General features: G+C 46.0%; 45 protein-coding genes, 1 tRNA gene and 2 rRNA genes. 23 read left to right on the top strand and 25 right to left on the bottom strand.

The features are described 5' to 3' along the window. The first annotated feature begins 103 nt into the window (after positions 1–103). Positions 104–889: a DsbA family protein gene (locus ANPL_RS00685; RefSeq protein ID WP_169192900.1), complete on the top strand. Its 786-nt coding sequence runs from the start codon at positions 104–106 to the stop codon at positions 887–889. 768 nt (positions 890–1657) lie between these two features. Here the strand turns inward: ANPL_RS00685 and ANPL_RS00680 are convergent. Continuing rightward, positions 1658–1810 carry a hypothetical protein gene (locus tag ANPL_RS00680; protein ID WP_169192899.1) on the bottom strand — a complete coding sequence of 51 codons (153 nt, stop codon included), beginning with the start codon at positions 1808–1810 and terminating at the stop codon, positions 1658–1660. 180 nt (positions 1811–1990) lie between these two features. Here ANPL_RS00680 and ANPL_RS00675 point away from each other — a divergent pair, with 180 nt between their 5' ends. Next, on the top strand, positions 1991–2419 hold the full coding sequence (locus ANPL_RS00675; protein WP_169192898.1) for a putative PEP-binding protein: 429 nt from the start codon (positions 1991–1993) through the stop codon (positions 2417–2419). Positions 2420–2971: 552 nt separating this feature from the next. On the opposite strand, the gene hisS is transcribed toward ANPL_RS00675, so the two are convergent. Then, a complete protein-coding gene (gene hisS, locus ANPL_RS00670) occupies positions 2972–4255 on the bottom strand; it encodes a histidine--tRNA ligase (protein WP_174764272.1) in 1284 nt (427 codons plus the stop codon). A 126-nt stretch (positions 4256–4381) separates the two neighbouring features. Here hisS and purC point away from each other — a divergent pair, with 126 nt between their 5' ends. Next, entirely contained in the window at positions 4382–5110 is a 729-nt protein-coding gene (gene purC, locus ANPL_RS00665; RefSeq protein WP_169192896.1) for a phosphoribosylaminoimidazolesuccinocarboxamide synthase, read from the top strand. 226 nt (positions 5111–5336) lie between these two features. Next, a complete protein-coding gene (locus tag ANPL_RS00660; RefSeq protein ID WP_169192895.1) occupies positions 5337–8234 on the top strand; it encodes a hypothetical protein in 2898 nt (965 codons plus the stop codon). Between the two features lie 410 nt (positions 8235–8644). On the opposite strand, the gene ANPL_RS00655 is transcribed toward ANPL_RS00660, so the two are convergent. The 5 genes from ANPL_RS00655 to rnhA form a co-directional block, all read right to left on the bottom strand. Next, positions 8645–9376: a phosphatidate cytidylyltransferase gene (locus tag ANPL_RS00655; RefSeq protein WP_169192894.1), complete on the bottom strand. Its 732-nt coding sequence runs from the start codon at positions 9374–9376 to the stop codon at positions 8645–8647. Between the two features lie 655 nt (positions 9377–10031). Continuing rightward, on the bottom strand, positions 10032–10547 hold the full coding sequence (frr, locus tag ANPL_RS00650; RefSeq protein WP_410518188.1) for a ribosome recycling factor: 516 nt from the start codon (positions 10545–10547) through the stop codon (positions 10032–10034). Positions 10548–10579: 32 nt separating this feature from the next. Then, complete coding sequence (gene pyrH / locus ANPL_RS00645) at positions 10580–11320, bottom strand: UMP kinase (RefSeq protein ID WP_169192892.1); 741 nt, start codon at positions 11318–11320, stop codon at positions 10580–10582. Between the two features lie 296 nt (positions 11321–11616). Continuing rightward, the gene (locus ANPL_RS00640) at positions 11617–14631 is read right to left on the bottom strand and encodes a YhdP family protein (protein WP_169192891.1); all 3015 of its coding nucleotides are present in this window, start codon (positions 14629–14631) and stop codon (positions 11617–11619) included. Between the two features lie 33 nt (positions 14632–14664). Continuing rightward, positions 14665–15117: a ribonuclease HI gene (rnhA, locus tag ANPL_RS00635; RefSeq protein ID WP_169192890.1), complete on the bottom strand. Its 453-nt coding sequence runs from the start codon at positions 15115–15117 to the stop codon at positions 14665–14667. A gap of 227 nt (positions 15118–15344) precedes the next feature. On the opposite strand from rnhA, the gene mfd reads away from it, so the two are divergent. Together mfd and ANPL_RS00625 are read left to right on the top strand one after the other, a co-directional pair. Beyond that, complete coding sequence (gene mfd / locus ANPL_RS00630; RefSeq protein ID WP_169192889.1) at positions 15345–18755, top strand: transcription-repair coupling factor; 3411 nt, start codon at positions 15345–15347, stop codon at positions 18753–18755. Positions 18756–18888: 133 nt separating this feature from the next. Then, positions 18889–19485 carry a riboflavin synthase gene (locus ANPL_RS00625; protein ID WP_169192888.1) on the top strand — a complete coding sequence of 199 codons (597 nt, stop codon included), beginning with the start codon at positions 18889–18891 and terminating at the stop codon, positions 19483–19485. Positions 19486–19671: 186 nt separating this feature from the next. Here the strand turns inward: ANPL_RS00625 and ANPL_RS00620 are convergent, their stop codons facing one another. Then, positions 19672–21075 (bottom strand): NAD(P)H-dependent flavin oxidoreductase, encoded by a 1404-nt coding sequence (locus ANPL_RS00620; protein WP_169193584.1) that lies wholly within the window; start codon positions 21073–21075, stop codon positions 19672–19674. A 690-nt stretch (positions 21076–21765) separates the two neighbouring features. On the opposite strand from ANPL_RS00620, the gene ANPL_RS00615 reads away from it, so the two are divergent. Beyond that, positions 21766–23025 (top strand): M16 family metallopeptidase, encoded by a 1260-nt coding sequence (locus tag ANPL_RS00615; protein ID WP_169192887.1) that lies wholly within the window; start codon positions 21766–21768, stop codon positions 23023–23025. A gap of 670 nt (positions 23026–23695) precedes the next feature. Here ANPL_RS00615 and ANPL_RS00610 read toward each other — a convergent pair. Both ANPL_RS00610 and secB read right to left on the bottom strand, forming a co-directional pair. Further along, positions 23696–24478, bottom strand: a complete 783-nt coding sequence (locus ANPL_RS00610; protein ID WP_236822846.1) for a DsbA family protein — start codon at positions 24476–24478, stop codon at positions 23696–23698. A gap of 2 nt (positions 24479–24480) precedes the next feature. Beyond that, complete coding sequence (gene secB, locus ANPL_RS00605; protein ID WP_169192886.1) at positions 24481–24954, bottom strand: protein-export chaperone SecB; 474 nt, start codon at positions 24952–24954, stop codon at positions 24481–24483. A 111-nt stretch (positions 24955–25065) separates the two neighbouring features. Between secB and ANPL_RS00600 the strand changes: the two genes are divergently transcribed. Next, on the top strand, positions 25066–25716 hold the full coding sequence (locus ANPL_RS00600) for a Tim44/TimA family putative adaptor protein (protein WP_169192885.1): 651 nt from the start codon (positions 25066–25068) through the stop codon (positions 25714–25716). Between the two features lie 688 nt (positions 25717–26404). Here ANPL_RS00600 and ANPL_RS00595 read toward each other — a convergent pair. The 4 genes from ANPL_RS00595 to ANPL_RS00580 all read right to left on the bottom strand — a co-directional run bounded on the left by ANPL_RS00595 (position 26405) and on the right by ANPL_RS00580 (position 31098). Beyond that, on the bottom strand, positions 26405–27691 hold the full coding sequence (locus tag ANPL_RS00595) for an MFS transporter (protein WP_236822845.1): 1287 nt from the start codon (positions 27689–27691) through the stop codon (positions 26405–26407). A 455-nt stretch (positions 27692–28146) separates the two neighbouring features. Beyond that, entirely contained in the window at positions 28147–29391 is a 1245-nt protein-coding gene (locus ANPL_RS00590) for an MFS transporter (protein ID WP_236822844.1), read from the bottom strand. Positions 29392–29497: 106 nt separating this feature from the next. Further along, complete coding sequence (gene tmk / locus ANPL_RS00585; RefSeq protein ID WP_169193580.1) at positions 29498–30136, bottom strand: dTMP kinase; 639 nt, start codon at positions 30134–30136, stop codon at positions 29498–29500. A 17-nt stretch (positions 30137–30153) separates the two neighbouring features. Next, on the bottom strand, positions 30154–31098 hold the full coding sequence (locus tag ANPL_RS00580; RefSeq protein WP_169193579.1) for an ACP S-malonyltransferase: 945 nt from the start codon (positions 31096–31098) through the stop codon (positions 30154–30156). Positions 31099–31399: 301 nt separating this feature from the next. Between ANPL_RS00580 and rpmE the strand changes: the two genes are divergently transcribed. From rpmE to guaB, 3 genes are all read left to right on the top strand, one after another. Next, positions 31400–31621 (top strand): 50S ribosomal protein L31, encoded by a 222-nt coding sequence (gene rpmE / locus ANPL_RS00575; RefSeq protein WP_169192884.1) that lies wholly within the window; start codon positions 31400–31402, stop codon positions 31619–31621. An 8-nt stretch (positions 31622–31629) separates the two neighbouring features. Next, complete coding sequence (locus ANPL_RS00570) at positions 31630–32442, top strand: NAD kinase (RefSeq protein WP_169192883.1); 813 nt, start codon at positions 31630–31632, stop codon at positions 32440–32442. A 70-nt stretch (positions 32443–32512) separates the two neighbouring features. Next, positions 32513–33979 (top strand): IMP dehydrogenase, encoded by a 1467-nt coding sequence (gene guaB, locus ANPL_RS00565; RefSeq protein WP_174764271.1) that lies wholly within the window; start codon positions 32513–32515, stop codon positions 33977–33979. 1310 nt (positions 33980–35289) lie between these two features. Here the strand turns inward: guaB and rrf are convergent. Both rrf and ANPL_RS00555 read right to left on the bottom strand, forming a co-directional pair. Beyond that, positions 35290–35404, bottom strand: a 5S ribosomal RNA gene (gene rrf / locus ANPL_RS00560). 78 nt (positions 35405–35482) lie between these two features. After that, positions 35483–38268, bottom strand: a 23S ribosomal RNA gene (locus tag ANPL_RS00555). Between the two features lie 516 nt (positions 38269–38784). Here ANPL_RS00555 and ANPL_RS00550 point away from each other — a divergent pair. From ANPL_RS00550 to trxA, 4 genes are all read left to right on the top strand, one after another. After that, positions 38785–39534: an alpha/beta fold hydrolase gene (locus tag ANPL_RS00550; protein WP_169192882.1), complete on the top strand. Its 750-nt coding sequence runs from the start codon at positions 38785–38787 to the stop codon at positions 39532–39534. A 100-nt stretch (positions 39535–39634) separates the two neighbouring features. Next, positions 39635–40612 carry a pyruvate dehydrogenase (acetyl-transferring) E1 component subunit alpha gene (pdhA, locus tag ANPL_RS00545; RefSeq protein WP_272899045.1) on the top strand — a complete coding sequence of 326 codons (978 nt, stop codon included), beginning with the start codon at positions 39635–39637 and terminating at the stop codon, positions 40610–40612. A gap of 521 nt (positions 40613–41133) precedes the next feature. Beyond that, positions 41134–41955 (top strand): P-type conjugative transfer protein VirB9, encoded by an 822-nt coding sequence (gene virB9 / locus ANPL_RS00540; protein WP_169192881.1) that lies wholly within the window; start codon positions 41134–41136, stop codon positions 41953–41955. Between the two features lie 14 nt (positions 41956–41969). Continuing rightward, on the top strand, positions 41970–42293 hold the full coding sequence (gene trxA / locus ANPL_RS00535; protein ID WP_169192880.1) for a thioredoxin: 324 nt from the start codon (positions 41970–41972) through the stop codon (positions 42291–42293). A 1154-nt stretch (positions 42294–43447) separates the two neighbouring features. On the opposite strand, the gene xseB is transcribed toward trxA, so the two are convergent. Then, a complete protein-coding gene (gene xseB, locus ANPL_RS00530; protein WP_169192879.1) occupies positions 43448–43672 on the bottom strand; it encodes an exodeoxyribonuclease VII small subunit in 225 nt (74 codons plus the stop codon). A 55-nt stretch (positions 43673–43727) separates the two neighbouring features. Here xseB and ANPL_RS00525 point away from each other — a divergent pair, with 55 nt between their 5' ends. Both ANPL_RS00525 and ANPL_RS00520 read left to right on the top strand, forming a co-directional pair. Next, positions 43728–44036, top strand: a complete 309-nt coding sequence (locus ANPL_RS00525) for an ETC complex I subunit (RefSeq protein WP_169192878.1) — start codon at positions 43728–43730, stop codon at positions 44034–44036. 103 nt (positions 44037–44139) lie between these two features. Continuing rightward, positions 44140–45063 carry an AEC family transporter gene (locus ANPL_RS00520; RefSeq protein WP_169192877.1) on the top strand — a complete coding sequence of 308 codons (924 nt, stop codon included), beginning with the start codon at positions 44140–44142 and terminating at the stop codon, positions 45061–45063. A gap of 373 nt (positions 45064–45436) precedes the next feature. Here the strand turns inward: ANPL_RS00520 and ANPL_RS00515 are convergent, their stop codons facing one another. From ANPL_RS00515 to gltX, 4 genes are all read right to left on the bottom strand, one after another. Next, positions 45437–45988 (bottom strand): RsmD family RNA methyltransferase, encoded by a 552-nt coding sequence (locus ANPL_RS00515; RefSeq protein ID WP_169192876.1) that lies wholly within the window; start codon positions 45986–45988, stop codon positions 45437–45439. A gap of 16 nt (positions 45989–46004) precedes the next feature. Then, on the bottom strand, positions 46005–47165 hold the full coding sequence (locus tag ANPL_RS00510) for a peptidylprolyl isomerase (RefSeq protein WP_236822842.1): 1161 nt from the start codon (positions 47163–47165) through the stop codon (positions 46005–46007). Positions 47166–47344: 179 nt separating this feature from the next. Continuing rightward, positions 47345–47418 (bottom strand) — tRNA-His (locus ANPL_RS00505). A 237-nt stretch (positions 47419–47655) separates the two neighbouring features. After that, complete coding sequence (gene gltX / locus ANPL_RS00500; RefSeq protein WP_169192875.1) at positions 47656–48981, bottom strand: glutamate--tRNA ligase; 1326 nt, start codon at positions 48979–48981, stop codon at positions 47656–47658. A 225-nt stretch (positions 48982–49206) separates the two neighbouring features. Here gltX and ANPL_RS00495 point away from each other — a divergent pair, with 225 nt between their 5' ends. After that, on the top strand, positions 49207–49620 hold the full coding sequence (locus ANPL_RS00495) for an Erum7620/ECH_0207 family putative T1SS effector (RefSeq protein ID WP_236822841.1): 414 nt from the start codon (positions 49207–49209) through the stop codon (positions 49618–49620). A gap of 516 nt (positions 49621–50136) precedes the next feature. On the opposite strand, the gene ANPL_RS00490 is transcribed toward ANPL_RS00495, so the two are convergent. Further along, positions 50137–50916: a thiazole synthase gene (locus ANPL_RS00490; RefSeq protein ID WP_169192873.1), complete on the bottom strand. Its 780-nt coding sequence runs from the start codon at positions 50914–50916 to the stop codon at positions 50137–50139. A 43-nt stretch (positions 50917–50959) separates the two neighbouring features. After that, complete coding sequence (thiS, locus tag ANPL_RS00485) at positions 50960–51169, bottom strand: sulfur carrier protein ThiS (RefSeq protein WP_169192872.1); 210 nt, start codon at positions 51167–51169, stop codon at positions 50960–50962. Positions 51170–51342: 173 nt separating this feature from the next. Between thiS and ANPL_RS00480 the strand changes: the two genes are divergently transcribed. Then, positions 51343–53133 carry a hypothetical protein gene (locus ANPL_RS00480; RefSeq protein WP_169192871.1) on the top strand — a complete coding sequence of 597 codons (1791 nt, stop codon included), beginning with the start codon at positions 51343–51345 and terminating at the stop codon, positions 53131–53133. 289 nt (positions 53134–53422) lie between these two features. Here the strand turns inward: ANPL_RS00480 and ANPL_RS00475 are convergent, their stop codons facing one another. Next, on the bottom strand, positions 53423–53995 hold the full coding sequence (locus ANPL_RS00475) for a NifU family protein (protein ID WP_169192870.1): 573 nt from the start codon (positions 53993–53995) through the stop codon (positions 53423–53425). A gap of 133 nt (positions 53996–54128) precedes the next feature. On the opposite strand from ANPL_RS00475, the gene ANPL_RS04710 reads away from it, so the two are divergent. Further along, positions 54129–54488 carry a DnaJ domain-containing protein gene (locus tag ANPL_RS04710; protein ID WP_236822889.1) on the top strand — a complete coding sequence of 120 codons (360 nt, stop codon included), beginning with the start codon at positions 54129–54131 and terminating at the stop codon, positions 54486–54488. Positions 54489–54776: 288 nt separating this feature from the next. Here the strand turns inward: ANPL_RS04710 and ANPL_RS00465 are convergent, their stop codons facing one another. After that, entirely contained in the window at positions 54777–55373 is a 597-nt protein-coding gene (locus ANPL_RS00465; RefSeq protein ID WP_169192869.1) for a cell cycle transcriptional regulator TrcR, read from the bottom strand. Positions 55374–55753: 380 nt separating this feature from the next. Between ANPL_RS00465 and rpmI the strand changes: the two genes are divergently transcribed. From rpmI to pheS, 3 genes are read left to right on the top strand one after another with little or no spacing between them, the layout of a single operon-like run. Then, positions 55754–55954, top strand: a complete 201-nt coding sequence (rpmI, locus tag ANPL_RS00460) for a 50S ribosomal protein L35 (protein ID WP_169192868.1) — start codon at positions 55754–55756, stop codon at positions 55952–55954. Between the two features lie 17 nt (positions 55955–55971). Further along, the gene (rplT, locus tag ANPL_RS00455; RefSeq protein ID WP_169192867.1) at positions 55972–56358 is read left to right on the top strand and encodes a 50S ribosomal protein L20; all 387 of its coding nucleotides are present in this window, start codon (positions 55972–55974) and stop codon (positions 56356–56358) included. Further along, the gene (gene pheS, locus ANPL_RS00450) at positions 56336–57370 is read left to right on the top strand and encodes a phenylalanine--tRNA ligase subunit alpha (protein ID WP_169193574.1); all 1035 of its coding nucleotides are present in this window, start codon (positions 56336–56338) and stop codon (positions 57368–57370) included. The genes rplT and pheS overlap by 23 nt, the downstream gene beginning before the upstream one ends. Positions 57371–57671: the final 301 nt, after the last annotated feature.

Below are 57671 nucleotides of genomic sequence, written 5' to 3'. Positions count from 1 at the left end.
ACTGAGATTACAAGCCGCCTACACTGGGGATTTGACCAACTGGGACCTTGACTGCCAATGGGTATTATGTTAGTCGTGGTCACATTGGACGGGGAGCGACAACATGGGATCTTTAGGACGGATTTTTTGCCTGTTAAGCCTTGTAGTATTGGTGGCAAGTTTTCCTCTGATAAGTAAATGGGCCTCTGGTGTCAAAAGCCAAAATCGCCAGGAGATAGAGGCTATAATTGAGGAATACGTATACAAAAATCCCCACAAAGTAATAACAGCCATAAGTAAGGGGCAAGTTGCGTTAAATAGGTCAGAAATGAAGAAGAAAGTTCTGGAAAATAAGGACCTGATCGATGACCTTTCTTACCCAACATTCGGCAACAAAAAAAGTGACGTGTTCCTCGTGCAGTTCTTTGACTATTCGTGCGGCTATTGCAGATCCATGCTACCAAATATCAAGGAACTACTTGCCGATGGGAAAGTTGGCATAGTGTTTCGGGACCTACCGTTACTAGGGGATGCATCTACCCTTGCTGCGCGTTCAGCATTAGCTGTGTATTTTGTAAATCCTGAGAAATACATCGACTTTTATTTCGCTGCCCTTGCACACAACGGAAAGTTCTGGGAGGCTGAGATGCCGGACTTGGTAGAATCCGTGGGGATCTCTAGGGAGGACTATCTAAAGTCACTAGCACAAAATAAGGAGAAAATAGAGAGCATGCTGGAATCGACTAAGCTTCTCGCCGATAACCTTAACATAAGGGGAACCCCAGCCGTTATAGTGGGTGATTCCGTATTGGTAGGGGCTAGCGACCTACCAACATTACGCGATCTTATCCAGGCAGCCAAGGATGCTAAGATAGCGAAATCTATAAAAGCAACAAAGGTTTTCTCGTAACGTCACTGCGGAAGAAAATCCAGCCATGGCTGAGCCTTGGAGTGTGAGGCAGAGTGACGTATCCTGAGCTGCATACTCGAAGCTATGTGGTGAACAGGTCACGTACAGGTCCCTGAAGCTCATAGTGATTGCTGCAGCGTTACGGTAGAAACCAAGCCAAAACACAGCGCCGCACAAAAGTATCTGGAACAGACCCTATCTACCCTGGGCTTTCACATTAGTTGGAAACCTGGAAGCACGCTTACGTACCAGGAGGAGCACGACAATGCGCTGTAGAGGCTGCACGAGAAAGTTTCTTGCGTGCAGCCACTCTTCTAGTTGTCTAGCACTAGATACTCTAGCACACTCTTCTCCACAATCTGGCACGATAGCAGAAAGTATCTCCGGCAACCATGTGCAGCACTGGTTATCAGCATATAAGCAACACAAACCTGTTACCAAATAGAAGCGCAAGATGCACATCATGACGTGAGGTGTCAACTCCTCTAGCTGTCGAAACCTAGGATGCTAGCGCACTACTCTTTTCTTTTGCGCAGTCCGGTCGACAGCAGAAGGTATCTCTGGAAACTACAACACATCCCTAGTTCCACCATAAACAATACAAAACTTGCTGCACACGGCACGTAGGATGTGCCAGAATTACTTGAGAAAACGTTCGCTTGCGTACCTGCATTTGCCAAAGAAACCAATATTTCGCGACGCTAACAGCTGTTAGCCACAATCCCGATATGCCTCAACGTAATGCTATAAATCTAGCTGCTTCCAGCATTACAACACAAAATTTTGACGAACTCTTAAAGCCCTGTACAGCCACCACTCAGTCCTTAGCAGGCCAGTAAGCGCTCTTAGTATCCAAGATATTACACAAATTGTCCTATCTGCTTGAAGCATATCAGCAGTCATCGCCAATATATTTCTCATCTCTCCCCCACAAACAAGGTAGAAAGTAATCCTAAAAAACTTTGTGGAAAACACAAACCCTCTGCAGCCGCCGACTCCAGCGAACCAGTGCCCATAAAACAAGGCGCTAACCAAGCCCCATGCGGCGTGCCTAAACCGTGTTAAAGAGCATTTTCGCTTCTTCCTCGTAAGGAGTTCGTCATGGACGAGCAAGAAATAGTGATAGTGAGCAACATCATAAAGGATGTAGCTCTGAAGTTTCACGGCATCCAGTACAGGGTAGGAGCTATGATTGAGTTGCCAAGAGCGGCATTATTAGCTGATAGGTTAGCTAAACATGTTGATTTCTTCAGCTTTGGCACCAACGATCTTACTCAGACTACCATGGGTATTTCTCGTGATGATTCGTCAAAATTCACTGAGCACTACATAGATTCCGGGGTGTTTTCATCAGATCCCTTTGAGGCTTTGGATATCGACGGCGCAGGCAGACTCATCACTATCGCTGTGGACTTAGTTCGCAAATCTGGTAGAAACATCAAAATAGGTCTTTGTGGCGAACATGGTAATACTCCTCAAGCTATGAAACTTTGCTCTGAACTTGGGATAACAGATTACTACAGATCATGATAACATACCGTGGCAGCCATATCTCGGCGCTTATTCAACTATTGCGTGTTACACTAAACCTGAGAGTTATAATCAAGAAACTTCCCCAATAGCTCATTTGCATCTATACAACAACCGACACATGCACTGTAAAAATACAAAAATATTCCGCGGCGCACTGCCATAGCTGAGGGTGTACAGCACCTACGCCGTAGAACGTTCGCTCCTGCATCTTGCTTTGCCTTGCAATAAAACAAAATACACAAGTATTACCAACGTCTGCAGGACATATAAGCAAATAAGATGCTTGCGCTTTGGGATTATTCACTCCCGGACTGTCAGAAGAAACGAGCAATTTTCCTTAGGCACTTGCAGTTGCTCAATGGACATCCGCATCGAGAAAGAGCACGTCGAAACCATGCTGATCTTGCTGCATTAACACTTCCAGCATCTTACAGAACTCAATGCATAAAAAACGGCACATACTGTGTCTTTTAGCTTGCTATACAAGCTCCCGACACATAACGAAAATCTCACAAACTTCTGATAGCGCTCAATTAAAATTGATTGATCTCAGAACACATCAAAATTTACGGTCATGCCCAGATCATTTGCCACACTCAGCAGGTATCTTACCAAGTTCTCCATGCTCACTTCTTCCTGCTTTCCCGTAGCCATGTGCTTGCATGACACCGCAGCACGACTTAATTCCTCCTCACCAAAAATCAGTGCAACATCCGCAGCAAGTTTGTTCGCATTCTTCAACCCTGACTTCAACTTCACTATTGCGTAATCACAAGCTACCTTTATTCCCGCCATCCTAAGTTTGTGCGCCACAAGTAATACTAGGCCAGTAGCCTCTTCACATATGGGCAAAATCGCAACACAGAATCTATGTTCCTTAGAGTAGTCAAACAACGCTGCCAACCTCTCAACCCCACCAGCAAAACCCACTGCAGGCGTAAAAGGACCACCCATCATCGAAATAAGACCATCGTAACGCCCCCCAGCTATCACTGCATCCTGGGTGCCTAAACATGTAGTTTTAAACTCAAAGACCAGCCCACCGTAGTAATCCAGCCCCCGCACCAACCTGGGATTAACAACATACTGCACTTCCAGCTTGTCAAGATTTGCTTTTACGTCATCAAAAGCTTGTTTCGCGTTCACATCATAAAAATCTGTGACCACAGGCGCAGCACTCACTATGGGGATGTCCTTGTCATTCTTCGAATCCAAAATTCGCAAGGGATTAGTGCTTAACCTCCTCTGGCTCTCCTCAGACAAGCTTTGATGGTGCTTTTTCAGATAATCCTGTAGTTTCTCCTTATATGCTGCCATACTTGCCGGGTCCCCCAGAGAATTTATCTCCAGCACTACCTTACCCCCGAGATCAAGTGCTCCTAAAATACTCCAAGCCAGCAAGATCATTTCAGTGTCTGCAGCACTTCCCGCTACACCAATCTGCTCAAAATTTATTTGATGGAACTGGCGCTGACGGCATTTTTGCGGCCTCTCATAGCGAAACACCGGCCCTTCAGTGAATAGTTTAGCCGGCAATTGTAAGTTTTCACAGATAAATAATCTGGCTATCGCAGCAGTGAACTCCGGACGCAGAACCAAGTTATCTCCGCCACGATCCGGAAAAAGATACATCTCTTTGCCCACAATATCGGTAGCGTCACCCAAAGTTTTGCTAAAAACCTCCTGGTGCTCCATGATCGGGGTCTGTATCGGCAAAAACCCGTATCTTTCCGCGATCTCGCTGGCGACGTTACGAATATGCTCATACTTGCGACACTCCCCCCAGAGCAAATCTCTGGTACCCCTGACGGGCTGCAATTTACCACTCATTATTCCTGCACCTAGAACTATGACCCCACGGCCCCATTTGGTGACATGTCACCAAAGCAGCACATGTGTACATTTTTTTTACAAAACTACCTTCGAACTGTAGAATATACCAAAATCTAGGGATCACCTATGGAGAATCAGCGGGCAGTCATACACGAAGGCAAGGCTAAAATATTGTTTCGTCACCATGACGACAAACTTGCAGTGCAGCATTTTAAAGACACCATAACTGCCTTTAACTCTGTCAAGGCCGATTACATAGAAGGAAAGGGCGCAACAAATTGCCAGATAAGTAATATCTTGTTGTCACACATCGCTAGACACAATATCGCGACACATATCGTATCGCTTGTCAGCCCCAGAGAGCAACTGGTGCGGAAGTTGGACATGGTACCTTTGGAAATTGTCGTACGAAACGTCGCTGCCGGAAGTCTCTGCAAAAAGTTTGATATAGCTGAGGGACAGGTCTTTCCAGAGCCCCTGGTGGAGTTCTATCTCAAAAGCGACCGCCTAGGTGACCCGCTAATTACGGAAGACCATATAGTCTGTTTTCATATCGTCACAAAAAACGATCTGCAACAAATACGCTCCATGGCACTAAACATAAACTGCGTTCTCCGTGAGGTTTTTGCAAATGTAGGAATTACTCTTGTGGATTTTAAGTTTGAAGTCGGATTCTCAATTGAGGATCGCGTAATAGTCCTGGGAGATGAGATAAGTCCTGATACCTGCAGACTTCGCGATTCCACTACAAATAAGGTGCTCGATAAAGATTTGTACAGATTCAAACTAGGAGACGTTGGTGAGGGTTATAACGAGGTTCTACGCAGACTCGAGCAATACGCTCCGACTCATTAACAACACACAGCCATCTTCCTCCCTTCACGCACAACTGGAATTCGTTGGAATTTGCTATCCTCAAAACCAAAACTACCGCCCGTAGAATTTCATTAGTATATGCCATGTTGCCATAAATGGCCACTGTAGCTGCAGCCGAACAACTTTATCACAGTACACCTATTGACTTTTATGAAAGAAAAAACACATAGTTAATTTTTCAATAATTTATTTAGGAATAATCTACATGAATACAGGAGTCCTGCGTCAGCAGATACGGAAAAATTGTGAGGAATTGAGAGTTTTGGCTGTAAGAGAGGCAAGTCGAGTTATTGCGAATTTCTTTGAACGCAATTCTATGGAGGAGATAAGGCAGCACTTTAAGATGTTCGTGGGCCCTTCCGGGAGAGAAAGAGTAATCGATCCAGAACAGACATCAAAAGCCATTCAAACTGCAAGTGCCATTACAGATATCATTGGTGAGTTACACAATATTTATCAGCGTACACATAACGGCATGCACGGGCAAAATGGTGCTGCGCCCCTGACTGATGCACAAATTGATGCCGACGGAGAACGGACCGAGCAGATGTTGCTGAAGCTTTGTGAACTGTTGAGACCAATTAGAAAAAAGTATAATTGCAATTCTGCACCTGGACGCGTAATGGGGAGGGTTGGAAGAATCGCCACGGAAGGAATACTTTATATATTCCTTTCTCTACCGTCTTATTTAACGCAACTACGTAAAAGTGTGTTTGGAAAGTTTTTAGAGAGTTATGGAGCGCTGCCTCGTGTTATTACTGTGATGGCGTGGACGTCACTGCTAAGAGATTTTATGGCAGAAACCCTTGAACACGATACAGCAAAAAGCAATGACATATTTCTCAGAAAATGCCTGTTTTTAGTGGAAAAAGTTAAAGACAGAGCGGCATTGCGCGATGCGCTAGCACTTCATACTAAAGAACCTATGCCTGAACTTAGCATGAAGTACTTGAGGGCTTTGGAAAAAATTGTCACCATCACATCGCTGGAGGCACTAGTTAACCACAGAAAAACATACCCTGAATTATTGGAAACCGTTAATTATCTGGCCCGCACGGATCTGCACCCCAAGCACGAACTACTAGGCTATCAATTTGTACAGGAATCCTTTGAAGGCATGCGGGGCTTTGCACGCCTTATATCCGAGTATCTAGAAACCATGGAAAACTTGCTTAGATCCCGGAATATGGGCAACCGGTCACAGTGTCAACTTCTGCGAGGAAGGTTTCGTACATTATCAGCAGAATTTGTCGCATCTACTCGTTGGCTTTCACCCTCACAATGCGTAGAAGGGGAGAATACTTTGTCACACATGGCCAGAATGAGGAGGGTATACCACATTGCGCGCAGGACCCACAATTTAAATCCTCTATCCTCCATTGCACGGCCGCAATTGATACAAACTCCATATGATGCGCAGAACTTCGAAGATATCTTCGCAACATTACTAGAACGAGTACATCTGCTTGACAGGACTGTGTTCGATCTAGGAGATGTAGTTGCGCGGTGTGAGAGGCAGCACCGCGCATCCACTGCACACAGATCATGTACCCAAACGGCTGATATGCACAAGGACGATATTCTTAATCTAGACAAACTGGTGGCAAATTACGTGAAGCACCTGCAGCTTTTGCACCAACACGTCCACCCGCATAGGAATGACAGTTCGCAGGGAGCTCTCATCGACATGACAAGCTCTCTACTCTTTGATTCTATATATGTAGACTATAAGGATATGCCTAAAACAACTGTGAATTATTCATCCAACGTATCTATCTTACGGGATGCACTGCCGGGTCTGCGGCAAAGAGACGGAACAGAGGTACATAAATTTTATATGGAACTAAAGTGTGGAATAATTGACAATTTATTTCCGTCCATACGTTGTAATATTCCAACACTCCGTAATGCTGAACGTGTCTGGATAATAACACCTGACAACGCTCAAAATTCGCACAAACACCATACGTTTCCTGTTACAAGGAACAACGTAAGAGAGACGCACCCTAGCAATGCACCTGCACAAGTAAACGGAGAGCACCCTACATTCAGTACCCCCACTTCAACTGGACAGGCATCTGAAACCCATCTCTTTCATGATGTAGCTCACGGAAATAACACATGGCAAGTCCAACATGCATCAGATCTTGATCCAACCAATCCTACCTTTCTTGATCAGGAATCTCATTCCACAACATCACATACAAGTTCTCTAGACTCATCTGAGACACTAGCGGCGGCTGCTAACGACCCTACTACGCATCGGAGTACAGAAGTTGATGGCAAGTTCTCTTCAAGTCAAACCCCTGCATTTTCTGCACTCAAAACACTGGAACTTGCCACCTATCACGAGCTACAGGCAACCATTGATGGCATAGATGACAATGAGATGCCAAATTTGATGGACTCTGTTATGTCGTTCACCGACGAAGACTTACGTGCACTCGATATGTTGTTAGAGGGATGCAACCCTGGTCTCACGGATTGCGGGACGGCTCAGGAACTCCCAGTTGCTAATTTCGAAAATTACGCCACAGCGCCCGCTACATATGTGCCACATGGATATCAGAGTACCAACTGGTATAGTAGTCCTGCAGCCAGTGCGGCACTTGAACCCCTGGCAGATGGGGCGATTGAGCCCCATAGCGCGTCCAAGGTGCACACACACCATTGTGACGACTACCCTACCTCATTACAGGCACCACTCCTTGCATTTAATACAATAGCAAGGCACAATATCAATGAATGTAATAATCTTAATCACGACCGGCACCCTGGTAAAAGGATCTACAGTTATCAGCATTTAACCCAAGAAACTCCTAAAGTCGCAACAATGGAAAGTTCTAATCCAGCAAGAAAACGTATGATACCTGGAGAGGAAAACACAAGCTGGGATCAGCATCCCAGTGCCAAGAGGCATATAACTTGCGCTAGTTCAGTTCTAGAACTTGCTACGCATGACGCACTAGAGCTCGACAGTATTGTAAGCGCTTTGCCCCCTGACGCAGGCTCGGCTACCCAAGATATCGGTCGTATGCCTTCGCACGTTCTGGGGGCGCCAATCCTTGATGAGCTGCGTCTGACGCCAGGTATATTCTATTAGTGCTTAGTTGCGAAACTAGACCAATGTCTAGGGTTCACTGTGATAAGGTACGGTTTTGTCTAAGCGCAGTGCAGCACTATAGAAAGCTGGAGAGCGACGCTACTTGAAACAACTTATCTATGCAAGGGCTACATCACACTAATCTAATGTTAATGTGGTGTAGTTCTGCTCGCGGTAGTTACGTAAGCTCGTACTAACGCTGCATGTAGCGCAAATCTAATACCGTAGTTGGTACATTTTCCTGAAAGTTATTTCCAGGTCAAATGATACAGAAAAAATTTCTCCACTTATGGTTACCAACCTTGGCCAGTATTACCCGCAGCCACCCGTAGTGCTCAACCAGCAGCCAAAACATAGAACGTGTAGCAGTCCTAATCCCTGAGAAACCGTAGGCCTTTATGGCCATTGAACTAGCTAATAAAGAACTTGGAAAAGCGTTGCACGTAGCATGCCACCAGAGGTGCTGTGAATATAAATCCATCCATCCTGTCCAAAACCCCTCCATGACCTGGAAATATGAACCCACTGTCCTTTACCCCACACCAACGCTTTATGGCAGACTCTGTAAAGTCCCCACACTGAGCCACCAACGCTATGATCATTCCTATGAACAAAGAATGTGGCACAAAAAACAAACCGAATATCATGGACATTACCAGTGTGCTTACCGCACTAAACGCCATTCCTCCCCATAGGCCAGCCCAAGTCTTATTGGGACTGATAGTAGGCATTATCTTACGCACTCCATAGCTCCGTCCCACAAAATACGCCGCGATGTCGGTGCTCCAAATGCTCAGAGTAAGCCACATCAATATTATTGCCCCGTGTGGCAGCATGTATATGTACATCATCGAAGTATACGGCAAAACAATGGTGACTACAGCGCCCAAATAAAACCACCTATTCCCCTTAGTAATTTGATTCCACTCAAAAGATGAAACCATCACCAAGAGAAACATTAGTGCATAAAACACCACCCCTCCTTGGAAGAGGCCAAACAAAAACGTAAAACTACCTACAGCCGCCGAGATTGCCCTAAGCAGCAAATTCCTGTCCAACACCGGCACCCTATAATTCGCTATCGCCTCCTTGACCCCGTTAACCTGCTCTGCATACCTTTCCTTCAACTCACTGACCTTCATAGTCACCCCAAACAAAGCCTAACTCCCACTAGAAAAAGCACGCTCTCAAGCCGCACTCGACAACACCTAACATTAATCCTGCTACATGCCTAATTAAGACACTATCTACCATATTTCCTACGTCATACCAACTAGTCATCAAGCATTTCACATTAGGAAAAGTTTGTAGCGCTACATTTTATCTTATGACTGAATTGCTTCTACTGCTGCCGAAAGAGAGTACCAAACATTGCCCTGTGCTCACTAATTTTTACACTCACGTACACAATAAACCAAAACCAGATCTTAGGTACAATCGTTTGACATATCTGCACGAACGCACCTGGTAATCTGAATGCATCATATAGAAATCAGGCAGCAGCTCTGTAATATGGGAATACTACACTGTGCCGTAATGCACCCTGTCATCTGGTAAATCATGCACACATCAAAAACAGGCGTTTTCTACATGATATTTTCTCAGCGCCACTAGGAACTAGCCACAAACAAAAGCCACTAGGCAATGCCATACAGTGCTCCTAGCAGACCGCGCTATGCCATTGGAGACACGCTCCTGGACTTTGCCCGCTGGTGATACACTTTCCACAACACGCCGACGGCTACCAAACTCAGAGAAAAACCCATTCTGCAACAGTCAGGCACCCCAGAGAGCGCACTATCCCAAGATCTCACTTTCCTTAGCAGTAAAGGCATCGGTAATTTTCTTAATAAAAGAATCAGTAATCTTCTGCACTTCGGCACTAACACTGTGAAAGTCGTCCTCCGAGATCGCCTTGTCATCCTGCATAGTTTTCAGCTTCTCTATGGCGTCACGCCTTATATTTCGCATTGAAACCTTTCCTTCTTCGGTCAGCTTATTCAGCATTTTCACCAGATTCTTTCGCACATCATTAGTAAGCTCCGGAACAGCAAGCCGCACTGTGCTCGATTCACACACCATGCCAAACCCTAAATTTGAAGCTTCTATTGCGGTTTTTACCGCCCCAAGCAAACTTGCATCCCAAAGCGAAACCAGTAGGTTTCGCCCCGAAACAGAGATGCTGGCAACCGTATTTAGCTTCGCTTTGCTGCCATAACACTGCACCGTAACCCCATCCAACAAGGACGCACTTACTCTTCCCGTCCTAATGCCTGCTACATCGTTGAGAAACATGGCTAGGGTCTTTTCCATTCTCTCCTGGGCATATTGCTTAACTGTACTGGTCACTCTTCCTCCGATTCAGATATAGTGGTAAACATTCCCCTTCCCTTCACGACTTCTGAGAAAGAATCCTCCTTACTCAGATCGAATACTATTATCGGAAGAGAGTTATCCCTTGCAAGAGATACAGCAGCAGCGTCCATGATCCTGAGGTTAGATGCTAAACAGGCATGGTAAGACACCTTGTCATATCTTTTAGCAGAACAATCCTTCTTAGGATCGGAAGAATAGACACCGTCAACCTGAGTGCCCTTAAAAATCGCATCACAGCGCATTTCTATACTACGTAACACTGCAGCAGTATCAGTGGTAAAAAATGGGCTACCAATGCCTGCAGCACAAATAATCACCCTTCCCTTCTCAAGATGGCGAATGGCACGACGCCTAATGTACGTTTCACAGACCGCAGTCATCGGGATCGCCGAAAGAACTCTGCTCTCCACCCCTATTTCTTCTAAGGAATTCTGCAGCACCAACGCATTGATCATCGTCGCCAACATTCCTACATAATCGTTACTTGCCCGTTCAAACCCAAACGTCGCGGTTGAGCCGCGGAAAATATTGCCGCCACCTACTACCAGGCACAGCTCCACCCCCAATTCCTTGACGTTTTTTATATCACGCGACAACTTCTTGATGATATTCTGATCAAAACCACCTTCTGTCGCAAGAGCTTCACCAGAAACTTTAAGCAAAACCCTCGAATAACGCACCTGCCCCGCAGAACCATTACTAACTGACATATCCAAGCGTAAATCCCCCATGGGACCAAATAATTACACAACAATCCTATAATAAATAAGCGCGTCTAACTAGTCTACAGAAACATGTACTTTGTGAACTTACAACCGCCTCCATGCAAAACAACACCTGCAGGAGCACCCATTTCACCACCTGAACACAGCTGTACCTCATGCCCAAGTTGCGAGACGCAACAGACATAAATGCTTACGTCGCTTACTCACCTGTATCATCCGCCACAAACATTACCTCATAGCGAACATGTCGCGAACTTCGCCAAGAACCTGCCAGCAATACACTAAGCAACTTTCTCGGTAACAGGATCGGAAACTTGAGCTGTCGCCTCTTGTTTTGTTTTATAATCCAGAACTTTCAAAACCCTCTTCAACAAATTTGGCGCTAGAATTGAAAGAAAATTGACCGAGATATCATGCACCTTTGACGTCCCCTTAACCTGATAGTCAATAGCAACAATACCCCTACTCAAACCACCCCCTGTGAGCAGTTTACCAATCATCGGGGTGTTCCATACCATTTTATTTACGGCATAGGCAGGAACTATTTGTCCTCGCACATCAAAATTCTTCGCTTTCAGGTCTATCTTACCGCCAAGACTTATCCCTAGCTCGACCCCTTCCATCCACGTTTCTTCAAAATGAATAACGTCATTGCTATAGTTAAATGGAACATTCAGCTTGCTGAAATGTATACCACTACCACTCAGCGTGTTACTAATCCCCTTTAAGGACGACAAAGTCAGTATCTGCGCCAATATGGGTGCACCAACCACATTGAACCTACTGATAGAAAACATACCCCTAGTTTCACCTGGGTGTTGTTCGGGGTAAAGATAGAGCGACAAGGTGCCACCATCAACAGTACTCAACACATCAATTGCACGTAAAAATTTGCCAGCATTTCCTGTCTCCACAGCCAGCCCCATTGCGCCATAATCAATGCTAACCCCCTTGTTACTGCCCGAAAAATCTCCACGCACTTTGATATCCGTCTCACCTTTCTCATTTATCACAAACGCAAAATCCGCATTATCTACCAGGACTCCGTTGTTCATCAAAGCCTGTGCCGCCTTTACACTCACGTTAGCTTTCTTAACATTCGAGCTTTCCACGGATGACATCCTGTGCACCAAACCACCCAGGTTAATTTTACTGAGATCTAAGAACTTTCCCTCGATGCTTGCAGCCAGAACATCATTTGCAAGGTTAACATTAATTGCCGCATCTGTCTCTGCAAAATGAAGCTTTTCCGAAATTAGCTCTACCGCGCTTTCCCCTATTTTTCCGTGTAAGTGAACATCAGTGTCATTCCCCTGCACCCGAAGATCATTTACAACGAATATGTCGCTGTCAGATTCCTTAATCGCTGAAAATGTTAGCATTCTCTCCGTTAGCTCTTCATCACTTTCCTGCGCCACTCCCATGTACAGCCCCCTAATATCGGACATTCCCGTTACAGCAAGCTGCCCGGTATGATAGTCCAAAGTACAGTCGATGATCGTCCTAGCTTGCCCTTTTATATCAAACCCCTCAGCAACCACGCTCAAACGCTGCAGATCATCTCCTGACACATATCCTTCAAATTTACAACGAACTCCCGCGTTTTCGTCCCCGGCAATATCCGCGTTGAAGAACATGCTTTGCCCATTCATCTCACCCTTACCATCAACTTTTACATCTCCGCCTTCGTATTCCACTTGCATGGAAGTGTTCTGAAGATGAAAAGCACCAAGCACTTTTTCTACACTAAAATCTTGCACATCAGATGTAAGAGACACTGTGGCGGTGGCTTTCTCTTCACCGTGAAGATTTTTAACCACAATGGAAAACTTCGTATCAGCTTTTCCAGCCACATTTTCGCCACCTAGGCCAAAAAAGTCATCGCCTCCCACCTCATTGTACAGTTTAGCTGCATCTGCATGTGATCTGCCATGCACTTCCAACTTTGCATCATCCTTTTGGATGCCTTTGATCATGGCTACTCCCTCCTGGGCCCGGATGCCACGGTATGAATAATTCCCTGACCTTATTACCAGATCTCCCTTACTGATCAGCAACCCACCATCAACCACATTTACGGCGCCAAGTTCATCCTCGATAGCAACTACCGCATCTTTTAAATGCGAACTCACTATGTAGTTTGCCAAATTTCCCATATCGTATATGAGGCCATGATAGGCTACTTGCGGCTCTCTGAATGACCCACTCAACACATTTTCGCAGTACCAAGTGCGAGCCTGTTCATACATATCCTTCGGCCAATATGCACACACTTTTTTAGATTCCACTTCGTACCCAGCTAAGTTGAGCGTCAGATATTTCGTAGCTGCATCGAAATTGGCACCGGCCTTTATTGCCATATCGTCGGCCCAGAGATCAAAACCAGAAACCTGCAGCTTCCCATCGCTATATTTGGCACGCATTTTGAATTTATCCACCACAATTTCTTCGTCATGAAGGTAAGGAAATACCCCCTCAAGACTATGAACATTAATGCTGCCATATTCCACGTTTGAATGTGCATCAAGTACTATATCTGCGGTACCAGAAGCCTTGAGATACTGGTACCTAGCAAACCTTTCATCAAAGACACTGAAGTACTTTAAAAGCTTGGTGTCAAAATTACTATACTTTAAATGCAGCGATACCACTCCCTTATAGTGCTCTGACAGCTTAGCTTTCATTGCCGAGCCGCCACTCACCAGCTCAAGGTTGAATACCCGCCCATCATATTCGTTTTCCGCCCCGAAGCGTAAGTGGTCAACTATTATGCTATCACCGCTGCTATCACGCAAAAGTAACTCACCTATCTTTACCGGAACATCAGAACGTACGAGCATAAGCATCTTTTCACGAAGAGTATTCGCGGTAAATGGTAAACGGGCCGTTGCAGCTTTTCTTGGAAGTTCTGGATGCTTAAAATCAACACTTATCTTCGGTACCTCTAGGCGACTGTTCCCCCAGTCCCCCCACAAAAACAGAATCCCTATTTTTGAATATACAGAGACCTCGGGAACCAGCACCTCGATGCCCATGTTTTTGTCTACCATCCGCACATCAGCAGCACACAGAAAAAAGTTCTCATCAGCACGGCGCCATGTGATTTTCACATCCTGCATACTGACCTTGGCTCCGGAAAAAACCGACGCCAACTTATGCTCCAAAAACATGTCTATTAGGCGCGAACGAAACTCCAGAGTCTCCTTGGTGCTCACATGGTAGTACAGGACACCACCAAACAGCAAAACAAGGCCAACACACAATAACCTTATAAAAACCCACACTGCTGAATTCATCACACTTTATCGACCACTATGCAGCAGGCATTTTCAACGCACAGAAACCTGGCGTTCGATCGCATCCTTTGCTAGTGAGTCAGCCTCCTCATTGTACCTGTTCCCAGCATGAGCTTTCACCCATTCCCATGTTACATTATGCCTCAGCGAAAGCTTTTCCAGCTCCATCCACAAATCTACATTTTTCACGGCAGAATTATTTGATGTACGCCAGCCATTTAACTTCCACTTGTGTATCCATGAAGTGATCCCGTTTTTAACATAGATGCTGTCAGTGTGCACACACACATTTTTCCCCTCATCAAGTGCAGCCAACGCTGATATAACTGCAGTAAGCTCCATTCTGTTATTCGTTGTATCCGAACAGCTGCCAGTAATCTTACTCTCCTTTCCACAAGGGAAGAGCAATACAGCCCCCCAACCTCCAGGACCAGGATTTCCTAAACAAGCCCCATCTGTATAAATAACAACCCTATCACCGCCCATAAGTACTACAAATTCACCGTTTTTGATTGTATTCCAATACCCTGCATAATACAATGACATTCGTGTTAGTGCCTTTAGCCTTGCCGATAGAAAAAGGGCAGCTGTGTTTTTCATGGTTCTCTTTGTAGGGTGCCATAAATCTACCTAGCGCTACCAGATGTATGAGCAGCAACCTTGGCCCCCAAATTAGGTGCTCTAACTACGGATAGAACATGTGATTAGAAAGAATGAGTTGCCTGGAAAGAGTGACGGGTGTGCCTCAAGAAATTGAGGATACCTTCTGCGTTGATGTTTGCCTAAGTAATCCCAATAAGTCACTTGTCATAATCCTAAAAGACGGCGAGTCACTTGACCTCCGCCTCCATATCTTGAGATTCTTTGACAATAACCATGACATATTCACCTTCCCAGCATGGGACTTTCAACCCCATAAGGGCATGTCCCCCAGCAGCCACGTGATGTCTGCAAGGGTCAGGTGCCTACAAAACCTACTCTCAGCATCAAAACCATATGTCCTCATAACGACTGTAGGGGCCATAACACAAAAAGTGCTGCCAAGAAGCGTCGTGCCCTCCATGACAATGAATATAAAACCTGGACAAACACTATCTATGGATGCCTTGATAGGTTATCTGGTGGAGCACGGATACTCTCAATGTGCTTCGGTGGTGCAAGAGGTAGGAAGCTTCGCCGTAAGAGGAGAGATAGTAGATATATTCCAGTCTGCTGATGAAGACCCCATCAGAATATACTTTTGTTATGACACCATAGAATCTATAAAGTTTTTTCAAATAACCACACAGCTCACGGTTGGCGAAGCCCTAGAGGATCTACTAATCCTCCCCGTCTCAGAGGTGATTAAAAACGATGGCAATATTCAAAGTTTCAAAGCACGTGCCGCCCAGTTGGCCGAGACCCACCCTGCACTATATGAAGCAGTAATCTCACGACAAAAGTATCCTGGAGAGGAACAGCTATTGCCCTGCTTCGTGGAATCTCTAGAAACTATATTTGACTACGTAAAAGGTGCAGTGCTGGTTTTTAGTGAAGCGGTGGCCCACAACCTCCCCCTTTACATTGAAAAAATTATCGAGGAATCAGTGGCCGACTTTTCCACTTCTCTGCCACGCATATCAATGGACCTTGCTGATTATCTCGAGGCATCTAGGCCATTCGCCAAAATAGTTGCCTATCACTTTGAACCACTGGACAAAAGCATTGTTGAGCGTGCTCGCAGCACAAAGAAGAGACGTGGTCTATTCACTGCAATACCAAATTTCAGGCTACAAGCCAAAGAGAGAAACTCAACAATTTTCGCGGCTGCAGCAGATTATATGGCAAAAACTACAAAGCCCGTTATTCTAGCGTGCTACTGTCGCGAGTCTTTACAGTACCTAGTGGAAAAGTTCAAATCCTTTGACATCAGTATGTCACCTGTGCACAGCTACAGTGATGTACGCAGTGGTTACAGCATTGCTATTGCGCCGATGCAAAACGGTGTAGAAACCCAAAATTTTATCCTCATAACTGAGCATAGCCTTCTCGGAAGGGAGTACAGCGTTCGTAAAACCAAAGCAACAATAGCTAGCAATGCATCTGACTTGACCATAGGTGATGTAGTGGTCCACAGAGACTATGGTGTCGGCATATTCAATGCCTTAAAAACCCTCACAGTATGCGGTAACTGTCATGACTTTGTCGAGATCTCCTATAGAAACGATGACAAGCTATTTGTCCCCGTGGAAGACACAGATCTGATCACAAAGTACGGTAACAACACCGACGTTATCCTCGATAAACTGGGCAGCACCTCTTGGCAGGAAAAGAAAGCTAAGTTGAAAAAACGCATCAGAGATATCGCAAAAGCACTCCTGAGCTCTGAAGCAATGCGCAGACTGTCTGAAGGGAGTAAATTTTTTGCCAGCACAGCTTACAGGGACTTCTGCAAGGAATGCGCATATGTAGAGACTGAAGACCAATTAAAGGCCATTGCCGACGTCGAAAACGATCTATCAAGCGGCAAGGTTATGGATAGACTCATCTGCGGCGATGTGGGATTTGGTAAAACTGAAATAGCCCTGCGCGCAGCATTTTTAGTGGTCAGCGAAGACATTACGTGCCAAGTGGCCGTAATAGTGCCTACCACCCTCTTGTGTAATCAGCACTTTGGCGCTTTTAAAGACAGATTCAAAAACTACGACGTCAATATCCAGCAGCTTTCTAAAGTTACTGCCAGAAAAAAACAACAAATCAAAAGGGATCTAGAAGAAGGGAACATCAACATAATAATCGGCACCAGTGCTCTCCTAACCGATGACGTACGTTTCTTAGATCTCAGGCTATTAATAATAGACGAAGAACAGCACTTTGGAGTGCAACAAAAGGAGAAAATGCGTCTGTTCAAGAGTAAAGTTCATGTTTTGTCCCTATCGGCAACTCCCATACCTAGGACGTTGCACATGTCGCTATCAGGCATTAAGGATCTCAGCATTTTACGCACTCCCCCCATTGGAAGATTGGCAGTTGAGATATCCATATCCCACTACAACAATAAAGCGATAAAGGAGGCCATACTTAAGGAAATAAGCCGTGGTGGCAGAATATTTTTCACTTGCCCACTCATATCAGATATCGCACCAGTTATGGAGAAGCTGAAACAGTTGGTTCCTGAAGTGAAGATAGCCGTGGCGCATGGAAAAACTGCTGCAAGCACGCTGGATAAAATTATGAATGAGTTCTATGAAGGAAAGTTCTCTCTACTGCTCACAACATCAATAATAGAGAGCGGTATAGATGTACCAATAGCAAATACTATTATTGTATACAATGCAGACATGTTCGGGCTAGCGCAGCTGTACCAGCTGAAGGGAAGAGTTGGGCGGAGTACCACGCAGGGCTATGCTTATTTTTTACTCTCCAACAAGGCCGTTCCCAATTCTCCGGGAGTCAGAAGACTAGAAATTCTCAAGTCATTAAACAGCATCGGCTCTGGGTTTTCTTTGTCACTTCAAGACATGGATATGCGCGGTTTTGGCAATCTAGTGGGAGAAGAACAGTCTGGAAACATAAAAGAAATAGGAACGGAGCTATATTACAAGATGTTGTCTGAAGAAATGGAAGCTTGTAAATCCGCAACTGAAGACATAAGAAGTTGCCATGATGTGAAAGTAGACATCAATATCAACGTGAGAATTCCTCCCGCATACATTCGGGACCTTGACTTGAGAATGAACGTATACAAAAAAGTCAGTGGACTGAAAACACCCACAGAGATTGAGCGCTGTGCAGCAGAGTTGACAGATAGATTCGGAAAACCGCCACGTGAAGTTGAAAACCTGCTAGATGTGCTTCACATAAAACATCTGTGCTCGATTATACGTATATCTGAAGTCACGCAAATGAAAAACAGCGTCACTCTGCAATTTCAACGCAGCCTGGGTCCAAAAGAGGAAAGGCTTTTGGAGTACTTTGTGCGCAACATGGGAATATTTACCATCACCGGAAGCAACGTCAAAATGACCGTGCCCGGAGTACATGCCCCCAGCATCACAAAATATGTAATCTCCCAGTTATCTACCATGTGTGGCCTACTTTCGGAAAGCAATGTGTGTTCACAGAATACGAACCAGGTTTGCTAACCACCCACGCCACCAGCAAAATATCTTTTGCGTCTGTTAGGCGATGCGTGAACACTTCACTTCCACCACAAATGTAGCACAGTCACCCCGTATTTGTTACTATGGGTAGAAGTGATATACCTGAGAGATTTTTTTGTTTAGTGGAATTATCGCTGCAGTAGGGCATTTAGTCGATGTTTCCAGGATCAGCGAATCTGACGTCATAGCTCATATCGGTACTCAAAAAAAGGAGATTTTTGGCGGAATTAGTAAAGGCAGTTCCGTATCGTGCTCTGGGGCTTGTCTCACGGTAGTAGAAAAGTGCGACGAGCATTTTGTGGTAAATATTTCTGCGGAAACCATGAGAGCAACCAATCTAAAACTGTGGACCAAAGGTACAAAAATCAACCTGGAACCTTCTCTAAAAGTTGGCGACCCACTAGATGGGCATCTTGTGCAGGGACACGTGGACTGTCTCGGCACTGTACTCTCGATAACTCGCAATGCCGGGTCCCGTGTGGTGGAGATTCTCTGCGACGAATCCCAAATGAAATACCTGGCACACAAGGGCTCCGTAGCAGTCGATGGAGTTTCATTGACCATAAATGACGCCTCCCCCGGAAAATTTTGCGTGAATATTGTCCCTTACACCTGGGACAACACCACGTTTCAGTATCTTATGGTGGGAGACATTGTAAACATTGAAACCGATCTTATCGCCAGGTACCTGGCGGCTTTACACCGGGCATAACCCCCAAGCCTTCCCGTGGTTCCAAAGTAATAGCAAATGCTACCAACAGACCTTCTCTGCGGTGCGACATACGGATAAAACCTCAAGACAGGTCGGTACTATTGCGAACATGCCCAAGAGGGCAACACTACGCAAAACAAAAACTACAAGTGCTCATGCCAGCACGGGCTGCTGCCGGACACCGCGCTAGTACCCACTCAAAATCCTATCCACCAGCTCAGCTACAGTAGGGACATGCCCATTGTTGTAGAACTCATCGCTGCCAAACCTGTAAGCATTATGCCCAGAAAACATGAGCTCCCTTTCACAATCTCCTTGGTGAATGATATTCTGCAAAGTTTTTTGAATACAAAAACTCCTAGGATCTGGCTTCTCCCCTGTGTTGAAGTCATCATGATCCTTCCAGTTGCTGAACTTACAGTGACTAAGGCAACCCATACAGCCTACTTGGTCTGCGTGTATTTCACGTGCCTTTTCATCAGTGACAAAAATCACGGTATCACTTGGCGTCTTCATAACTGCACTATATCCAGCCGCCATCCACCCTTCCACCTTCTCTTTGTCAGCAGACTTTACGTATATCTTACGTCCCCTAACCCCAAATACCACCTCAGTATCGTACTCCCCGCTGCACTCGTCACTGAACGGCACCTGCCGCTCGTTACGCTGCTGCAATTCTTTGATAAACTCGTTTTTTACCGCTGAAGAATAGAAACCTGTTGGACTAAAGCGGTTCAGATAAACATCACCCTTGGCCAAAGTTAGCAGCTTCCTCTTCCAAAACATGGAAATAGGGCTTTCTTCAGTAACCAAGGGCCTGGTCCCAAACTGGAACGCTACAGGACCTATGCGCTCATCCTCAAGCCACGATTCCCATTCCTTTAGGTGCCATACTCCCCCAGCCATAATTATTACAACATGAGAAAGACCTACCTCATTCATGAACGCCCTAATATTGGCAACGCGCTCATATGGCGACTCCGGCTGGTCAGGAGCTTCACTGTTACTAATCCCGTTATGCCCTCCAGCAAGCCAGGGGTCTTCATAAACGACCCCACCCAACAAATCATGAGGAAACTTGCGGTAAGAGCGATTCCACAGTATTTTAAAAGCACGAACGGATGAAACTATCGGATAGTAATAAATCCCATATTGTTGCGCAAACGCAGCCACCTTATAAGGCATGCCTGCGCCACAGGTCACTCCATGGATAAGACCTTGGGCACCGTCCAGTATCCCATGCAGAACCTCGTCTACGTTCCCCATTTCCCACAGAACGTTCATATGTATCCGACCACGGCCTTTGGATAAATCATAAGCCACTTGCGCCTGACTAATGCCGGCGCGGATTGAATATTCTATCAGTTCACGGTTACGTTCTCTCCTGGTCTTACCTTTGTATTGTATCGGAACGTACTCTCCATTGCTGTCTATAAAGTCGGGGCTGGCACCAGAAAATGTCCCTACGGCATCCGCTGCTGCAAAGGCGCCGGAACTCCTACCATTGCTAACTCCTATTCCTTTCCCCCCTTCAATGATAGGCCACACCTCACGACCAGAAACATTAATTTTCTTGATTCCTTTCAGCAAACGCGCAACCCTCCCCCAGCCAAACAACACGTCAACCACCTTATCAGGGCTCTGCCATCCATTTATACGAACCATGGCACACATGCGAGTCTAGCACTTATAGGTGCTTTCAGTCAATCGAAATGCGGCTTTGCCTATACAGGCTATATATGACATAAATCCGGTACAGCACGACAAATTTGTGCAATCCTACTCACATCTTACAAGAAATTACTGAGATTTTCCGCAATATCCTGTTCGCTGACATTACCATCACCGTAACACATACAGAATGGTAGAATCTCCCATAAAAACACGATTGAACACCACAGGTTTCCCGAAGAATCGCATTAAATGCTGCACTTGAAAAAAACAACAAAGCTATTGCTATACCAAGGCCACAACAGCCTTCCTAAAACGTCTGGCATACTGGTAATTTCCATGTGGAGCTCGGTATCACAATATGCCAGTGTGCACAGCATGGCACTAAACCACAAAACAAGGTGGCCACAACTCCCCCATTTCCTAGTTCGGTATACCGAGTAAAATCGGCCATAAAGCGGTTTTAATAGTCCTTTCTAAATATCTCACAGCAATGCCTTCAGCCCCTGCCGCCTGGCCTCTATATTGCTCATAGCAGCAATTTCTACTTTTATGCTACAACGCAATGCTGTAACATCAACGACCTCATATCTTAAAATCATTGTGATCATGGAACCGGTATTAACAAAACTCAAAAACAACATGCTAGTCGTCACCGAGAGAGTTAGTGGTGTCAACTCAGTTGGCATTAATCTCTGGATTAAAGTTGGTAGCAGACATGAGCAAATCGAGAAGATAGGGCTGGCCCACTTTTTAGAGCACATGGCATTTAAGGGCACCACATCAAGATCGGCACTGGATATCGCCAAAACATTTGATGCCATAGGGGGTAATTTCAATGCATATACCGATAAGGAGCACACAGTATATCACCTAAAGGTGATGAAAAAGGACATCCACACAGCACTCGAGGTCCTAACCGATATAGTGCTTAACTCCTCATTCCCTGAAGAGGAGATCATGCGGGAAAAAGATGTTGTGTTACAGGAGATATATCAAACAAATGACACCCCAAGCAGCATAATTTTTGACAAATATGTGGAAGTTGCTTACCAGGAGCAAATATTCGGAAAACCAATTCTTGGTTCGGTGCAAACCGTGCAAAACTTCTCGAAAAAAGACCTGGTTTCTTACATGGAAAAACACTACTTCGGCAGCAACCTGGTGCTCGCGATTTCTGGTGACATATCGCACGATGAAGTACTGAAAATGTGCCAAGGCTTGGCGGAGATAAAGGACAAACAGCCAGCCTCTCTTCCCTCACCGGAGTATACCGGCGGGGAATATTTAGAAGAAAGAAAGCTTGAACAGGTAAACGTGATCCTGGGTTTTCCTGGTGTACCTTACACTGATGACAGGTTTCACACCTTACAGGTATTCGATACAATATTAGGTAGCGGACTTTCTTCTAGGCTCTTTCAAGAAGTGCGAGAAAAACTTGGGTTGGTGTATAGTATTTACTCGTTTAATTCCAGTTATTCTGACAGCGGTCTCTTCTCTATCCACGCCGCAACAGATAGCTCCAAGCTCCCCAAACTACTACAAACCGTGACCACGGAAATAAAATCCTTACCGGATACACTAAAGGCAGATGAAATAACACGTGCCAAAAGTAAACTTGAATCTGAGATCTTGATGTCGAGAGAGAGCCCCGTATCAAAAGCAGAAGCACTTGGTTATTACTACTCTCACTACGGTAAGTACATTTCCCAAGAAGAATTGATAGAAAAAATAAGGAATGTAACCGCGGATGACATAAAACAAGTGGGCTATTTCCTGTTAAAAAATAGCTCCCAAATATCCGTTGCTGCCATCGGCAAAGTAGGATCCCTAGCATCTAGAGAGGAAATTTCTGCAATGCTTGGATAAATGTAGCAGCGCTTACGGTTTTACCATGCCACTTGGGAACGAATTGTGCGGGCAACACACCCATAAATTCAGCAAGGCAGACTAGCTCCACCTTGTGCTGCTCTAATATTAATTGGATTCCGTGTGGGGTTTCCGATACCCCACATGCTTAGAAACAGAAGTGTAAAGTTTTTATTAATACGCAACAGGTGGGCCCTGAACCAAAAAACTCAGCGCAGTTCCCACATGTGTTGGACAGGTTACTATGAGACAACACACTGAATTTGTATTAGAACACTAACCAGAAGCCTCCCCCTCCGATGGTTAGAGTTTCACTAAACGCCACGCACCTGCTAGCAAGTTATAGAGCTGGAACGATACCCTTTGTAGAGTAACCTAATCATCGAAAGCACACCACGCACCACATGCTTTATACATGATATGACCTAAACATTCCCCACCAAAAATTCGCAGGCACATTACCACAACCACAATTAGCCTTAGTAGCTGCGGCTATACCAAGTAAACTTAGAATTACAAGCATCGCATCCAGCCCCAGGACACACTGGACTGAGTGGAAACAACAACAGCTGACTAGAGATCAGCAGCTACCTGCTGGACGGCATCCCAAGCACGTCGAACACTCACACCACTGGTGCATAACCCCAGCCGAGACCCAAACAATTTCTCCTCAGCCACCTTCTTCGGGACTCTTGTTACCATCCACGAGCTTTAATACCAAAGCTCTCTCTATCTCTTCAGCCATGCTATTAAACGTGTGGGAGGACTCATACCTTCGACCATCGATGAAAAACGCCGGTGTCGCATCTACATTCAGCTTATTCACCGCCAAGAACTTCCTGTTAATCACCTTATCCATCAAAGACTCGTCTGTCGTGCACCTCTTGAACTCGTCACTTGATATATTACTGATCTTGGCAATATTGGACAGTAAGCCCAGATCCTTGTAAGTCGCTATCAACGTTTCAAAAGACCCAAAAACAGCCTTTATGTATGAGAAGAACGACTGATTGCCCTTGTAGCACTCTCCAAGCATTGCAGCAACCAGCGAAAGACGATCAAGCGGAAAGTCTCTATAGATATACAGAACCTTCCCCGTATCTACGTACTCCTTTTTCAGCTTTGGAAAAACTTTAGTTGTAAACTCCGCGCAGTGGGAACAAGCCAGCGACGCATACTCTATCATGATTACAGGCGCACCAACGTTGCCCAAGTACCTATCATCAGGCATGAGGCCCAAGAGCTGCTTAGGAGTCACCTCTTCGGCGGCAACATCGGGTTTTGTCGCCGGCTCGACGCCTTCGTCGGCGTAACACACCGAAAATTGGAGCACGCACACTATCACCAAGGCGGTCAGGAAAGACCTTTTGAAAAACTGCAAGAACCCCATAACCTCCACCACAACATGAAAGCCACAACAGGGCCAGTAACTAAGCCCTATAACTACGACCAACTTTACTCCTGGCTGGCACCACCTTCCACAATCTGTTTTTCGAACATTTCCGCAAAATCAATAACCTCCAGCATCAAGGGAGGAAATCCCGCGGACGCTGTGACTTTTGATACAACTTCCCTGAGGAACGGGAACAATATCCCTGGAGCTGTAATCAGCAACGCTGCCTTCAACTGCGCCTCGTCTTCAGCTCCCTCAACTGCAAACACTCCACAGTACTTAATCTCGCATACAAAGGCTGCAACCTTTTCAACAACGGACTCCGCTTTCACCTGCAAAGTAACCTCATACAAATCAACGCTGGGAGCTTCTCCCTCAGCTGCTGGTTTGACTGGCAATCCCACCGATGACACATTCACAGTTATGTTTATCTCGGGAGGAGTCTTACTCATCATAAGAAACACCCTAGGAGCATTAGGATTCTCAAAAGAAAAGTCCTTTATGTACTGCCCCCTAACTTTAACTTTCGGCTGCATTCAGACACCTCCAGACGGACATCCCGCAATTAATTGTTGATTAACGCTGGCCAGACTATAATATGGTTAAGTACTTTTGTACATAGCCTTTGTGAAAAATTGTGGATGGGTATGGTCGAGTTGGCAATATACGCGTTCGTCGCGGCCTTTATTTTCTTCCGCCTATACAGCTCCTTGGGTAGGGCATCCAGCGTGAGTTTCCAGTCAGGCTGTTCCGGGCCGGAAGGCGCGGACAATGGGCGGGTGGTTTGCGACTCGCAAAGTGAATCTCCTGATCTGTCCCTCGATACTGTTACCGATGCTGAGCACTCTGCAAGTGTGGCTCCCGCTATTGCACAGATACATGCAAAGAATGCGGAATTTTCTCTAAAGAGCTTTATGTCCGGATCTGCCGCTGCGTTTGAGCTGATAATGAAGGCTTTGAGCGGGGGAGATACTGAGCTTCTTTCTTCGCTACTTACCGATGATATGTACAAGTCTTTCGAGAAAGAAATAGAGCGTCGTCGCAACGAAAAGCGCTTCCATGAGGATGTTGTGGTGTCCGTCTTATCCCAAAAGATCTGCGCAGCGAAAGTGGAGGGGGACAAGGCATACATCACCGTGAAGTTCCTTACTGAGCAGATCAACGTTATTCGTGATGAAGACGGCAACGTGACCGACGGCAGTACCTCTAGCATGAACGTTGTCGAGGACTTCTGGACCTTTGAAAGGGATGTCAACACCCCGGGTAAGAAGTGGTATCTGTCTTCGACTTTAGAATAGACAACGCGCCGCCTTGTGTAATACCTTGAGTAAACAACAAAAAGGCGTTACTTTCCTTCGGGGATTCTTCAAAGCTCTTTGTATTACAGCGAATTGTACGCGTTTTATGAGGGACGCATGCACGCGAAACCCTTGCTGAGAAGAGGTTATGCACACAGCAGCCTTCCCGTTGAACAATCAAAAACCTAGGCGTGGCATGTGCTGTAAAGCTTCATACATGTACAAACTCAGCTTATAAGAAACTCAATTACTTACAGTGAACAACCTGCTGAGAACTCAGAAACATCCATTGCACAGATATACCTGCTTCACTCGGCCCTCAGCATAGTGAAATTGCTTGAGAGAAACTCAACAACGTTACGTCGCGGGGCACATGTGGCAACTTAGAACTTGTTTACAATGGACTGCAACTGTTTCAACTGCCGTTTATACAGGCAACCTGCTTGGTAAGAGATAAGCATACGGAAGCAACCACTTTGCTGAGAACTCCACATCTGTCAGCATATTGCACCCTGTTCTACTAAAGCCTTAAGTATCGTAAACACTGCCTGGGAAATGCACCCGCCACATGTAAATAAAAACAATGCAGCGATCAAAAACCCGGCAAACATACAGTCAAAAAGCTCATCCCGCACATATGTGGCAAACAGTCACATACCCCCCCCCAAGCCATGACACTCCCGCAATGTTATTGCCCTACGCTTGCCGAAGCTTTTTTGTTCTCCATTGCTTTTAAGATCAAGAACCCCATAGTTCCCACTAGCGCCCCTACTGGCACCACCAGCAGCGACTTAACCAACACATCCACACCATATTCGGCATGTCCGTTAGTTATCACGCCATCCCAGTTAGAATCGACAACAGCTCCTATTACCGTGTGGAAGAAATAGCCAGATAACATAATGATCATATTGTTCACCGCGGTTGTAAACGCCACTGCGGACGGACCCACGTATTCTATTGCCTTATATATTGCAAGTAGCCGGTACCCGGCACAGAAGCCAATCAAGGCCAAAAGGGCAACCACGCCCACTACACTGTCACACTCCCCCGTCAGCAGCACAACAAACGCAAATACCGTACCCACGCCGCAATAAATTATCATCTTTACGCCGTCAAAGGACCTGCTAAGCATCCAACTCAGGACACATGATCCCACGCCTTTGCTCAGAAATATCACAGATGGCAAAGTAGCAGCTGTAGCGGCATCAATGCGACAAACCTCAACAAGAAACGCAGTAACCCAGCCATCTGCAAATCCTTCTATGGATCCAATCATACATCCCCCCAGTAAGCCTACTGTCAGGACCCTCTTATTGAAGAACACCAATTTTATCATTTCCATGAAGCTGCCACCACTCGGGATATTATCCTCTGCATGGGAGAGAGCCGTAGCAGTCAAGACTGCTATCATTAGTCCAACACCGATACATATCAGCAGGAACATATCCCAGCCGGAATCATCAACGAAAGATTTAACAGGTGCCCCACCGAATACTGCACCCCCGAGTCCTATAGTTAATGCTATTGCAGTCATCACTGCATTTCTCTTTCCAAAATACATATTGGAAACTTTGAAAATAGATAGAGCGGCACCAGCAGAACCAAAACCGGTCATAACTCTCCCCAACTGCACCAAATACCAGGGACCAAACATCAAAGGAATAAGGCCAAGTACCATCAACACCACACAGATAGGTGTAACCCTTTTTGGTCCCCACTTATCCATTATCATCCCTAGAGGGATTTGTGCCACTGTATATCCAACGTAATACAACGCAGAAAACTGGCCAAACGCAAACGCACCAACACCAAACTTTTCCATAATCATACTGGAAAATGTATTGGGCATTACCCGAAACACATACTGAAGCATATAGAATACAGCTATGAGACCCCATGCAATAAAACACCTGCCCGTTATGTCCCTGCCATTAACCATTGCACTCTCCATCAATAAACGGTATCGGGGCATGCTAACAGAAAACACCAAATTGGTATAGCGTGAATGCACAAGTACATCTTATAGTATGCGCCTTGCAGAAAATGAGCGCATTGAAATGCTCCCCGCCCTGGAAGGCAAATACGGAACTACCAGTATTTTAATTAGTACCATGGATGACTGATTCACGGATGTGCGCATTTGACTACTTGCGGCAAGAGATTGCTGTTTGTCGCCTGCTAAACCCTCTTCATACACTGGGAACTGTTATGAACATTATGTAGGTGTATGCCAGCAACCTGGGAGAGATTTTTATGAGCTCTAGAGTCACCACTTCGCCACATCCTTTATGCTGGGATAAAGGCCGCGCCACCCGGTGCGGATGGCACCACATTACCTATTCCAACGGTCATTATAGCCGGTTATCCCTCGCCACTGCTCACTTTGGAGTAAGTAAAACCTGACCCAAACATGCCCTCAAAATACCTTCACTGCTCCGAGACCTTTTTGTCCTCCCTGGCCTTAAAGATACAAAACCCTATAGTCCCTATTAGCGCTCCTACTGGTACTATCACCAGTGACTGCACCAGCAAGTCTGCACCGTACTCGGCATGTCCGTTAGTTATTACGCCATCCCAACGGGAATTTATGATCGCAGCTATTATCGTGTGGAAAAAGTAGCCAAAAAGCATGATGATCATATTAGAAACCGCCGTTGCCAATGCTACCGCTGACCGTCCCACATATTCTATGGCCTTACATATGGTGACCAATTGATAAGCAGAACAAAAACCAATGACTGTAAGTAAGACAAACGCACTAGAAACCGTGCCACACCGCCCCATTAGCAACATGACAAAAGCTAATACCGTAAATGCACCACAGTAAATTATGAGGTTGAACCCATCAAAAGATCTGCTCAACATGCAGCTTAGAACCAGGGATCCTATGCATGACCCCACAAAAATAGTAGACGGGAGAATAGCAGCCTGCTCCGCGTTTATGCGACATACCTCAGTAAGGAAGGCAGTAGCCCATCCATCGGCAAATCCTTCCAGCGAGCCTATGAGACAACCACCCAGCAAACTAATGGTAAGCAGCTTCTTGTTGAAAAAGACCGATTTTGCCATTTCCATGAAGCTGCCACGTGATATAGAATCTTCGGTGTCATAGAGCACCAGCACAGAAAGCACAGCTAATACCAGCCCTACTCCTATTAACAACAGTAAAAACATGTCCCATCCGTGGGTCTCTACCAGCGCCATCACTGGAGCCCCACCGTACATGGCACCGAGGAACCCAATTATCATTGCTATGGAAGTCATAACGGCAAATTTCTTGCTGAAGTACATATTAGAAACTTTAAAAACAGCCAAGGCCGCAGCAGCTGACCCAAGACCCGTCATAACTCTCCCCAACTGCACCAAATGCCAGGAGCCAAACAGCATCGGAATGACACCCAAGACCGTCAGAGCCATACAAGCGGGAATCACCCTTCGTGGTCCTAACCTGTCCATTAGTATGCCCAGAGGAATATGCGCTGCGGTGTATCCAACATAGTACAACGCAGAAAACTGGCCAAACGCAAACGCGCCAACACCAAACTTTTCCATAATCATACTGGAAAAAGTATTGGGCATTACCCGAAACACATATTGAAGAGCATAAAACATGGCTATTAAAAACCACGCAAGGAAACCCCTACTCGCTATTCCTACCCTATTATCCTCCACAGCAACTCTCTCCCCTAACTAATAAATTGGGCGATGGTAACGCATAACGCTCAATTAGTACAGTACATTACAAGAACACACCGACAAAAACTGTGAGCTAGTAGAACTATACGCACATTTCACTTGCCCGGATATGAAAGAGCTCCACTATCCGGCGGTGTATGGCATATATGTCACTGTCTCCATTTTTTTCGTAGTCGGAACAGCTTATCAGTTCACACCTGTGAGGGTTCTTTTCAGCAACCTCGCGAAAGCCTTTACGAACCCGACTGTAGTAGTCCACACTATCGCTTTCGTACCCCCAACGGGTAGCCCTTTCTAGCGCCTTTTCCGTATCAACGTCTATTATGAACGTTATATCAGGAGTAACATCTGCAACAGCTACCGAGTTTAGTTTTTCTATTAACTCTAAATCCACGCCCTGACCATATCCTTGATATGCTACCGTGGAATCTATACACCGATCACTGATAACAATTTTGCTATCTTCCAAGCCCTTTTTCACAATCTTGGAAAAACTCTCCCTGCGCATGGCCAGGAAAAGGAAAAGCTCGGTGATGGCATCCACCTTGTAGTCAGAAGAACATAAAAACATGTTCCTTAACATTTCATTAAACGAGGTGCCACCCGGCTCCCTAGTAAGGACTACATTTTCCTCCCCGTAGAGACCCGACATATATTTTGAAAGGAGGATTGACTGCGTGGTTTTACCGCACCCGTCTATACCCTCGAAAGTTATAAACATACCACTCAAGGACTACTCTAGCAAAATTCACGAGCTTTAACAAACTTGGGCAGGGCGTCAATGGACTCCATAGAGCAAACGCTCACCCCACTTACAGACCTGCTTACCCTACGCAAGAGCCTAGTCAAAACCTCCCCTGGACCTACTTCAACAAATTCCATGCAACCTCGCCCTAACAGGTACTCCATGCTTTCACGCCACCTCACCCTCTTCACAACCTGTAGAGCTATCAAATCCTTTACAGAATTCAAATCATCATGTTCTGCTGCAGAAACGTTATAGACTACACCCACATTTGGCGAGCCTAACCCCACATCCCCTACATGCTCCTTCAAAACTTCATAAGCGTGCCCCATGAGCGAAGAGTGAAATGGCCCACTTACTTTGAGACCAATAACTCTCCTGATTGCCGTACCCTCGACCAAAGCAGGTAAAGCTTCCAACGCGCTACTCTCACCACTAACTACTACTTGACCTTCACAGTTATCATTAGCAATCTCGCAGACACCCAGAGCAGCAGCAGCATTAACAACGCTCTCCACATCCGCAATACTCCCACCTATCAGCGCAGACATACCTCCACCACTCATCGCTGCAGCATGTCCCATGGCGCGACTACGCACATCCAACAACCTGACCGCAGTGTGCAAGCCAATAACGCCCGCGGCACACATGGCGGAATATTCTCCTACAGAATGACCAGCCACGTAACTGGCTATATCAGACAGTGACCTCCCTAACACATACTCAATAGCACGCGTTACAGCCATAGACACAGTGAAAAGAGCCAACTGGGCGTTGCACGTATCCGTCAGCACCTCCTCTGGTCCCTCAAAAATGATTTCAGATAAGCGCCTGCCAAGCGTATCATCAACCTCTTCAAACACCGCTCTGGCAACCGCAAAGTTGTCGTGCACCTCTCTGCACATACCTACAAATTGTGAACCTTGCCCAGGATACATAAATACGGTGGTCACCACTCCCTCAGAGGCTACATGCGATGTGTCGATTATTACCCATCACTACCGTAGTAGTCAAAATTTTATTGGGCATTAAAGAGCAAAAGCGCTGTCCCGCAGTAGAAAACACTCTTCTGCAGGACTTAAAGCGCATTTGGTCTTAAAGTAGTATGGGATGATAAGCCCAAACAATATGGTTAGTGACACTGTCTCTCTCTTCTGGAAAGCCAACATTGACACTTTAGCACTAACCTGATAGCATCGGTGCCTGTTTCATTTCTGCAAAAATGGGGGTCTGGGAGCTATGAAAAAGGGTATACACCCCGATGTGCATCCAATAACGGTTGTTTTCACTAATGGCCAGGAACGTGAGATGCTGTCTACTTCTGGAAAGCCAGACGAGAAGGTCAAGGTACATTTGGAGAGTGATATATTTAACCATCCTGCGTGGAATCCGGGACTTAGGTCAAGCGGTACGCGGAACAGCCGGGCTGCCAAGTTTCTTGGCAAGTTTGGTGATCTTTAGCGGCCTGCATGCCCACAGTTGGGGCCCCTGGCGGCTGCAAGTACAGAACAGTTGGTTACGTAGTAGGACCAGGTAGCGAGTCCAGAATCGACTGCTTGCGTAGTTTTTATTCCATAGTAAATATGGCAGACAGTCCAACTGCAAAAATCGATTTTCTGGTAGTAGTAGGTGGCGATGGCCTGATGCTGCACGGGCTGCATAACCATGTTATTTCACCGCAGAGGAATGTGCCAGTGTACGGCGTGCGCGCTGGAACCGTGGGATTCTTGCTTAATAGTTGCCCCGAAGGAAGTCTGCCATGGAAGATAGAGAATTCCGTTGCTACAGATCTAACTCTTCTGCGCATGGAGGCGGTGGACATACATGGAGCTAAGCATAATGCAATTGCTGTAAACGAGGTTTCTCTGTTTAGGAGAACTCATCAAGCAGTTAAGCTGCAGATTAAACTCGATGGCAAGTTAGTGATGCACGAGCTGGTTTCGGACGGTGTGATAGTTTCTAGTCCGGCGGGTAGCACGGCGTATAATTTCTCTGCTGGTGGTCCTATACTTCCCTTCAATTCCAATGTCATTGCTCTCACATCAGTAAATTCGTTCAGGCCGCGCCGCTGGCGGGGCGCTTTACTCCCCCACAATGTGGAAGTAGAAATAGAAGTGCTTACACCGGAAGTTAGGACAGTAAGCGCCGTCGCGGATTACACGGAGTTCTGTGACATCAAAAACATCAAAATCCGTCAGGATAGTGGTAGGAAAGTTACATTGATGTTTGACCCAGAACATAGGTTAGAGGAAAGAACCATCGCAGAGCAGTTCGTCGTGTAGTAACACGCTATGCTGTTGCGTATGTCGGCCAAAAAATCTATACTGTTGGAGTACCATTAACGAGATGATCGTGGATATTTCCTATTCATTCGACGACGTTTTAATTGTTCCCTCACATTCGGATGTTTTGCCGGTAGATACCGACGTCAGTACATACGTCACTCGAGACCTGCAGCTCAATATACCAATAATGTCCGCTGCCATGGACACCGTAACTGAGTCAAAGCTGGCAATCGCGGTTGCGCAGCATGGAGGGCTCGGTTGTGTGCACAAAAACATGACGATAGACCGGCAAGTGGCAGAAGTACAAAAGGTAAAAAAGTACGAGAGTTGGATAGTCAGTAATCCTGTAACAGTGTCACCAGACGATACGCTAAAAACTGTCCTGTCTATCATGCAACAGCGCAGCTACTCTGGTATTCCTGTTGTTACGGACTCCAACAAGCTGGTGGGAATTATTACAAATCGTGATGTGCGCTTCGTTGAAGACATGAATTGCAAAGTCAATGACATAATGACTAAGACAGGCCTGGTTACCGTCCGTGAAGGCGTTAGTCAGTCCGAGGCAACAAAGTTATTGCATCGCCACAAGATAGAAAGACTAATAGTTACTGACGATTCTGGCCACTGTATAGGGCTTATAACCGTGAAGGATATGGATAGGTTCAACCAGTTTCCGCACTCTTGCAAGGATATAAAGGCCCGTCTACGAGTTGCAGCCGCAGTTGGTGCCGGCACTAGAGAAGGCATAGAACGTGCCGAAGCATTGATCAACGCGGAAGCCGATGTAATAGTCGTTGACACCGCGCATGGTCATTCTGCTCGAGTATTAAAAACCATTAGGGAAATCAAATCTCTGTTTCCAGATGCCCAAGTAATTGGTGGCAATGTTGCCACAGCAGCAGGCGCACAGGCACTTATAGAAGCTGGGGTGGATGCAATAAAAGTGGGCATAGGCCCTGGTTCCATATGTACAACTAGAATTGTCACAGGAGTGGGCGTGCCACAGTTTTCTGCCATCAGAAGCGTTGCTGCGGTGTGTAAGGATGCTGGCGTTGGTGTTATAGCGGATGGAGGAATAAAACACTCTGGTGACATTGCTAAATCTATCGCAGCAGGTGCGGACGTGGTGATGATTGGCTCAATTTTTGCCGGCACTGATGAAAGTCCTGGAGATACTGTAATCTACAATGGGAGAGCATATAAGTGCTATCGTGGCATGGGCTCGGTTATGGCTATGAAAGAAGGCGCTAGCGATAGATATTTTCAAGAAACAAGCAGTAAGTTTATCCCCGAAGGGGTAGAAGGTCGTGTTCCTTTTAAAGGCGCGGCTGCCGATGTAATATATCAATTGGTAGGCGGTTTGCGGTCATCTATGGGATACACTGGTAATCGGACAATAACGGAGATGAAACAAAACTGTAAATTCACAGTAATTACGTCAGCTGGGTTGCAGGAAAGTCATGTGCACGGGGTTACTATAACAAGGGAGACACCTAACTACCACCCTCCAACATTTCACACAAGCAACAGTTAGGGACGCCACCCTGGTTTGGCGTAGAGCGCGCTCCTAGGTGGCGCGTAGTTTGCTGGCACCCAGCGATGTACCACGCGTTCCCTAGCCTCCACTTCGGCATTTTTGCCATTGGACGGCATTTGAAGAAAACTCTCCTAGTAAGATGTCTATGTGAGCATAGCAGAGCCATGCTTAAGGCACATTGCGTGCTAAGAGGTAGTGTTCATCTCCGGCAAGTACCACACGCGTCTGAGTACTTTTTTTTCTCAATACGGATCGCATTATGTATGAGTACCTCTCCTAATAAAATGTTACATGTAGCAAGGACATGCTATTGGTACGTAGTGTGAACGTGGCACAGCACGTTGTCCCAGTTCACCGGTACGTAACCTAGTTAGTCTCGCGTCCACTTTGGCGTTTTCGCTGTATGGACCAACAAATAAAGGAGATCCTCCTGTAAAATGTTACCGACCTGTGCGGGCAAAAGCCGTCTGAGGATGCAGTCGGTACCTACAACCACATTTCTAGTCCAGTAAGCTCGTGTTTTCCCGATCCTGCACGCGCTTTTGTTCTTCAAACAGTGGTATTTCATCCGTGCGTTCGTCTTCGTAGCATTATGGTAAAGTTCTACGAGGTTAGTCTGTACAGACACTTTTCCGTACAAAATCTAGCTTTACTTCCAGATAATAGACTCTTTGAAACCAAAGTTTTTCTCTAAGAATCATGCTTAGAACCGCAGTGATGTCGATAAACATATTGTGCGCACTCCCAGTGCAGCTTTGTATTCCACTGACGATTACAATTTACACCAGCACGCCATTTCATAGCGTCAAATCATTGTTGTTCAAACCACAAAACCACCAGCAACTGTCACACCCCAACCTCGAATGAGCTTAAACGTAAATTAAGGGTGTTTACATATCATGGAATACCAACGGTCCTTTTCCAGTACTACTACGTTGCTCTGAGGTCGCAACTATTGCGCTTTATTCCTTTCAATTGGCTATACTATAACACCAATTTAGGTGTTGTAATTCTCCTGTTTTTCTTTAGGACACAATGTACGCATAAAACATTCTACGGGCTGAAGATACACGTTGATCAAGCAAGAAACATGAGAAAAAATAACATACCTGCAAATTTGCGCCCACAAATACTATGAATCATGCAAAGTACATGGCACCCCTGCCAGGACTGCTTATAAAACAGCGCAGAGAACCCACCATTCACAACGACCCTCATGAGCCACAACACTTCCGGTGCCAGCTGTGCAAAATACAGCGGCCACCGCCCAACACTCATGAATGCTGCAATCTCTTGAAAAAGAAATTGGCTGGCAGCGACCCTCTCTCCCGTGTCTTAAGACAAAGTACCACAGGCGCTAGGAGGCTTAACTTCCGGGTTCGGAATGTTACCGGGTGTTCCACTCCTGCCATAACCACCAGCCAAAATGCAAGACAAAATTAGTAGAAAGAACTGAAAAAGCATAAATAGTGCAGTCTTAACACCGCACGCATCCGCTAAATGACTAAACCAATCGGGCTATTAGTACCGGTTAGCTACATACGTTACCGCACTTACACACCCGGCCTATCAACGTGATAGTCTCTCACGGCCCTAATGGGGAAATCTAATCTTGAGGGGGGTTTCTCGCTTAGATGCTTTCAGCAATTATCCCGTCCATACGTAGCTACCCAGCAATGCCGTTGGCACGACAACTGGTACACCAGAGGTATGTCCAACTCGGTCCTCTCGTACTAGAGCCAGATCCTCTCAAATTTCCAACGCCCACGGAAGATAGAAACCGAACTGTCTCACGACGTTCTAAACCCAACTCACGTATCACTTTAATCGGCGAACAGCCGAACCCTTGGGACCTGCTCCAGCCCCAGGATGTGATGAGTCGACATCGAGGTGCCAAACGGTGTCGTCGATATGAACTCTTGGACACCATAAGCCTGTTATCCCCGGCGTACCTTTTATCCGTTGAGCGATGACCCTTCCATACGGAATCACCGGATCACTATGACCGACTTTCGTCTCTGCTCGGCCTGTCGGCCTCGCAGTCAGGCAGGCTTTTGCCATTGTACTATAAAAGCTGATTTCCGACCAGCTCTAGCCTACCGTCGCACGCCTCCGTTACTCTTTAGGAGGCGACCGCCCCAGTCAAACTACCCACCATACAATGTCCTAGCTCCAGAAAAATGGAGCATAGTTAGATGCCAAAAACACGAAGGGTGGTATCTCAAGGATGACTCCACTAGGGCTGGCGCCCCAGCTTCAAAGTCTCCCACCTATCCTGCACATCGTGCCTCTAACACCAATGTAAAGCTATAGTAAAGGTGCACGGGGTCTCTTCGTCTACCCGCGGGTACCCCGCATCAGCACGGGGAATTCAATTTCGCTGAGTTGATGCTGGAGACAGCGGGGAAATCGTTACGCCATTCGTGCGGGTCGGAACTTACCCGACAAGGAATTTCGCTACCTTAGGACCGTCAGTTTTACGGCCGCCGTTTACTGGGGCTTCAACTTGCAGCTCTCACCGCTCATATTAACCTTCCAGCACCGGGCAGGCGTCAGGCCCTATACATCCACTTACGTGTTAGCAGAGCCCTGTGTTTTTAGTAAACAGTCGCTACCCCCTCTTTTGTGCCACCTCCCCACGGTTGCCCGCGGACAGGTCACCCTTCTCCCTAAGTTACAGGTGCAATTTGCCGAGTTCCTTCAGCATCATTCTCTCAATCGCCTTAGTATTCTCTACCCACCTACCAGTGTCGGTTTGCGGTACGGACTTATTAACTTAAGCGCTATTTCCTGGGACCTCTTTAAAGCATGCATCAATCCAATAAGACGCACACTGCACAAGATCCGTCACGCTTAAAAGGTTCAGGAATATTAACCTGATTCCCATCGACTACTCCTTTACGGCCTCGCCTTAGGGTCCGACTAACCCTGCGCAGATTGACTTAACACAGGAAACCTTAGGTTTTCGGCGAGAGTGGTTTTCACACTCTTTTACGCTACTCATGTCAGCATTCTCACTTTCGATACCTCCAGCAACCCTCACGGATCACCTTCACAGGCTTACGAAACGCTCCGCTACCGCGCCTGGTAAACCAGGCACTCGCGTCTTCGGTATATGGCTTTAGCCCCGTTACATCTTCGGCGCAAGAAAACTTATCTAGACAAGTGAGCTGTTACGCTTTCTTTAAAGGATGGCTGCTTCTAAGCCAACCTACTAGCTGTATTGGTCTTCTCACATCCTTCCACACTTAGCCATAATTTTGGGACCTTAAACGGCGATCTGGGCTCTTTCCCTCTCCACCACGGACTTAGCACCCGCAGTGTGTCTGCTATAGAACTGTACACTGGTATTCGGAGTTTGATTGGATTTGGCAAGATGATGAGTCCCCCTAGTCCATTCAGTGCTCTACCCCCAGTAACATATAATATAACGCTCTACCTAAATAGATTTCGCGGAGAACCAGCTATTTCCAAGTTTGATTGGCCTTTCACCCCTAGCCACAGCTCATCCAATACTATTGCAACAGTAACAGGTTCGGTCCTCCAATGTACTTTACTACACCTTCAACCTGGCCATGGCTAGATCACTTGGTTTCGGGTCTAATCCGTTAAACTCAACGCCCTATTCAGACTCGCTTTCGCTACGCCTACACCTAACGGCTTAAGCTTGCTCAACAGATTAACTCGCTGACCCATTATGCAAAAGGTACGCTGTCACCCGCACAGCTAACCGCGGCAAGCCGCGGCTCTCTATTGCGAGCTCCAACTGATTGTAAGCACTCGATTTCAGGTTCTATTTCACTCCCCTCACCGGGGTTCTTTTCACCTTTCCCTCACGGTACTTGTTCACTATCGGTCGCTAAGGAGTACTTAGGTTTAGAGGATGGTCCCCCTATATTCAAGCAGGGTTTCACGTGCCCCGCCCTACTCAAGGGCCTATAACCTTCTTACCTGTACGGGACTATCACCCACTATAGTTGCCCTTTCCAAAGCATTCCAGTTTCTAATTATAGACCACTGACCTGTTCCGCGTTCGCTCGTCACTACTAACGGAGTCTCATGTTGATTTCCTTTCCTCCAGCTACTTAGATATTTCAGTTCACTGGGTTTGTCTTGCATACCTATGAATTCAGCATGCAATGGCCAATAAATTGACCGGGTTTCCCCATTCGGACATCTGCGGATCAAAACTTGTTGACAACTCCCCGCAGCTTATCGCAGCCTACCACGTCCTTCATCACCTCTTAGCGCCAAGGCATCCATCAAGTGCTCTTCTTTATTTATTCATTCGCAGCGATACGTGCAGTATTAAAACCACACTATTATATACTTTATCAGCTTATCGAATCGAGACCATCCCGGAAATTTTTTAAAGGGACAATCTCTACACTTCAATTGATCTTTCTACTAACTTGTCAACCACCAAGCGCCCAACCTCACAGCCGACGCCAAATAGAGTGACATTTTTAATCATGTTTCTCGCCTATGTCAACACATTACTTTGAATTTTCCATTACTTTTTCTTATGTGCCAGACTTGCTACAGGATCACCATAATTGTTAATGGGACAGGACTTGTTAATAAAATACCGTAAAAGTAAACCATGGTGCATGTCGTTACACCATGCATGTGGCATACAATCTCACAACGGTGTAGAATAGGAAAAGGGCAGGACTCAGGGAAAAGTTTTCGTGTCTACATTGAAAGAGCACAGGATCACCATATCGTGCACAGAAAAATTCGATATGTACTACCGCATATATAACCCTGCACTACTACACAAAAAAACACCTATGGTTTGTGTGCATCATTTGTTTGGCAATTGCTCCGATTATGAATATTTGGCCAAGGCAGTTACTGACTTCGCCGTAATAACACCCGACATCGTCGGTAGAGGCCAAAGTGACTGGCTGTCCGATGCTTCTCTGTATAACTATGACACCTATCGCGAAAGCGTGATACAACTCATGAGACATCTCGGAGTAAAAGAATTTCGTTTCCTAGGCGCTTCTATGGGAGGAATAGTGGGCATGTTTTTGGCACAACATTACCCCACAGCGATAACGCACTTGATATTGAACGACATTGGTCCTTACATGCGAGAGCGTCCTTTGCAACAAGTGTTGCGTTGCTTGGAAAGTTATCGCTCTTTCAAAGACTTAACGGATGCTCGACGCTATCTAAAAACATGGCTCATATGTTTTGGGATAGATCAGGAAGAATTTTGGGATCATCTAGTGGTAAATTATGTTAAATCCAAAAATGGCACATACAAACTGGCATATGATCCCGCGATTGGGCCGAGCCTGGCAGGGCAAGTAGCGCAAGGCGGCGGCATCATGGACATATGGGATGTGTGGGACGCTATAAATTGCAAGACGCTGGTACTCCGTGGAGCGCAGTCTAACGTACTGACTACCGATATTATAAGCCGGATGCTCGAGGGTAAGAGTGATATCGAGGTGATCAAGTATCCAAATGTTGGACATCTGCCCGCTCTCTATCCTAGAAACCGAATAGATGACATCTTGCGGTGGCTACAAAGGAGTTAGAAGCGCGGTACGTGGCTGCAAGCGCTCAAGATGCTTGATAAAAGACGCTTAACGGAGTAGTATTCCGGGCACTGAAGACTTGCTTAAAGGGGTTTATATCTTGGGACAGCCTATCAGTCTAACCGATGAACAAATTTTGGAATCCTACAGGCGCATGCTTTTCATTCGTCGGCTGGAAGAAAGGATCGGGCAGCTGTACAGCATGGGATTAGTTAGAGGTTTCTGCCACCTATATATTGGGCAGGAGGCTGTGGCTGCTGGGATGCACAATGTGCTGCTGCCGACAGATGCCGTGATAACGAGCTACAGAGAGCATGGTTTTGCCTTGATGTCTGGGGTTAGTGCGGAGGTCATCATTGCAGAGTTGATGGGGAAAAGCACTGGTTGCTCTAAGGGGAAAGGTGGCTCAATGCACATGTTTAACGTAGCACATAACTTCTACGGCGGTCATGGAATAGTGGGCGCTCAGGTGTCGCTTGGCACTGGTCTTGCTTTCGCGAGAAAGTACGAAGAAGACGGCGGGGTTGTGTTCACTTGCCTGGGGGATGGTGCAATAAATCAGGGGCAGGTTTACGAATCTTTCAACATGGCAGCACTGTGGAAGCTACCTGTAGTGTACATAGTAGAAAACAACGAGTACGCGATGGGAACCTCCGTGGAACGCGCGTCGTTTGTTAAAGAACTCTACAAGAGAGGAGAGGGAAATGGCGTGCCGGGTCGACAAGTGAATGGCATGGATTTATTTGAAGTAACCAAGGAAGTTGCTGCGGCGGCGCGGTATTGCCGCGAAGGACAGGGGCCAATTTTGCTGGAAATGAAGACTTATCGTTACAGGGGACATTCTATGTCCGATCCGGCAAAATACAGAACCAGAGAGGAAGTGGACAACGTGCGGAATAACAATGATCCCCTATTGCACGTGCGGGAATATGTGCTGAAGCACAAAATCGCTAAGGAAGAAGTGTTGGATAACCTGGAGAAGGAGATCCGAAACTTGCTAAAAGATGCGGTTGCCTCTGCGGAAGCTAGTGCCGAACCTGCTGCATCAGAGCTCTACACAGATGTTTACCGGAACTAGCATAGCTGTTTGCTGCGAACGAGTAGCGCAGACAGGCAACCTTTGAGTTGCCGTGAACGCGTGGCTGTTGGCGGTACCATTTTTGTTGACATTGAACGACAACGAATAGCACAACTTGCTGCTGCGCGGGGCTTGCCAAGTTAAAGTCGCTGTACGTCCCATATTCGGCTAAAAGTTGCTCAAAAGGTCGAGAGCTTTATCTGCACGAAGTGCTCAGGGACTTGCAATAGTTTTCCTATGCACCGGGTATTTACGACATTTTGATGTGTATAGCACTCAGACTAACTGAAATTTTTAACGCGTACAAAGTCCGGCTCCGTGACGATATACCCAAATGGACCAGGAATCACAACAAATCCACTCGCGCCACTTGTGTAATATTAGTCCTATGCCCCAATTTGACCAAAACATGTAAAATGGACTATGGCAGCTGCACACATATGCAATTTTTGTACTGATGTGTTTTCATATCAGTACATTAATGGTAGACTCTGTAGTGTTGGTTTACGTTGCAGGGGCTTATGAAAAGGACTCTAGCGGTTTTAGTGATTGTGTTTTTCTATAGTCACTCGGTACTTTCTAAGCAGGTGCCTCGTTCAATTGCTGCCGATGATCACATAAAAATCATAAACTTCAACCCACAGGCGATCCATAGTTACACTGGATTTTATGGTTACCAGTCTAGTATTGTGTTTGAAGAAGGAGAAGTGATCCATACGGTGTCCATGGGGGATTCTACTGGGTGGCAATTGGTGCCGCAAGGCAATAGGCTGTTCATCAAGCCGGTAGCTGATAATCCAGATACGAACGTGACCATAATAACTAACAAACGAACCTATTATTTCGAATTACATGCTGATGAGGCCACAGGGCTTGATGACCCGAGGCTTGCTTACGAGGTGAGATTCTCTTACCCAAACACTGAAGGCAACATTGATGCCGCAGGCTCTGCTAGTGGAGGAAGTGTATCCTTCCCGACCTACGAGGCTCAGATACCTGACTTGAGCGATCCTGATGTTGCTCAGAGCGGTTTGAACTTTGACTATTCTGTTGCCCACACTCCTGGATCTGAGGATATTGTACCACTTAGAGTGTTTGACGACGGAAAGTTTACGTACATGCAGTTCTCCAACGTAAATGGAGACCTACCTTCGGTATTTAGAGTTGACTCACAGGGATATGAGTCACTAGTGAACTTCAGGGTCGTAGGGGATTACGTGGTGATTGAACGGACAGCAAGGGCATTCTCACTGAGATTTGGTTCCAGCACAGCGTGTGTATTCAACGAAAAACCACAGGGAATTTTTGCCGCGTTGGCGCGTATTAATAAGGATGCATTTTAAGGAGTGGAGTTTGTATGGCACGCATTTCTGAAGTGACTGATGAGACCTTTGCCGGGGCCGTTGCTGATGGGTTGGCTTTAGTAGACTTCTGGGCCCCTTGGTGTGGTCCTTGTGTTGCGCTTGCACCACAACTTGAAAAACTGGCGGAGCGGTATGCTGGCAAAGTAGGCATGTTTAAGCTGGATGTCCAGGATAACCAGGAAACACCGATAAAATTTGGCGTCAGTGCCGTTCCGACTATGATTCTGTTCAAGGACGGAAAAGAATTGACTCGTATTGTAGGTGCCAATATTGCGCAGCTTATTAGCGCTCTTAAAGAGGCTACCGAGAATGAGTAAACTCACCCAGGCCGCGTCTGCACGTTATAATTGGCGCCTTTTGATTCTGCCAGTGTGACGCGCCGAGGGTAGTTTTGCGTTCCGCTTGGTGTTGGTCACGGAAGGGAACGGTGTTTTTTTTAGTTAGTTGACCGACGTGAAACACTGCCACGCTACAGCTGGCGTTTGTTGAGCGCGGCACGTCCTCGAAGTGGCATAATAAGCGTAGAACATCAATCGGAATTCATGTCTGTCAAACTTGAAATTGTCGCTAGAAAAACAAAACATATGGCAGTTGAGAAATTACCGATGAAAGGACGCTTGACAATACGCAACAGCACTTCGAACAGGGTCGAATCTTTACAGGATTGAGTGTGCTACAGCTCTTTATTTTTATGCATAATACGCAAAAAAGTACCCCTCATAGGACCGGTAACCGGCTTAAGTATGCCTGAACGCACCGTCACACATTTTTCGCGCCCGCAGTCGCATGGACATGTAATCCCATTGTGCCTGCATCGCCATTCTATTGTTTATTCACCAACTCATAAAGCATATTACTACGGCACAAATCACTACTACAGATAAACATTTTCAGACTATTATACCAGTAACGTTTCCATACCGGTTTTGCGGTGTATTTGCTCGTCACCGCGGCACAAAAGTCGTGGATTGTACATGCAGTTGTAAAAAAACAAAAGGAGACACCTACTGCACGACATTCGCCATCGCTTGCATCCCAAAGTAGCGGAATACACGTGATTTATTCCACAACATGAAGTCTATATACTTAGCTTCACTATCTGTTGTGAGACCGGCACAGCAAAACGACCAGTATCATTAACATTTACGCCATTACAATACAAAAACGTAGATTTTTCCACGTAACACACCATGTGCCGCGGCCATAATCTACTGACCACTAAACAACAACTACGCTCTGCTGTCAGGAAAAATAGCGCTGAATTACTAAGTCTTTTACAAACAACAAACGAGAAATACCTATTACACACGCGCTGCGCTAAAGACAACACTGACCGCAACTTATACAGTGCAAATGCACACAAACGCAATATGTGGTAACCCCACCAGTACTTGGAGCTGACTTTTTATCCCCTAATCCCCGCACACAACTTGCAAATATCCTTAGAAAAGATGCCACCCAAGCGCTATAGCTACTGTTCTTCATCCTCGATGGGCTTCCCCTTTTCTGAGTCTATTAACTCTATGTTCAAAGAAATTTTTTTAATAATATTGTCACAATGCCTGTGCAATGCCTTGGCCCTATTATAGAGCTCTATGCTTCTGGTGAGGGAAACATTGCTGCTCTCTAACTCAAGCACAACCCGCTCCAGCTCCTGCATGGCATCTTCAAATTTCAGATCTGTATTAATGGACATTTACCGTTTATATGATAGACTTCCGTAATCGTACCTCTTCTATAAATTATTACAAGTGAGCAAGAGTCAGGCGTATGCGGTGGTCCGGAGACCAGCGAAAAACGTGATGCAGTCCGGTACATTTCGTAACAATATGTGGTACGTGGAGTTCGAGCCTTCGAGCTCACAGTATATAGAGCCACTGATGGGATGGACTGGCACTGAAGAAACAAGCCAGCAGGTGCGCTTGTGCTTTGGGAGCAAAGATGAAGCCATAGCATATGTAGAGGCAAAAAAAATCCCATATGTTGTGCTCAAAGATCACACTTCAAAAAGAATCCAGAAGTCTTACGCGGAAAATTTCTTAAGAAACAGGAGTTTGTAGATAGTTTCGCAGGATAGGTATGACATAATGTGTTGTGAGTGAATTCTCACTTGTGGTAAAGTACCTCCATAAATTGCTATCCCGGTGGATTTGAAGTTCTGTTATGTTCCTTGTTTTGCTGTTCAAAGTCATGCCTTTGTACGCAACTATCCTCCTGGGATACATTGCTGGTAAATTAATCAAGCTCGACAGTGCAACTATTGGCAAGTTGCTTTTTTATGTCATCAGCCCAACTGTAGTGTTTTTTGGAATTTTGAAAACCGAAATCAGCCCTGCTTATGTGTCGTTACCGCTCATAACATTTTTGATCTGTTGCATGATGTCATATGCAGTATACAAAGTGTCTGCCTTGACATTCAGAGATCACACCCGAAACATGCTAGCATTCAGCTCAGGAAGTACTGCCATGGGCTTTTTCGGATTGCCTGTGGCAATAGCGTTGTTTGACGAAGATACGGTATCAGTATATTTGCTGTGCTATGTGGGAATGCTGTTTTTCGAGAATAGCTTTGGGTTCTATATAGTAACTCAAAGACTGTACACTCCCGTACAGTGCGCGAAAAGATTAGCCGCACTCCCGGTGTTTTACACCGCAATTGCCGCACTGTTACTTAATTACTACAAAGTGCAGATACCTGCCTTCTTGACAGGTACAGTAGCAGGCATGACCAACACCAATATGATCTTGGGCACACTGCTCATTGGCATCTCCATAGCGAACATTAAAGACTTTTCCATCGACTTCAAGTTAGTGATTCTGACCGTAGTGATAAAGTACCTGGCTTGGCCTTTGCTGATGATAGGGTTGATACTACTGGATAAAATTGGCCCTGGCTGGTATGACTACCAGGCATATCAGGCACTCATGCTTTTGGCGATAATACCTGTATCAACAACGGGAGTCATTTTATCATCAGTGCTCAATTATCACCCGGATCGCGCTGCGATGATACTGCTGATCAGCACGGTCATCGGCATGTTTTACGTGCCGCTGATGATATCGTTGTTATTCCACGTACATACGTAAAAAAGATCCGCGCTTGAACCCTGCAAGGCACAAATGGGATGCGCGCTGCTGCCACGCCCGTGGCTAATTACCTTATTCCACGGCAGAGAGACGCATGCACAGAACATGCAACGGAACACACCTATAAGGTGCATTTAAGCAACTATCCTCTTCGAAGCACGCCAATAACATTGTTGCATTACAACAATGTTCTGCAACTTTTCTTTGCCAAAACTAAATGAATTGCATTAACTTTTCGAACTACAACACATTTGAGCACAAAAATTAAACAGTGTATTCCAGAGCTGCAAGCTCTGCCAGAGATGCGTAAAAACTTCTGCAAGACTCTACGAAAATGCGCGCTGACCATACACAATAAGATAGAAAATTTCAATCAGACAGTAGCACGGAGAAACAAAACCTCTGCACCGTGATAGACGCGGTGGTCAATTAGCTCATATCTCTCTGGAATGGTAAACTTCTCACCACCCCGAACCCGCAATACAACTATGCTTCCTTCGGAGCACCAGCCACCTTCTAGCAATGCACGCAATGATATTTCAACAAGAAAAGGAGAATCATAGGGTGGATCAACAAAAGATAAATCGTGGCGGCGTTCTGCTTTTCCAAGACACTGAACATCGCGACATATGGTAACCAGCCGTTGTTCAACCCCTAAGCTCGCTGCCGTACGTTTTACCAACTTCAAATGGGGAGCGTGAACATCTACCATACTGGCATAAGCAGCACCCCGAGATAACGACTCAAATGACAGGGAACCACTCCCGCAAAATAGGTCGCATACGTTGAGGCCTTCCATCGATATATAGGAGCGCAATATGTTGAATATGGCCTCCCTAATTACCGCCATCGCAGGGCGCGCTTTCAGGGCATTGCCGGTAAAAATCCTCCTACCGCGAAAATCGCCCGACGTAATCCGTATCATAATTTCAAAGACACTACTACAACTTCTTAATGAAGTGACGTGCCTTCATGGCCCCCATCAGCCTGGAGCTCGCGTTAACAATCTTGTCTGTGTACACCATCTGTTTTATCCGCGCCACCTCTTCAGGTCTAACTTCGTCGGAATCCTTCAGACTACAAAGAACTACAAAACTTACCTTATCAGTACCATCACTACCCTCAGAGCGCAACACCTCACCAAACTTCGCGTGTTCAAGCATCGACTGCAACTTGGATGACAAGTCCTTCACTAGCACTTCCAGATCCACCGACTCAAAACCTACCCTTTTTGCTGCATCCTCAAAAGATAGGCATCCCCCACCTTTTACACCATCCATGACCGCAGCAACTCCCTTAGCCTCTTTTGCTGGAACAGAAAGCTGCTTCATGCTGGCAACACTATTCATAAAGCTCTTTCTCACCCTGACCTTGCTAAAAAGCTTCAACAATAAATAGCCGCGATCTATCTTTATAGGACCTACTATCTCGCCAACCTCAGCCTGGCGTAGCACTTTCTTTATATCCTGAGAAAACATAGCTAGCGATGCCCCAACAGTGTGGTCTACATACACTCCATGCTCCCTGTATCTCTCAGCAATCTTGTCAAGACCAACACCCTTCTGCAGCTCACCAACCACCAAATCAAGAACCGAACCGGCTCTCAAGGGCACAAAAACCTGCTCCATATCTAGCACCGTCTCGAGCCCATTTGACTTTGTTTCGGCAATAAAATTGTCCACCTCATCATTAGTAACGGAAAGAAACGGCACCACCTTGGCCGCAAGAATCTTACTCCAAATCACTCTTGACCTCAGATGCGCCTGAATTGTCTTGAGATCCAAGCCATTCTCTTCAGCACACAATTCCAAAGACTGTCCAGCACATACACCGAGTGCAGACAACAGTCTTTCTGTCTCCTGCTCCAATTCCTCCTTCTCAACTGTAATACCAAGCCCCTTGGCCTCTATCTCCAGAACCGCTTCATCTATTAGCGACTGCAAGACCTCTCCCCTGTTGCCCTCGGCATATGAGGTGCGGTAGAAGAAATAATTCGCCTTCCCCCTAGAATCGACATCCAGGCTAGTAATCACCTTATCGTCCACTATGGCTTCTGCCTTTACAGAAGCATGCGAGAAGTCACCTTGACAAATCAGAAACAAAAAAACGCACAGACCGGGAAACCAGCGAAACATCATATAACTACTAGATAGGTCAGGAGCAGAATTCTAACAAAAAACTAACTAGTGTCAAAACCCTTTGTTCACAACAAGCACTGACCGCGACACATTACGGACTCCTTTGGAAGGCAATTTTCCCAACAAGGATATGCGCCTAACCGGGCGAGCGACCAGGATCGAACTGGCGACCTTCAGTGCCACAAACTGATGCTCTAACCAACTGAGCTACGCCCGCCACGGACACAAACAACTACCATATCTCACAGCTTTGATCAAGCATCACATGTAACACTAAGGCCTCTGTGCAAGGTAATATGCATGTTCCCGTTTGGGTAAACAAGAGTGTTGCAACAAACAAAAAACCGCGTCCTCTCATGGCCTGGTATGGCACATAGCACTCGAGCAATGGCAGCAGCACGAAAACTAAAGCAACTGCATCTGAAGAACTCAACAGCGTATAACTTAAGAACTATTAGCAGAGTCGACGCACCACTTCCTTCCTACCAATAAACGGTAAAAGCTTAGCCAAACTGGGGCCCTTGTTTAACCCAGTAATGGCTAGTCGCAGAAGTAAAAGCACCTCTTTCGTACTGCGATTAGAAACTTTTTGCACCTTATCTAGCCAAACCTGCGCTGTATGCCCATCAAGTTCAGCTTCGGGCAGCAGGCCCAATGCCGTTTTTAAGAATTCTCTATCTGCTTCAGCAACAACAGACGTAATTTGACCTGTGCACACATTAACCCAATGTTTTACATCTTCAACAACAGATATGTTATTCCTCACCAGATGCCAGAAAGATTCTGAACACTCTATACCCCTGCTCTCTAAAGCAGCCCTAATCGTGGAAAAAGACATCCCTTGCAATATTTTGCTATTAAACTTCGTCAGGTCCTCTACGGAAAATTTCACCGGAGCCTGGTTAAAAGTCTTGATGTCAAATGATTCCACCAGCACACTCATATCGCAGCAGGGCTCAATGGGAAGTGATGTCCCTAACCTTGCAAGATGACTATTAATTGCCATCGCATCTATGCCAAGTTCCCTCAATTGACGAACTTGAATGGCGCTTCCTCCTTCTCTTTTAGAAACTTTCGAATCGCCAACATACACCAATGGAAGGTGGGCAAACGTTGGAACTTTAGCCTTTAGAACATCTATTATACATATCTGGGTTGCCGTGTTACTTACGTGATCTTCCCCTCTCACTATGTGAGTAACTGAATGGTCAATATCATCAATCACCGACGGAAACATGTATGTGTACGTTCCATCGGTGCGCCTGATGATAGGATCACTGATATTTTTGCCTTGAAAGATAACTTTGCCACGCACTTCGTCATGCCATGAGACTTCTCTGTTCTGATCTATTTTCAACCTAAAATACGGCAGCCTGCAAGCTAAGTTGCGCTTCTCCTTTTCAGTCATATTCAAAGCACTTCTGTCGTATATGGGAGGTAGCCCCATTTTAAGCAACATGCTCCTTTTTACAGCAAGCTCTTCCTGCGTTTCATAGCATGGATAAATATCACCAGACTGGAGCAGAGAATTAAATACTTCGTCGTATCTATCTATTCTCGCCCGTTGCTCAAAATAACTATCCCAGTGTAGATGCAGCCACTCCAGATCTCTTTTAAGAGCTGTCACATATTTCTCTTCCGACCTGCTAACATCCGTATCATCAATACGAAGTATAAACTCACCTGACAGCTTCCGAGCATACAACCAGCACACCAGTGCCGTCCTTATGTTACCTATGTGTATGTACCCAGTAGGACTAGGAGCAAACCTTGTTATCATGAAACCTACCCCCTAAAACCTCTCTACCACAGCTCAGTTTGCCGATACCCAATTTAGTATTACAACATCAAGCTACAGCCCGAAGACTATAACCGATAACTGCAATGCTTGCACAGCAAACTCCTTAATTCCGGGGGAGAACTATATAACGACCATAATCTTTATGATTTACCTGTGATCATTTTCATTTTAGAATTGCCGCCTTAGTAGGTGTTTCGCGATAGCATGAACTTCTTCCATGTCTACACTCATGCCTCTGGTAAAACCGTGTATGTACGTGATGGGTTTACCATGGGAGCCTTCCTGTTCACGTTTTTCTACTCCATGTGCAAGGGGCTTTGGCTGATGTCGGCACTGCTGTTCATGGCTTCAACTGCCACTTACATGCTACACAGCAGCGGCGTGATTTCGCTGCAGTTTTACTTGCTTGCTGAGTTGACAATAAAACTGTATGCAGGTTTTTCTTTCAACGATTGGATGAAAAGCCGGCTAGAAAGAAAAAGTTACGGCCTTGCGGATGTGTTGCTTGCAAATAGCGTGCTGCATGCAAAGCTTAGATTTATGGAGAGAAATAAAAAGCCTGACGAAATTCAAGTGGGCGATGCCCCCGCCGAGGCACACACCACATCTACTATATAGCCCCTGGCGCGTAGAGGGCTCTTTATCGGTGCAATGTCTCCAGAAGAGGCGTGTCGCATTGCTGCGTGGAAATAAAAACGATGATCCGCCCTAATGGGGACCACTGCATTGGTAACCAGCGCCAGGAACATATGTACTCTCAGCTGTACCGCCATGTTTAGCAGACATGAAACACGCCAGAGCAGCGCATTAGGGCAGCAACATAAAGTTAAACAGCATATCCGCGCCAATAGCACCTTGCGTCGCTGTGAGAGCGATCTTGTGCCACACAAGCTTCCATAAGTTACTGCCGGTAAATACAAATGTCTCACTTCACAAAACTCTTACCTATCCCCTGTTCAACTGTGCTACAGTTGGTATCGCCACCAATAAGTTATTTATTAAATTAAACTAACATCACAAACGCCTTGCAATAGAGTAAACCGTAGACTATGCGCTGATTAGGCTATACGTCATGGAAATTATTAGGAGAGAAAGTTAAGGTATAGCTGGTGTAGGAAAACACTGAGGATCTCATCATTGTCTATGCCAAAATGGGGTGTCCACTAAATTTGTGCTAGCTACCGCCAGGTCTCTTTTGTTTATTATTCCGGCATTGTATCCGATATGGCCGCTGTCCACTGCATACTTAAATGCCAACGCCATGCCGCTGGGGTCTAACGCCCGTGCCACAGCACTGTTTATCAAAACACCGTCAATCCCCATCTCCATAACCTTAGCCGCATCGGAAGGCCTGCCAATGCCTGCATCAACAATTATAGTTACGTCCTTATTCCTATCTCTGAGGAGGCGCAAACTATGCTCATTCAGGACACCCATACCCGACCCTATAGGAGCAATGCCTGGCATGATAACCCGGCACCCGCAGTCGATCAAACGTTTGCAACATATCAGGTCATCAGTGCAGTATGGAAATACATCAAACCCCTGGCTTATAAGTTCTTTAGCAGCTTCGCAAAGCGCTATTACATCAGGTTGCAAAGTATAGTCATCCCCTATTACCTCCAGCTTTATCCAGGAAGTGTTGAATATCTCTCGAGCCATCTGAGCCATTAAGACAGCATCTTTCACTGTACAACAGCCTGCAGTATTAGGGAGAACCCGACAGCCACTTTGTTTAACTATATCCCAAAAGTCTTGCCCCCCGGCGCTTCCTGGCATTTGCCTTGATAGCGAGACGGTTATAACTTCCGTTCCCGAACTGTTTACTGATTTTTGAAAGATTGCAGGAGACGGAAACTGTGCAGACCCCAAAAACAACCTACTATTGAGGCTTACACCGTACACACTCCACACTGAAAATCTCCCAAACAATATCTACGACATTCTGCTATTTAGGTCATCCACCCTGCATCGGACGAACAACATCGACAATGTCCCCATCTTTCAGAGTTTTTTCACCGTAATCGGCCTTGGTTACCAATACTTTGTTTACTGCGATAGCAAACGGTTCTCGTAAGGCACATTGCTCCACAACGGTAAGCACAGTGCTCCCTGCAGTTATTTTCTCGGTCTTTCCACTAACAAAAATTTCGATGCTACTACTCATGCCACAATAGGGAATATATACGAGAGACATATATCACATGTTAGATACATAGTAATCACCTAGCTATCAATACTTCTACTCTTACTAATAATTCACCTACAGCACCAAGGCCAATTCATTGTGGACATCTATATCAATTATGTCTAATCTGACATAAAATGTAGGAGCAACAAATGCAATCTCCTCTGCCATACCGGATAAGATGTCGTGAAATAGATGACGAACACCTGTCTTTATTTTCCACCACAGAGTTTCATGCCTTTATCAAAGAATTACTGCAGATGAACTCGCTTGCCGGATTGTTCAGCTTTATTGTTAGCACTCACGGAGTGAATAAAGTCTCAAGAGAAAACCCTTATATTTTCATCCTGTACGAAAACCTCAGACCTACTCACAGAACATATAACATGCTCGCGCATGCCAAAAGTGGCCACTACATCAAAGCTTGGGGAACAGAAATTTTCACCAGGGTGCTCGCGAAAATACCACTAACCGAAGAGCAAAGGATGTCTGCAAAGCTGCCACTAATAGCAACGCATCTTGCAGAGAGGTTATACACAACTTACAAGCTAAACAAAGTTTGCACCATCTATGACAGCAAGTTCCTAGACTACGTGAGCAAAACTATCGCCCATGAATTTGAAGGCAATAGCCTTCAACATCGCATTGATGCACAGACCATTGTACAAGCCGGAAATGAAATAGTCTCGGACATGCAGAAGTATTTCGCTAAAAACCGCCGGCAGAAATATTGCACTCTGCTCACATTTTTCGGGGCAGATTTTCACACCAACCCCACAACTACATCACCAACTGCACTGAAGGAAGTACTGCTGAGCAGCAAAGTTGTAGCACACATAGCAAATGGCAACATCAGTCCCGCTGAAACATCTTGTAGAAATGGAATTTTTGCAGCCTTAAGCACAGCAATAACCGGGATTACTTCCAAACTCGAAGAAGAAGAAATATTCGCGAGCAAAGTATTTGCCTGGTACCACGTGGTAAAAAAGCTGCGGCAATTAGTCTGTAAATATATAACAATACCAGCGCTCAATCGGTCAGTGCACATAGTAAAGCTGCTCGATACCGGTTACCGCAAAAGCATATGCTTCGGTGACTGCACGGATTTTTTTGTTTTGTTTGAGGATGTAAAAAATAATTTTACCGGCGGTAACGATCAATACATACAGCATCTATTCAGCGCTTTGGGCACTATGCAGCGTTCATATGTTGTCATGCCACACAGTGAACTTGCTACTGAAATCAGGAATTGTAGTACAGGACACACCCCACTGCGTGTTGCTCCTGTTTGCACTTCACTGACTGCGAAACTACAGAAAACTGGCCATAAAATCAGTGCGGGAGCCGTATCGTTGCACAATACCACAATACTTGAGACAAATGCTTTTTTGCAAAACATCAGGAAAAAACTCTGTAAATCTAAGGGAGATTCACAAAAACGTCCGTGCAATACTGCAGGTTATCATGGCTCTACTTTGAGTACCTATCCGTCGAAAAAATCTGCATCCCTAGAAGACATAAACCCCGTCAACGACAATCTAGCCACTTTTACATCGTGCCATAAAAGGAAAACCGTCTCTTGGAGACGTCATCTACTTAAAAGGGCCGGCAAACTTCTCGGGGTAAAACAGAACAAACGTCGCCCGACCACAACAACAAAATGTTCATACCAAGACAATAGTACTTCTGACATGAACAAAATGCCCGCAAGCACAGCTACCAAGACACACACAGAGTTTTACAAAGCAAAGCAGATAGTGCAAGATAACAACCCTTTTACGGCCACTGAAGCAACAGAACTCGTAGCCCTAATCAAAAATAAAGCAGCCTCTAAACTGAGGAAAAGTCTCCACATTTCGTCGGGTAAATCGGGCAAAAAGCTCCATGACAGCGATATCCTTACTGCACACGGAAACGCTGCTACACAGAGCCAAAAGAACTAGACAGCTCCTTGCAAAGGAAGCTAAGTCTCCTAGGGTCGTTATCGCTAGCTAAAAAGGTGCTCTAGATTCCGCAAGCAAGTAACAGATCTTAGTTAGGCTGCAGCAGTAGCAAATTTTTGCCTCGGCTACAGAACGCGCAAACCACCCATTGACAATAACCGTACTTACAAGCATACATCTGGAAAGGACTCTTAACGCATGCAGGAGTGCGTTTTTCCACCGAGTTCGTTTTTGGTAACTGGGAATATGTTGGAAAACGTAAATCGCCTTCTGTAGCAGAACAGAGTGTTTATATACTCTCCACTGCCTTGATTTCAGGAATGTAATAACTCAACATTCCGTACACCCCATCCTTCAGAGTTACTGCCGCACTTGGACACCCAGAGCACGCACCACGCAAATGCACAAACACCACGCCCTCCTTATATCCTCGAAATTTAATATCGCCACCATCCTGAGCAACAGCCGGCTTGACATAGTTCTCTATCAGCTCCTTTACTTGCTTTACGACCTCAGAATCCTTCTCGTCGAAAAACTCCTTCTCCTCTTCGCCATTATCTCCGCTCGCATTAGCAACTTGCTGGTCTGTACCATGCATCGAACAATAGTCGGTCAACACTACCAGAACTTCTGGCTTCAGTGTTTCCCATGACACTGCATCGGTCTTGGTAATCGATACAAAGTCACCCCCAAAAAACACTTTTCCTACACCCTCTACAGCAAGCAAAAGAGCTGCTAGCGGAGATGCCTCAGCCTCGGAAACGTCTGAAAATTCCACACCACAAGCAACACCAGAAACAGCACCACTGAACAAAAATTTCAGAGTACTGGGGTTGGGGGTATCTTCAATTTGTATAAACATAAACAAACCTTGCAATGCCACGAATCAGGGGGGTATAATTCACGCCGCTGCGCCAATCGAGCGGCTTAGTGTAGTATGGTATGTAAAGCAAATCAAGTTTCTTAGTGGCATGCTTCTAGCAGTTTTTGTTCTCATGTGTGTGATAGGGGCAGTGTTCCTGCTCCCCATAATATTGGCCGTAGTTTTGTTTTTTCTGAATAGAAACAACTTAATGCGAGCCCACTACACCGAAGATTTCCGCACTATCTTCAACAAGGTAATGAATGACATGCAGAACAAAGCTCACGAAGCACCGCACAGACGCTCTGACAATACTCTGTCTAGAAAAGAAGCTTTTGAAATTCTAGGCCTCAGCCAAGACGCCCCACGAGAGCAGATAGTTGCTGCCTATCATCGGTTAATGAAGAACGCACACCCCGACAAAGGAGGATCAGCTTATTTCGCCCAAAAGCTTAATCAGGCACGAGACAAGCTTCTAGGGCAAAACAAATAACCTTGGCCACACAGTAGCAATAGTAGAACGCGAAGCAAATCTCGGCGGTGTATGCCTTAAGCTCACCAGTGCTTTTCTTCTTTAGTTCACATAGGTTCAGTATCCTTACTTCCTTCCCCTTGTCCTTCGCCACAGCACCTTTACTAACGGATGAGTCCGGCTCAGGAGGAGCCTTGGTCCTTCTCCTACTCTTGCCACACACAAGACACCTTCTTACACACTGACCACTAAGAAGCCCAACAACCAACTGGAATAGAAAACCACGCTTCTACAAGAACGACAACCCCGCTACACCTTCTGCCGCTGCATCTCATCGTTCATGTTTCGAACCCTTCTCTCCCTTTCGGAAACCATCTGAGCCTTCATGATAGCCTCATCAAGGTCGGCTTGAGTACACAAGCCTAAAAGTACCGGATCCCGAGGTTTTATGTTACTAGAGTTCCAGTGCTCCTTGTTACGCACGGCAGCAATCGTCGCCTTGGTAGTACCTATGAGCTTAGCTATCTGCGAATCGTGCATCTCGGAACAGTACTTTAGAATCCAACACACCGCATCGGGCTTGTCACGACGACGAGCCACCGGAGTGTAGCGCACGCTACGCCTGCGAGTTGTCCTTCCAGTGGTTCCCCTACAAGACACCAGCTTAGGAATCCTGTTGGGATCACTTTGACACGCTTCTATTTCCTCCTTGGTGACCTGCCCCATGGCAACAGGGTTACAACCGACGACACCCTTAGCGACTTCGCCATCCGCGATACCCTTAACCTCTAGTATGTGCAACCCACAAAACTCCGCAATCTGCTTGAACGTCAGGGCTGTATTATCCACAAGCCACACGGCTACTGCTCTAGGCATCAACGGAGCACCCTCATTGCTTGATGACATGTCTAAATAATCCCCAACTTAAGAAACTGCACAGACCAAAACACTAGACCACAACCACTAAGATTCAGTTAACCCAATAATATACGGTCACGGTCCCGCGATCGTAACATACGGGCTATCAGTGTCAAGAATTTTCAGCCCTATTTAGACACTCTAAGTTGTATCAGAGGCGTAATGTATCCTGCACCGTTGTATCACTATTGACATTTTGGCATATTGCGAGGCAGAAGGGCATTCTACCGCTTAGCCCAGCTGGCGCACACCATCCTTCGATATGGGGTGGCGATTGCCACAGAAAATGCAGAACAGCGCGATATAAGTTGACACTCCCTTGCTATGCATATAAGCTTGGGAGCTGTTGTCGTTGGGCATGGGGTGGTATGCCAAAGTTGAAGACTAAGTCTTCTGCTAAGAAGAGGTTCAAGTTGACCGCAAGGGGAAAGCTGGTGGCTGCTCAGTCCACTAAGCGTCACGGTATGACAAAAAGAAGTAAGCGTAGTTTGCGTACGCGCAGGGGGAACGCGCTTATGTGCACTGCTGACGCGCGGATTGTTGCTCCCTTTATACCGTACGGTCTTTAGTTTTATACGAGGGTTAAATGGCTAGGGTGAAACGCGGTGTTACCACACGGGCAAGGCATAAAAAGGTTATTGCTCTTGCTAAGGGGTTCAGGGGGCGTTCTAAAAATTGTTACCGTGCTGCGTTGCAAAGACTGGAAAAGGCTCTTGCTTACGCTTACAGGGATCGTCGGACGCGCAAACGCGATTTTAGAACTTTGTGGATAGTGCGTATAAACGCTGCTGCTGGGCAGTATGGCCTAAGGTACTCCGAGTTTATGAGGGGAGTAACGCTGAGTGGCATCGAGCTCAATAGAAAGATGCTTGCCGAAATGGCTGTAAGGGATAAAAGCAGCTTCGAAAAAATAGCCATTGCCGCGGCGCAGGCTTGTGGGCGTACTTGTGTTGCTACAGAACAAAATTCATAGTGTCGCAGAGGAGGTGGGTTCTGCTATAGTCGGCTGTACGACGTTAGCGGAGCTTGAGTCTGTAAGGGTGAGGTATCTCGGTAAGAGCGGGGTGCTCACCCTATTGCTTAAGCAAATAGCTGGTGTGACTGATCTCACCGAGAGAAAGACCATAGGTGCTTTGGCTAATTCGGTGAATCGCGAAGTAAGGGCTGCGTTTCAGGAGAAGGAGTCTGCCCTAGAGCGGGAGATGCTTAAGAAAAGGCTGTTTGAAGAAAGGGTTGATATCACACTACCATCGCGGGAAAAACGGATGGGAGTTCTGCATCCTGTGACCAAAGTGCTCGCTGAGATGAAGAAGATCTTGGGGAAAATGGGATTTACAGAAATCAGTGGGCCAGACCTTGAAGACGAGTTCCATGTTTTCGATGCGCTAAATACTCCTTTATATCACCCAGCGCGTGAGAAAAACGACACATTTTATTTGAGAGAAAAACTCGGCGAAAAACGAGTAGTTCTGAGAACTCATACTTCCTCGGTGCAGATTAGGGCTATGGAGAGTAACTCTACGTTCCCAATTAAGATTATTTCCTCGGGGAAAGTCTATAGAAATGATTGGGATGCAACTCACAGCCCCATGTTTCACCAGGTGGAAGGACTGTACATAGATACGCACGTCAACATGGGTCATCTGAAGTATTGTATCAATAGCTTCCTTCAAAAGTTTTTTGACAATGAAGTAACTATGCGCATGCGTGCAAGTTTTTTCCCGTTTACGGAACCATCTGCTGAAGTGGATATAAAGGACAGTTCAGGAAAATGGGTTGAGGTACTTGGATGTGGAATGGTGCATTACAAAGTATTGGAAAACGTCAACATAGATCCTGAAAAGTACAGCGGGTTTGCTTTTGGAATGGGCGTAGAACGCATGGCAATGCTAAAATACAACATAGCGGACCTGCGGAATTTGTATAACAACCGTCTAGAGTGGTTGGAGCACTATGGATTCTGTTTCACAGACCTCGTGGAGTAAAGCACAAGACAGGTGCAGATCGGGGAAGTCAGTATACTCTATGTTGCGGACGTGGTCCGTTGGAAGGGTGGGGACGCCGCCCTAATTGCGAGCACCGTTTCCCAGGTCAAATTTTCCATCACACAATACAGAAACGAGACTTGTACACCCGTAGTCGCACTGTGGACACAAGCACCGTGAGTTGCACAAAATAATCGCCTGATGCTCACTACTGCAGGGTTGGATAACCTTTTACGTTATAATCTCGAACATCGACAAATTGGCTTCAGGGCTGGTTTTCCCATGTACTAAACTGCTGATG

This window comes from Anaplasma platys, from assembly GCF_012790675.1.
GTDB classification, from domain to species: Bacteria; Pseudomonadota; Alphaproteobacteria; order Rickettsiales; family Anaplasmataceae; genus Anaplasma; species Anaplasma platys.
Note: the sequence above shows the minus strand (reverse complement) of the source record. Positions and strands in the feature narration are given on the sequence as shown.

Bases quoted from the DNA above. Each gene is read 5' to 3' on its own strand.
- ANPL_RS00685 (WP_169192900.1), top strand. From the start codon at position 104: ATGGGATCTTTAGGACGGATTTTTTGCCTGTTAAGCCTTGTAGTATTG.
- ANPL_RS00680 (WP_169192899.1), bottom strand. From the start codon at position 1,810: ATGAGAAATATATTGGCGATGACTGCTGATATGCTTCAAGCAGATAGG.
- ANPL_RS00675 (WP_169192898.1), top strand. From the start codon at position 1,991: ATGGACGAGCAAGAAATAGTGATAGTGAGCAACATCATAAAGGATGTA.
- purC (WP_169192896.1), top strand. From the start codon at position 4,382: ATGGAGAATCAGCGGGCAGTCATACACGAAGGCAAGGCTAAAATATTG.
- ANPL_RS00660 (WP_169192895.1), top strand. From the start codon at position 5,337: ATGAATACAGGAGTCCTGCGTCAGCAGATACGGAAAAATTGTGAGGAA.
- ANPL_RS00655 (WP_169192894.1), bottom strand. From the start codon at position 9,376: ATGAAGGTCAGTGAGTTGAAGGAAAGGTATGCAGAGCAGGTTAACGGG.
- frr (WP_410518188.1), bottom strand. From the start codon at position 10,547: ATGGAAAAGACCCTAGCCATGTTTCTCAACGATGTAGCAGGCATTAGG.
- pyrH (WP_169192892.1), bottom strand. From the start codon at position 11,320: ATGTCAGTTAGTAATGGTTCTGCGGGGCAGGTGCGTTATTCGAGGGTT.
- ANPL_RS00640 (WP_169192891.1), bottom strand. From the start codon at position 14,631: ATGAATTCAGCAGTGTGGGTTTTTATAAGGTTATTGTGTGTTGGCCTT.
- rnhA (WP_169192890.1), bottom strand. From the start codon at position 15,117: ATGGGCGGTGATAGGGTTGTTATTTATACAGATGGGGCTTGTTTAGGA.
- mfd (WP_169192889.1), top strand. From the start codon at position 15,345: ATGAGTTGCCTGGAAAGAGTGACGGGTGTGCCTCAAGAAATTGAGGAT.
- ANPL_RS00615 (WP_169192887.1), top strand. From the start codon at position 21,766: ATGGAACCGGTATTAACAAAACTCAAAAACAACATGCTAGTCGTCACC.
- secB (WP_169192886.1), bottom strand. From the start codon at position 24,954: ATGCAGCCGAAAGTTAAAGTTAGGGGGCAGTACATAAAGGACTTTTCT.
- ANPL_RS00600 (WP_169192885.1), top strand. From the start codon at position 25,066: ATGGTCGAGTTGGCAATATACGCGTTCGTCGCGGCCTTTATTTTCTTC.
- ANPL_RS00595 (WP_236822845.1), bottom strand. From the start codon at position 27,691: ATGCCCCGATACCGTTTATTGATGGAGAGTGCAATGGTTAATGGCAGG.
- tmk (WP_169193580.1), bottom strand. From the start codon at position 30,136: ATGTTTATAACTTTCGAGGGTATAGACGGGTGCGGTAAAACCACGCAG.
- ANPL_RS00580 (WP_169193579.1), bottom strand. From the start codon at position 31,098: ATGTATCCTGGGCAAGGTTCACAATTTGTAGGTATGTGCAGAGAGGTG.
- rpmE (WP_169192884.1), top strand. From the start codon at position 31,400: ATGAAAAAGGGTATACACCCCGATGTGCATCCAATAACGGTTGTTTTC.
- ANPL_RS00570 (WP_169192883.1), top strand. From the start codon at position 31,630: ATGCCCACAGTTGGGGCCCCTGGCGGCTGCAAGTACAGAACAGTTGGT.
- virB9 (WP_169192881.1), top strand. From the start codon at position 41,134: ATGAAAAGGACTCTAGCGGTTTTAGTGATTGTGTTTTTCTATAGTCAC.
- trxA (WP_169192880.1), top strand. From the start codon at position 41,970: ATGGCACGCATTTCTGAAGTGACTGATGAGACCTTTGCCGGGGCCGTT.
- xseB (WP_169192879.1), bottom strand. From the start codon at position 43,672: ATGTCCATTAATACAGATCTGAAATTTGAAGATGCCATGCAGGAGCTG.
- ANPL_RS00520 (WP_169192877.1), top strand. From the start codon at position 44,140: ATGTTCCTTGTTTTGCTGTTCAAAGTCATGCCTTTGTACGCAACTATC.
- ANPL_RS00515 (WP_169192876.1), bottom strand. From the start codon at position 45,988: ATGATACGGATTACGTCGGGCGATTTTCGCGGTAGGAGGATTTTTACC.
- gltX (WP_169192875.1), bottom strand. From the start codon at position 48,981: ATGATAACAAGGTTTGCTCCTAGTCCTACTGGGTACATACACATAGGT.
- ANPL_RS00495 (WP_236822841.1), top strand. From the start codon at position 49,207: ATGAACTTCTTCCATGTCTACACTCATGCCTCTGGTAAAACCGTGTAT.
- thiS (WP_169192872.1), bottom strand. From the start codon at position 51,169: ATGAGTAGTAGCATCGAAATTTTTGTTAGTGGAAAGACCGAGAAAATA.
- ANPL_RS00480 (WP_169192871.1), top strand. From the start codon at position 51,343: ATGCAATCTCCTCTGCCATACCGGATAAGATGTCGTGAAATAGATGAC.
- ANPL_RS00475 (WP_169192870.1), bottom strand. From the start codon at position 53,995: ATGTTTATACAAATTGAAGATACCCCCAACCCCAGTACTCTGAAATTT.
- ANPL_RS04710 (WP_236822889.1), top strand. From the start codon at position 54,129: ATGTGTGTGATAGGGGCAGTGTTCCTGCTCCCCATAATATTGGCCGTA.
- ANPL_RS00465 (WP_169192869.1), bottom strand. From the start codon at position 55,373: ATGTCATCAAGCAATGAGGGTGCTCCGTTGATGCCTAGAGCAGTAGCC.
- rpmI (WP_169192868.1), top strand. From the start codon at position 55,754: ATGCCAAAGTTGAAGACTAAGTCTTCTGCTAAGAAGAGGTTCAAGTTG.
- rplT (WP_169192867.1), top strand. From the start codon at position 55,972: ATGGCTAGGGTGAAACGCGGTGTTACCACACGGGCAAGGCATAAAAAG.